Below are 55,642 nucleotides of genomic sequence, written 5' to 3'. Positions count from 1 at the left end.
GGAAGGCTTCCGGGCCCAGCCAGGCCTCGAACATCGCCAGCACCGTCTGGCCCTTCTCGTAGGTGATGGCATCCCAGAGGTTGCCCATGTCCTCGTCCTGCAGCACCGGCTGCTCGATGCGGCGGGCGGTGGCCAGTCGGTCGGCACGCATGGCGGCGGCGCGGGCGCGCTGCACGCTGGTGTGCCAGCCCCAGGCCGGCTGCACCTGGTCGGTGATCTTGTCGCCCAGCCAGGAGGCGAAGCTCTCGTTGAGCCAGAGGTCGTCCCACCAGGCCAGGGTGACCAGGTTGCCGAACCACTGGTGGGCCAGCTCGTGCGCGGCGACGGACACGTACTCGCGCTCGAACTGCGGCGTGCGCTCGGCCGGGCTGGCCAGCAGCAGGGTGGAGGCATAGGTCACCAGGCCGGCGTGCTCCATGGCGCCGAAGGTGGTGGTCAGCGGCAGGGCCAGGCTGTCGAGCTTGGCATAGGGGTGGGGCATGTCGAACCAGGCCTCCAGCGCGGCCAGGATGCGGCTGGTGATGCCGGCTGCGAGGTCGGCATCGGCGGCGCGGCCGGTGGGCACGATGAAGCGCATGGGCACGCCGGCATCGCGGCCGGCGGTGCCGGCGTCGCGCACGTCGAAGCGGCCCACGCCGAAGGCCAGCAGGTAGCTGGGCATCGGCGGCGTGGGCTGGAACGTCACCCGCTTGTGGCCGGGCCGGGCCGCTTCTTCGCTGGCCACCGGCATGTTGGCCACGGCCACCAACGCCTGCGGCACGGTCAGCGACAGCGTCCACGGCACCTTCCAGCCGGGCTCGTCGAACAGCGGGAAGGCGCGGCGCGCGCCGTCGGCCTGGAACTGGGTGAACACCGCCCAGTGGCCGGCCTCCTGCTGGCGGAACAGGCCGAAGACATCGTGCTCGGCCACCGTGCCGCTGAAGGCGATGGTCAGCAGCGCCGGGCCGGCCGGCAGGGGCTGGCCGAAGTGCAGATCGACGCGCTCGGCATCCACCGGCGTGGCCTTGCCGCGCCAGCGGCGGGCGCCGGTCTCCAGCCACACCTCGCGCAGCTGCAGGCCACGGGCATGCAGGCGGATGGCGCCACGCGCCGGCACCGGCTGCTGCAGCTGCAGGCGGATGGCCACCTCGCCCTGGTGGCGCGGCTGGTCGGGGTCGACCTGCAGGTGCAGCTGGTAGTCCTGCGGCACCACGCTGGTGGGCAGGCGCATCGGCACCGTGGCGGCCGGTGCCGGCCGGGCGCCCCAGGTTGGCGGCAGGGCCGACACGCCCAGCAGGCCGGCCAGCCACAGCAGGCACAGGCGGTGAAGGGCGCGGGCCGGCTTGGGGGCGGGGGTGGCGAACAGCGGCATCGGCGGCCGACTCTACACTCGCCCGCATGTCCGACCAGCCCTTGCCCGCGTCCCTCGGCACCGATGTGCCGGTGCCCGAGGTCGCTGCCCGCCGCGCCGCCGATCTGCGCGCCCAGCTGCACCACCACGCCCACCGCTACTACGTGCTGGACGACCCCGCGCTGCCCGACGCTGCCTACGACGCGCTGTTCCAGGAACTGCAGGCGCTGGAGGCGGCGCACCCGGCGCTGCGCACGCCCGATTCACCCACCCAGCGCGTCATCGGCCAGGTTCTGGACGGCTTTGCGCCGGTGCGCCATGCGGTGCCGATGCTGAGCATCCGCACCGAGACCGACACCGAGCCCAGCGGCGCCGTGGCCTTCGACGCCCGCGTGCGCCGCGAACTGGAGCTGCCCGAGGACGCGCCGCCGGTGGCCTATGCGGCCGAGCTGAAGTTCGACGGGCTGGCGCTCAACCTGCGCTACGAGCATGGCGTGCTGGTGCAGGCCGCCACCCGCGGCGACGGTGAGACCGGCGAGGACGTGACCCAGAACATCCGCACCGTCGGCCAGATCCCGCTGAAGCTGCAGGGCGCCGCACCGCCGCTGCTGGAGGTGCGCGGCGAGGTCTACATGCGCCGCGATGCCTTCGAGCGCCTGAACGAGCGCCAGCGTGAACAGGGTGCCAAGAGCTTCGTCAACCCGCGCAATGCCGCCGCCGGCGCGGTGCGCCAGCTCGACCCGGCGATCGCCGCGCAGCGGCCGCTGAGCTTCTTCGCCTACGGCCTGGGCGCGGTGGACGGCTGGGACGAGCCGCCCACCCACAGCGCGCTGCTCGATGCCATCGCCGGCTTCGGCCTGCCGGTGTGCGCCGACCGCACGGTGGCCGCCGGCGCCGACGGCCTGGTGGCCTTCCACCAGGCCATGGGTGCCAAGCGCGATGCGCTGCCCTTCGACATCGACGGCGTGGTCTACAAGGTCAACGACCGCGCGCTGCAGCAGCGGCTGGGCTTCGTCACCCGCGAGCCGCGCTGGGCGGTGGCCCACAAGTACCCGGCGCAGGAGCAGATGACCACGCTCAACGCCATCGACATCCAGGTGGGCCGCACCGGCAAGCTGACGCCGGTGGCCAAGCTGGCGCCGGTGTTCGTGGGCGGCACCACGGTCAGCAATGCCACGCTGCACAACCTGTTCGAGCTGCGCCGCAAGGGCGTGCGGGTGGGCGACACGGTGATCGTGCGGCGCGCCGGCGACGTGATTCCCGAGGTGGTGGGCCGCGTGCCGGGGGAACGCCTGGCCTACGTGCCCAACTTCCGCATGCCGCGGCAATGCCCGGTCTGCGGCAGCGCGGTCAAGCGTGAACGCGGCGGCATGGACCACCGCTGCTCCGGCGGTCTGTTCTGCCCGGCCCAGCGCAAGCAGGCCATCCTGCACTTCGCCGGCCGGCGCGCGATGGACGTGGAGGGCCTGGGCGACAAGCTGGTCGACCAGCTGGTCGACAGCGGCCTGATCCGCACCCTGCCCGAGCTGTACACCCTGGGCGTGGCCAAGCTCAGCGCGCTGGAGCGCATGGGCGAGAAGAGCGCCGCCAACCTGGTGGCCGGGCTGGCCAAGAGCCGGCAGGCCACGCTGCCGCGCTTCCTCTACGCGCTGGGCATCCGCCAGGTGGGCGAGACCACCGCCAAGGACCTGGCCCGCCACTTCGGCAGCCTGGACCGCATCATGGACGCCAGCACCGAGCAGCTGCTGCAGGTGAAGGACGTCGGCCCGATCGTGGCCGCAGCCATCCGCACCTTCTTCGACCAGCCGCACAACCGCGAGGTGGTGGAGCAGCTGCGCGCCGCCGGCATCGCCTGGCCGGAAGGCGAGGGCGCCATCGACAGCGCCGCGCCGCAGCCGCTGGCCGGCCAGACCTTCGTGCTGACCGGCACCCTGCCCACGCTGAGCCGGGATGACGCCAAGGCGCTGATCGAGGCCGCCGGCGGCAAGGTGGCCGGCTCGGTGTCGAAGAAGACCCACCATGTGGTGGCCGGCGCCGAGGCCGGCAGCAAGCTGGACAAGGCGCGCGAGCTGGGCCTGTCGATCCTGGACGAAGCCGGCCTGCGCTCCCTGCTGGAGGGGAGCACCCCGGCTGGTTGACTGCCCCTGCAAGGCCTAGACTGCGCCGAAAGGAGACCGGACCATGGCCACAGGCAGGGAACCGTTTCGCATCTTCATCAGCCACAAGCACGACGACCACGATGCGGCCGACAAGATCGCCGGCGCGCTGCGGCTGCTGGACGACCAGATCAAGACCTTCGTCTCTGGCACCAACCTGGTCGCCGGCTCCGACTGGAATGCCGAGATCCGCACCCAGCTGATGGAGAGCCATCTGCTGCTGCTGCTGTTCACCGAGCCATCGAAGAACTGGGACTGGTGCCTGTACGAGGCCGGGCTGTTCACCAGCCTGGGCGATGAGCATTCGGTGGTCTGCCTCTACGCTGCGGGCGGCGCCTCGCCGCGGCCCTTGAAGACGCTGCAGGGCGTGCCGATCGAGCATGCCAAGCTGGTCAGCTTCCTCGATTCGCTGTGCACCGAGACCTGGCGGGTGGCGCGCAAGTGGCGCTTCGGCGCCATCGGCGCCAGCGTGGCCCAGCACAAGCTGGAGCAGGCGGCGCAGATCATCGGCGAGCACTTCCCCCGGCCCCGCACCGAGGCGGCGCCGGAGCGCCAGCTCACCCATTTCCCCTGCCACCGCGTGGTCCTGGACCTGCACGGCCTGGACTGCGCGCACGACCGCATCCCCGAGGACGCGCTGGTGGTCGAGGGCGAGGGTGCGACCTCGACCTTCACCATGTCGCTGTTCAACCTGACCCGCGGCATGCGCCGCCGCACCTGGAAGGACCTGGTGCAGGCCACCCATGACCCGGACGGCCTGTGGCTGGCCCACCTCAACCAGCGTTATGCAGCCGCCATTCGCGAAGAACTGTTCTCGCCCGCGCTCATCACCCCGATGCCGCTGACCGATGCCTACACCGGCCAGCGCCGCCGCAGCTACCGGCCGGTGCTCTACGAGATCCAGCGCGCGCCGGCCGACGACCCGATGGCCACCGGCCCGATGTCGCTGCGGCCGCTTCAGCTGACGCTGGTGCTGGACCCGGTGGCCGAGCACACCTAGGCGACCGGCGCGGCCTGGAAGGCGCCGCGGAACTGCACCGGCGTCATGGCGCTGTGCTTCTTGAAGGCGCGGGTGAAGTGCGCCTGGTCGGCAAAGCCGCAGTGGTAGCCGATGGCCGCCACCGGTTGCCGCGTGGCCGCCAGCAGCCGGGCCGATGCCGCCAGCCGCACGTCCATCAGCAGGTGCGAGAAGCACCGCCCCTGCCGCGCCAGCTGGCGCTGTAGCGTGCGCGGGCTGCTGCCCAGCGCGGCAGCCAGCGCAGGCACCGACCAGCTGCGGCCGGGGTCGGCGGCCAGCACGCCGGTGGCCGTGCCGGCCCAGTCGCCGGCGGGCGGGCAGGGCGTTGATGCGCCGGGCGGCGCGGGTTGCCAGCGCCACTGCCAGTGCCCGGGAGCCAGGCCGGTTTGGCCGGCGGGCGCGGTCGGCGGCACCTGAAAGCGACCTGTCTGCCAGCGACCGGCCTGCCAGCGCCAGGCCTCCGGCGTGTCCGCGGTGGCGGTGAGCCCCTGGGTGCCGATGAGGCGTGCCAGCGCCACCAGCAGGCCCAGCACCAGCAGGTGCTCGGCCGGCGTGGGTGGCGCCTGGGCGTCCAGCGACACATGCTGCAGCTGCAGGCGGCCCGGCCCGTCGGCCTGCACCAGCAGCCGGTGGCGGGCGTGCACGAAGCGCTCCAGCCGCTGCCAGCGGGCCAGCAGGTCGGGCGGGCTGGTGGCCAGGGCCAGGGCCACCAGGGCCGGCTCGTCGGGCGCATCGGCGATGGCCTCGCCGATGCGCAGCAGCACCAGCGGGCCATGGTCGGCCAGCAGGCTGTCGAGCAGGCGGCGCTTGTGCGCCAGCGGCACGTGGGCGCTGCGCCCGGGCATGATGGCGGGCGTGATGGCGGGCGGCGGTGCCAGGCCCTGGCGGTGCAGGCCCAGCCGGATCAACCGCAGCATCGCGGCCGAGGCGAAATCGTCCATGCTCAGGATGCTGCCACCGGCACGCGGGCCGTGGGCAGCCGGGTGATGCGGTGGCCGCTGGCCGCGCGCACCGCATTGGCCACCGCCGCGCCGGCGGCGGTGATCACCGTTTCGCCGGCACCACCGGGCGCCTCGCCATGGTCGACCAGCACCACCTCCATTGGCGGCAGGTCGCCGATGGCCGGCAGCGGCGCCTGCGCAAAGCTGGTGGCATCCACGGCGCCGCCGGCCACCGGCAGCTGGTCGGTCAGCACCATGCCCAGGCCCCACACCAGGTTGCCCTCGCACTGCGCCCGCACCTGGTCGGGGTGCACCACCCGGCCGCAGTCGTGGGCGCACCACAGGCGGGTGACGCGGATGGCGCCGCTGGCGGCGTCCACCACCACATCGGCCACCACGGCGCACCAGCTGCTGCCCTTGTAGATGCCGGCCGCCAGGCCGCGCCCGCTGCGCTGCCCTGGCGCAGCAGCGGCTGCCGGGCGGCCCCAGCCGGCAGCCTGGGCCACCCGCTGCAGCACCCGCGCCAGCCGCGCCTGCGCCGGGTCGACGCCATCCAGGTGCTGCAGGCGGAAGGCCAGCGGGTCGGCGCCGGCGGCGCGGGCGGCCTCGTCGATGGCGCTCTCGACGGCGAAGCCGTTGGGCCCCGCGCCCAGGCCGCGCCAGGGGCCGGTGAAGACCGGCAGCCGCACCAGGTCGAACTCGGTGCAGGCGGCCGGCATCCGGTAGGGCAGGGCGGCGCCGCGGGCCACGCCGTCGTCGCCGATCAGATCGGTGGCCCGCTGCAGCCAGGGCGGCACCGCCGCGTTGGTGAACAGGATGTGGCTGCCGGCGAACGCATGCCACCACTGCTGCAGCCGGCCGCCCTGCAGCCGCAGGCGGATGCGGTGGCTGCTGGGCGGGCGGTGGAAGCCGAGCTGCAGCTCCTGCGCGCGGGTCCACTGCACCTTCACCGGCGCGCCCACGGCACGGGCCAGCACGGCGGCTTCCAGCTCCACGGTGCACAGCGTCTTGCCGCCGAAGGCACCGCCCACCCGCTGGCCGTGCACCGTCACCTGGCTGTCGGCCAGGCCCAGGCGGCGGCAGACCACGTCGCGCTGGTAGAACACGTCCTGGCTGCCCACCCACAGGTGCAGGTGGCCATCGGCGGCCGGCTCGGCCACCGCCGCGCGGGGCTGGATGGCGCCATGCGCCGCCAGCGGGATGTCGATGCGCAGGTCCACGTCCCAGCGGTCGCCGGGCGCCAGCGCGTCGCGGCGCACCGCATGCTGCCGCCGGCCGCCGCCGGCCAGGCGGGCGTCGATGTCCAGTGCCTGGTCGAGGTCGGCCTGCTCGAACGCCGGGCCGTCCACGGCCCACTGCGCTGCCAGCGCCGTGGCGATGCGGTCCAGCGCGCCGGGTGTGCGTGCCACGATGCCGATGCCCTCGGCCTGGCCCAGCTGCAGCGCGGCGTGCCGCACCACGGCCACGCAGCCGGGCACGGCGCGGGCGGCGGCCTCGTCCACCTGGCGCAGCCGGCTGGGCCGCTCGGGCGAGGCGGGCGCGCGCAGCACCCGGCCGAACAGCTGCCCTGGCCGGCGCACATCGGCCACGAACAGCGCCTGGCCCTGCACGATGGCTGGGCCCTCCGCCAGCGGCAGCCCCTGCCCGACCCAGCGTGCACCGGGCTGGAAGGCCCGCAGTGCCGCCGCCGGCTGCGGCGCGGCCGCCACCGCCGTGCGTGCCTGGCCGCTGGCCAGGGCCTCGCGCAGGCTGGCGCAGGCCTGGGCCAGCGGCAGCGCGAAGTCCTTGATCGAATCACTGCCGACGGTCGCGCGCACGCGGGCGATGTCATCGGTGCTGGGCTGGCGCACGGTCAACTGTGCGGGTGCGATGCCCAGTTCCTCACAGGCGATGGCCGCCAGCGCGGTGCCGATGCCCTGGCCCATCTCCACCCGCGGCAGCAGCAGCGTGAAGCGGCCATCGGCATGCCGCACCCAGCTGCGCGCGGCGTCCACATCGGGCGCGGGGCGCTTGGGAATCACCGGCAGCGTGCAGCCGGGCAGGGCGCCGGTGCCGAGGGCCGCGCCGGCCACCACCAGGAAGCCGCGCCGCTTCATGCGCCGGCCCCGGGCGGCAGGCCGGCGGCGCGGCGCACCGCGCGCCGCACCCGCTGCTGGGTGCCGCAGCGGCACAGGTGGCCGGCCAGCGCGGCGTCGATGTCGGCATCGGCCGGCTGCGGCAGGCGGCGCAGCAGCGCCACCACGCTGACGATCTGCCCGGCCTGGCAGTAGCCGCATTGCGGCACCGCCTCGTCCAGCCAGGCCTGCTGCACCGGATGCAGGCGGCCACCTTCCGCCAGGCCTTCGACGGTGGTGATGGCGCGGCCGGCCAGGCTGTCGGCCGGCAACAGGCAGCTGCGCTGCGGTGTGCCGTCGACCAGCACGGTGCAGGCGCCGCACTGGCCCGCGCCGCAGCCGAACTTGGCGCCGACCAGGCCCAGCGGCTCGCGCAGCACGTCGAGCAGGCGCTCGGCCTGCCAGTCAGAAGGGATCTCGCGGGGCTGGCCGTTGACCAGCAGGTGCAGGGTGGGCATGGTCGGGTGCAGGGGCAGTGGCGATGCGACCGCAGTCTGCGCAACCGCGTGGCCGCTGTCTTGAACCTGCGCGCCACGGCCCTGGCACCCGGCTGGCCGCTGTCAGACCTTCCAGGCCCCTTCATGCACCGCGGCCGCCTCGTCGGCCAGCACGGGGCCGATGCAGGTGATGGCGATCGGCGCGGCCGCGAACACATCGCGGCAGGACAGCTCGGCATCACGCTGGTCCAGCCGCTCGCCGCGGTAGTGGCGCAGCCGCACCGCGTCGATGCCGTAGACCACCCGGCCGATGCCGGCCCAGAAGATGGCGCCGGCGCACATCACGCAGGGCTCGGCCGACGAGTACAGCGTGGCCCGGGCCAGCGCCTCGCGGCCATGCTGCGGCGAGGCCAGCCGCACCGCGGTGGTCTCGGCATGGCCGGTGCAGTCGCCGGTCTCGGTGGTGTTGCACCAGGCCTCGGCCAGCACCGCGCCGTCGCCGGCGACGATCACCGCACCGAACGGCCGGTTGCCGCGGCTGCGGCCATGGGCCGACAGGGCAATGGCGCGGCGCAGGTGTCCGGTGTCGACGTCGCCCAGCACCGGTTCGGCCTGCGCGCTCATGCCTTGACCTCGCGCTCGGCACGGGCCGGCAGGAAGCTGCGGTTGAACAGCGTGGCCGCCGCCGGCCGCGCCTTCAGGCCGAAGGCCTCGACCACCTGGTCCACCTGCAGGTCGACCAGCAGCTGGCGGGTGTCGCCCAGGCCATGGCCGCGGGTGTCGGGCGCGGCCACGTACTGCGCGGTGATGCGCCAGCGCTCGGCCTCCACCTTCTCGTCGAGCAGCGGCTCGCGCGCCTTCACCGCGGCGATGGCCGTTGCCGGGTTGGCCAGCGTCTCGGCGATGGCGCGGTTGGTGGCGCGCAGGAAGCCGGCCACCGCCCGGGGCTTGTCGACGATCAGCCGCTGGCTGGCCAGCACCGCATTGCCGTACAGGTCGACCCCGGCGCTGGTGTAGGGCAGCACCGCCAGCTCGCTGGGGTTGATGCGCTGGAACAGCGAGACCGCGCTGTCGTGGAAATAGGTGGCGCCGTCGACATCGCCACGCACGATGACGTTGTCGCGCTGGCTGAAGTCGGTGGTCACCCAGGTGAAGGGCTCGGCCCCCATGTTCAGCCGCTTGGCCACCAGCGGGAAGGCGCGGCGGGTGCTCTCCACCGCCGCCGCGGCGATGCGCTTGCCCTGCAAGCTGCGGAAGTCGGTGGTCACGCCGCGGTCCTTGCGGCCGACGATGACGAAGGGCGCGCGGTTGTAGTACTGGTAGACCGCGCTCAGGTAGGGCGCGCCCGGGTTGGCGGCGTTGAACTCGATCAGCGCGCTGATGTCGCCCAGGCTCATGTCGTAGGCGCCGCTGGCCACGCGGGTGATCGAGGCCACCGAGCCGCTGCCCACGTCGATGGCCACGTCCAGGCCCTCGTCGCGGTAGTAGCCCTTGGCCTGGGCCAGGAAGAACGGTGCGGTCTGGCCGGTGACGCGGAAGTCCAGCGAGAAGCGGATCGGCGTCAGCGCGGTGGCGGACTGGGCGCAAAGGGCGGGCGCGGCCAGGGCGGCAGCGGCGGTGCTGCCAAGCTTCAGGAGTACGCGGCGTTGCATGGTGTGGTGGCTCCTTGTGCGTGGAATGGGGTGTGGCCGCTCAGGCGGCGGGTTGGATGGCAATCACCGCGGTCTGGTCGCGGTTGCCGGCATGGATCTCGCGCTCGCCGTGGCGGGCCAGCAGTTCCATCAGCTTCTTGCGGATCAGCATGCCGGGGCGGTCGGAGTCCATCGAGAACTCCACGCCGCGGCGGCGGGTGTCGACCAGGGCGTCGGGGTCGGTGGCTTCGAGGATGTCCTTGTCCTCGCGGGTGATGGCGTCGTCGAAGTCGATCAGCAGCTGCGCCGGGCAGTCGGCCTCGGTGTCGTTGCGGAACAGCCATTGGCACAGCTGCATGCGGCCGTCGTCGATCGGCGTGAAGCAGTTGATGATGATGTGCCGGATGCCCGACGGGTACTCGATGTCCAGCCGGCGCGAGAACGGCAGGAAGAAGGCATTGCGCATGTGCCGGGTGGTCACCGCATCGGCCACGCCGCTGACACGCTGGTAGGCCGCCGGGTTGGCCGCCGGGATCACCGTCTCGGCGTAGAAGCCCTCGGGCGTGTCCACCAGCTCGTACTTGCTGGGCTTGGGCTGGTCGCCCACGCCGAAGGTGGCGCGGTGCACGAAGCTGAAGTGGCTGTTGTCGAAGCTGTTCTCCAGCGCCCGCATCGGGCTGGTGTGCCAGACCTCGTGGAACTGGAAGATGGTGCGCCAACCCGGTGCGCCGTACTCGGGGATGGCCGGGATGTCGGCGATGGGCGCTTCCAGCGCCACCCAGGCATAGCTGTGGCGGGCGGTGCAGTGGTAGGCCGGCGTGCGGTAGTCGGGCGGGATGGCGCGGTCGGCGTCGTACTGCGGGATCTTCACGACGCGGCCGTCACGGTCGTACTGCCAACCGTGGTAGCCGCAGGCCAGGCGGCCGCCGTCGCAGCGGCCCGTGCTGAGCCGGGCGGTGCGGTGGCAGCAGCGGTCGCGCAGCGCGGCGGGCTGGCCGTCGCCATCGAGGAACAGCACGATGTCCTCACCCAGCAGGGTGAAGGGCTGGGGGCCGGCGCGCAGGTGGTCCAGCGGCATCACCGCATGCCAGAAGCGCCGAAAAATCGGTTGTCGGGTGGTCAGCATCGGAAGGTCTCGCGGCTTGAAGGGGTCCATCGCCCCTCAGCCGCGCAGGGCGCACGGCGGTGGGGCACTTCAAGCGCAATTTCCGGCCGGTGCTGGTGCACCGGTGAACGCTTCTACGCTTGGGGCCAACCCCATGCAGAAGCCATGCCAGATTGATCTGGCGCAAGACCGGCGCGGCTCACGGCGCCGTCAGGCGCTGCATCGGACCGCGCAGCTGCTCGCCCAGGCGCTGCACCAGCGCCGGGTCGGCCGCTGGTGAGGCGGCCAGGATGATGGTGACCGCCGGCAGTTCGGCCAAGCCCTGGGCCGGCGTCAGCACCACCGCATCCTGCGGCACGCAGCTCTCGGCCACCACCGACGCCGCGAAGCCGGCCCGCACGGCGGCCTGGATCGCCGGCATGCTGCGGCTGGTGCAGACGATGCGGTGTTCACGCCGGTGCTGGCGCAGCTGGGCGGTGGCCCATTTGCGGAAGATGCAGCCCTCGGGGAACAGCGCCAGCGGCAGGCAGTCGGCCGCCTGCGGGTCGAAGTGGGGCGAGGCGGTCCACACCACCCGCTCGGTGCGCAGCACCTGCCCTTCCTGGGTGTCGGTCTCGGCCGACAGGATGGCCAGGTCGAGCAGGCCATCAGCCAGCAGCGGCCGCAGCTCGGCGCTGGGCGCGCACTGCACCTCGATGTGGGCGCGGGGTGCCAGCCGCGCCAGCGCCGCCAGCAGCGGCGACATCAGCGCCGGGATGTAGTCGTCGGGCAGGCCCACCCGCAGGTTGCCGCCGAACGACGGCGCCTGGAAGTGCGCCAGCGCCTCGCCATGCAGCGCCAGCATGCGCCGGGCATGGCGCACCAGCTCGTTGCCGTCGGGCGTCAGCACCAGGCGGCGGCCCTGGCGCTGCAGCAGCGGCCGGCCCAGCACGTCGGCCAATTTGCGCAGATGGGTGCTCACCGCCGATGGCGTCTTGTGCACCAGGTGGGCGGCGCCACGGCCGCTGCCGGCATCGGCAAACGCCACCAGGGTGCGCAGCTGGTCCAGGTCGAGCAGCACGGGGTTCCTCTCACCTCACGGTTCACGCTTCGTGAACTCTGGGCTGATGAAGTTGCCATTTTCAGCGCGGATGCACCGGCCTACAGTGGGTTGTCTCCACTTTGTCCAGGGCTTTGCATGCCGCACCTGCAACTGCGCAAGCTGGTCATCCAGCTCGAGGAAGTCCACACCGAGGCCGGCCGGCCGGTCAGCCCGCCGTCGCGCAAGGTGACGGTGGCCGGCGTCATCGCCAACCCCTGCGCCGGCCGCTATGTCGAGGACCTGTCGGTGCTGGTCGACCTGGGCGCCGAGGTGTCGGGCCTGCTGGCCGAACGCGGCGTGGCCGCGCTGGGCGTGGCGCCGGACGATGTCACCGCCTACGGCAAGGGCGCCATCGTCGGCACCAACGGTGAGCTGGAACACGCCGCCGCGCTGATGCACCCGCGCTTCGGCGCGCCGGTGCGCCGGGCGGTCGGCCAAGGCGACGACATCATCCCGTCGACCAAGAAGGTGGGCGCGCCGGGGAGCACCATCGTGATGCCGGTGACCCACAAGAACCGCATCTGGAACTTCGACGACATGGACGCGGCCGAGATCACCGTGCCGGATGCGCCGCGGCCCGACGAGATCCTGGTGGCGGTGGTGCTGGCCATCGGCGGCCGGCCGCTGCACCGCACCAAGCCGGTGGCCTGAATGTTCAAGGCCATCATCCTGCTCAAGCGCCGCGACGGCCTGCCGCTGGCCGAGTTCCAGTCCTGGTGGCTGGAGCGCCATGCGCCGCTGGCCCGCTCGCTGCCCGGCCTGCGCGGCCTCACCTTCAACCTGGTGGCCGGCGATGGCAGCGCGCCGTATGACGGCGTGTCCGAGCTGTGGTTCGACAGCCAGGCCGATTTCGAGGCCGCCTACGCCAGCGACCATGGCCGCGCCGTGGCCGCCGATTCCATGGCCCAGGTCTCGCGGCGCGAGCGCCTCTTCGTCACCGAGCATCCGCAACCCCCCACCGGCGCCTGAGTGCGCCTGCAAGGAGCCTCCGATGAGCGAATCGAACAACGCAGCGCTGCTGGAGCGCGACCACCGCCACCTGGTGCACTCGCTGCACAACGAGGGCGTGCACCTGGCCGGCAATGTCTGGGTGCGCGGCGAGGGCACCGAGCTGATCGATGCCGACGGCCGCCGCTACGTCGACGCGATGTCGGGCCTGTGGAACGTCACGCTGGGCTACGGCCGGCCCGAGCTGGTGGCCGCCGCCACCCGGCAGATGGGCGAGCTGGCCTATGCCTCGGGCTATGCCGGCAGCTCCAACCTGCAGGCGCTGGCGCTGGGCGAACGGCTGGCCGGGCTGGTCTATCCCAACGTCAACCGGTTCTTCTTCACCTCGGGCGGCGGTGAATCGACCGACAGCACCATCAAGACCGCGCGCTACTACTGGAAGGCGATGGGCCGGCCGGGCAAGCACAAGACCATCAGCCTGCTGGGCGGCTACCACGGCGTCACGCTGGCGGCCATGTGCGCCACCGGCATGCCGGCCTACTGGCCGGCCTTCGAGCCGCGCATGACCGGCTTCGTGCACATCCCCAACCACGATGTCTACCGCTACCCGGTGTCGCCGGGCGCCGACCCCGCCAGCGCCGCGGCCGACGAGCTGGAGCGCGCCATCCTGGCCGAAGGGCCGGAGAGCGTGGCCCTGTTCATCGCCGAGCCTGTGATGGGCGGTGGCGCCTACGTGCCGCCGCCGGGCTACTTCCAGCGCATCCGCGCCATCTGCGACAAGTACGACGTGCTGTTCGCCGCCGACGAGGTGATCACCGGCTTCGGCCGCACCGGCCGGCTGTTCGCCCTGGGCCACTGGGGCGTGCAGCCTGACCTGGTGCAGTTCGCCAAAGGTATCACCAGCGGCTATGTGCCGCTGGGCGGCATCGGCCTGTCCGACAAGGTGGCCGCGGTGTTCGACCGCCCGGGCGCCGACACCTGGATGCACTGCTACACCTACAGCGGCCATCCGGTGGCCTGCGCGGTGGCGCTGGCCGCCATCGACGTGGTGCAGTCCGAAGGCCTGCCGGCCCGCGCCGAGGTGCTGGGTTCGCGCATGCTGGCCGGCCTGCGCGCGGCGCTGGGCAGCCATCCGCATGTGGGCGATGTGCGCGGGCTGGGGCTGATCGGCGCGGTGGAACTGGTGGAAGACCGCGCCACCAAGGCCGGCTTCGACCCCGCGCGCAAGATCGGCCCGCAGGTGCTGGCGCAGATGAGGGCGCGCGGCGTGGTCACCCGCGGCCGCGGCGACACCGTCTACCTGGGCCCGGCCCTGGTCAGCAGCGAGGCCACGGTCGACCGCATCGTGCGCACCGTGGCCGAGGCGGTGCACGCGGTGCTGCCGGCCTGAACCGCGGCCGCGGGGCGGGCCGCGCCGTGTGCCTATCATCGGCACACCGATCTGCAAACAAGGAGACCCGCATGACCCCCCGCACCTCCCTGCGCAACCCCGCCGCCAGCCTGTGTCTGGCCGCCGCTGCCTTGCTGCCGCTGGCCTCCGCCCAGGCCGCCTGCATGACCGACGAGCAGGTGGGCGCGCTCTACGCCGCCTACCAAGCCCGCACGCCCGCCGCCAACCCCGAGGGCCTGAGCACCGCCGACGGCGAGTGCAGCCGCGCCAAGTTCCAGGCCCTGCTCGTCAAGCAGCTGGGTGCGCCGGTGGGCTACAAGGCCGGCCTCACCAACCCGGCGGTGCAGAAGCGCTTCAATGCCGACGCGCCGGTGTGGGGCACGCTGCACAAGGCCATGCTGCTGCCGGCCGACAGCACGGTGGAGGCCGGCTTCGGCGCCCGTGCGCTGTACGAGGCCGACCTGCTGGTGCGCGTCAGCAGCGCCGCCATCAACCAGGCCACCACGCCGCTGCAGGTGCTGGCCGCCATCGACCAGGTGATCCCGTTCATCGAGCTGCCCGACCTGGTGGTGCAGGCGCCGCCCAAGCTCAACGGCGCGGCGATCGCCGCCATCAATGTCGGCGCCCGCCTGGGCGTGGTGGGCACGCCGGTGCCGGTGGAGGCCACGCCGGCCTTCAGCGACCGGCTGCGCGACATGGAGGTGCTGCTGATGGCCGACGGCGCCGAGGTCGACCGCGGCAAGGGCAGCGACGTGCTGGAACACCCGCTGAACGCGGTGGTTTGGCTGGCCAAGGACCTGGCGAAGCAGGGGCTGGCGCTGAAGCCGGGCGACCTGGTCAGCCTGGGCTCGTTCTCCAAGCTGATGCCGCCCAAGCCGGGCATGGCGGTGCAGGTGATCTACCAGGGCCTGCCCGGCACGCCGATGGTGGCTGCGCAGTTCAAGTGAGCCGAACCGGAGACCCTGGCCATGGCCGTGCGTGAGATCCTGAAGATGGGCGATGCCCGCCTGCTGCGCGTGGCGCAGCCGGTGCTGAACTTCGGCGGGCCCGACCTGCTGGCCCTGGTGGCCGACATGAAGGACACCATGCTGGCGGCCAACGGCGCCGGCCTGGCCGCGCCGCAGATCGGCGTCGACCTGCAACTGGTGATCTTCGGCTTCGAGCGCAACCAGCGCTACCCCGATGCCGAGCCGGTGCCCTACACCGTGCTGTGCAACCCGCGCATCGAGCCGCTGGGGCCGCAGGAAGAGGAAGACTGGGAGGGCTGCCTGTCGGTGCCCGGCCTGCGCGGCAAGGTGCCGCGCCATGCCCGCATCCGTTACACCGGCGTGGGCCCCGACGGCCGCCTGATCGACCGCGAGGCCACCGGCTTCCATGCCCGGGTGGTGCAGCATGAGTGCGACCACCTGATCGGCCGGCTCTACCCCACCCGCATGCGCGACCTGACGCAGCTGGGCTTCACCAGCGTGCTGTTCCCCGAGATGGACCCGAACGCCGACGACTGAGACCGCGGCTTTACACAGCGGCAAGGTTCGCCGGTCGGCGCCGGCAGGTGCCCGGGCGTTGTGAAGCAAGGCCGCCCGCTGCCGGGCGGAGGAGCTGCAGATGCCGTCCCGCCGAACCGCCGCAATCCACACTTGGCACGCTGTGCCGCCGGCGTGGCGCGAGGTGCTGCACCGCCTGGTCTGGCCGCTGCTGCTGCTGGGCCTGCTGGCCCCGGCCGCGCGCGCGGGCAGCCTGCCGGGTGAGCTGCCTGGGCTGGTCGGCCGCATCAACGTGCTGGCCGGTGAACTGCAGCTGCAGGACCGCGACAGCGGCCAATGGCAGCGCGCCGACGACGGCAGCGTCAGCAACTGGCCGGTGGCCGGCGGCGACCGCCTGCGCCTGCTGGGCCGCGATGCCCGGGCCGACCTGCGCATCGGCAGCACCACGCTGCGCCTGGCTGGCGATGCCCAGCTGTGGCTGCAGCAGCTCGACGAGCGCGCGGTGCTGCTGCAGCTGCAGGACGGCACCGTGGCCCTGCGCCTGGCCGCCATCGATGGCGATGCCTTCGGCCCGGTGGAGCTGCGCACCCGCGAGGGCCGCTGGCTGCCGCGCCGCCCGGGCCACTACCGCTTCGACCGCGCGCTTGACGCCACCCAGGCCAGCGTGTGGCGGGGCGAACTGCAGTTCGAGGGCTTCGACAGCGCGCTGACCATCCCCGAGCGCCGCCGAGCCGACCTGTGGCTGGACGGCCCTGGCGACAGCCGCCGCAGCGCCACCCGCTATGCCTGGGCCACGGTGGAGCGCGATGCCTTTGCCGACTGGGTGGCGCGCGACGAGCGCCAGGACGACGCCCCCATCACCGCCCGCCATGTGCCGCCCGGCATGACCGGCTGGCAGGACCTGGACCGCCACGGCGACTGGGTCAGCGACAGTGACCAGGGCCCGCTGTGGCTGCCGCGGGCGGTGTCGCCCGGCTGGGCGCCGTACCAGACCGGCCGCTGGACCTGGGTGGCGCCGTGGGGCTGGACCTGGATCGACGCCGCGCCCTGGGGCTTTGCGCCGTTCCACTACGGCAACTGGGTGCGCTTCGACGGCCGCTGGGCCTGGTCGCCCGGCCCGCGCGGCCCGCGGGTGCGCTACGCCCCGGCGCTCAGCGCCTGGATCGGCGGGCCGGCGGTGGGTGTCACCGTCCACATCGGCGGCCACCGCCCGCCGCCGCCGCGGGTGGTGGTGCCGGCGGTGCCGGTGGTGGTGGTGCGGCCCGACCACCACCACCACCGGCCACCGCCGGTGGTGGTGGCGCCGAGGCCGGGCTGGCATGCGGACAGCCCGCCGCCGCGCCGCTGGGACGACCGGCGTGAGGACCGCCGGGATGATCGCCGCGACGACCGCCGCGACGACCGCCACGACAACCGTGGCTGGGACCGCCACGACGATCGCCGTGGCGACCGCGGTTGGGACCACCGCCAAGATGGCCGGCCCGATCCGCGTGGTGAACGCCGCGCTGCGCCGGTGCTGCCGGTCGTCGTGCCGGTGGCGCCGCCGCCGCCGGTGGCGCAGACGCCCGAGATCCCGCGCATGACCGTGCCCCGGCCCATCGGCCGCGCCGCGCCGGTGGCCGAGCCGGTGGCCGCGCTGCCCACACCGCGCGTGCCGCGCGACGACCGCCGTGACGACCGCCGTGAGGGCCGCAACGATGCCCGCCACGAAGCGCGAAACGAGGCGCGAAACGAAGCGCGCGCCGAACCCCGCGACGATGCCCGCCGCGACAACCCGCGCAGCGGCCCCGGCCCCGGCCGCGTCAGCGACCGCGAGCTGGCGCGCTGAGGGCGCCGGTCACTTCAGCCAGCCCTGCATCACCGCCCACACATTGGCCAGCATGCGCGGATGCGCCGCGGCGGCCGGGTGGATGCGGTCGGGCTGGAACAGCGCCTCGGCATTCGGCGCATCGGCCACACCGGCCAGCAGGAAGGGCACCAGGGCCGCACCTTCGGCCTTGGCCACGGTCCCGAACAGCGCGGCGAAATCCTGCCCGTAGCGGGCGCCGTAGTTGGGGGGCAGCTGCATGCCCACCACCATCACCTTGGCGCCGGCGGCCTTGGCGGCACGCACCATGGCCACCAGGTTGTCGCGCGTCATGGTCAGTGGCAGGCCGCGCAGGGCATCGTTGCCGCCCAGTTCCACCACCACATGCGTCGGCTTGTGGGTGGCCAGCAGGGCGGGCAGGCGCGAGCGGCCGCCCGAGGTGGTGTCGCCGCTGATGCTGGCGTTGACCACCTTGGCGGCGATCCTGTCGCGCGCCAGCTGCTGTTCGAGCAGCGCCACCCAGCCGGTTCCACGCGCCAGGCCATACTCGGCCGACAGGCTGTCGCCCACCACCAGCACCGTGGGCACGGCGGCGGCCACCGCCGGCAGCGGCCCTGCCAGCAGGCTGCCCAGCAGCGGCAGGCTACAGTGCAGCAGCGCGGTCCTGCGCAACATCGGCTGCGGCTTGCGCCGCCCCACCATCCCATCCATGAGCGATCCCATCATTGCGGTTGAGCACGTCACCCGCGCGGTCACCGATTCCACCGGCACGCTGACGATTCTCCATGACATCGACTTCCAGCTGCCGCGCCGGCAGTCCACCGCCATCGTCGGCGCGTCGGGCTCGGGCAAGAGCACGCTGCTGGCGCTGATCGCCGGGCTGGACCACCCCACCAGCGGCACGGTGCGGCTGGACGGCGAGGACATCTTCGCCCTGGACGAGGACGCCCGCGCCGGCCTGCGCGCCCGCAAGCTGGGCTTCGTGTTCCAGAGCTTCCAGCTGCTGGGCCACCTGACGGCGCTGGAGAACGTGATGCTGCCGCTGGAGCTGCTGGGCCGGCGTGACGCCCGTGCCCGTGCCGCCGACATGCTGCAGCGGGTGGGCCTGGGCGCACGGCTGGGCCACCATCCGCGCACGCTGTCGGGCGGCGAGCAGCAGCGGGTGGCGCTGGCCCGCGCCTTCGTGGTGGAGCCGGCGGTGCTGCTGGCCGATGAGCCCACCGGCAGCCTCGACCACGCCACCGGCGAGACGGTGATGGCGCTGATGTTCGAGATGAACCGCGAATCGGGCACCACCCTCGTGCTGGTGACCCACGACCGCAGCATCGCCGCCCGCTGCGACCGGCAGCTGCACATCGAGGCCGGGCGCCTGCTGCCGCAGGCCGGCTGAGCTGCCGCCGGCCGGTGTGCGGCCGCACCGGGTTCAATGCAGCCAGCGCTGGCAGCCCAGGCCCACCAGGTCGGGCAGGCTGGCGCCGTCGGCGCGGCGCGCGCGCAGCCAGTCGGCATCGTTGACGCCACCGGCCAGGTCGGCCCGCAGCCACGCCAGCGCAGCCTCGGCACCCAGCGCATGGGCATGGGGCTGCAGTTGCGTCAGCAAGGCGGGGATGGCCTCGCGCAGACGCAGCGGCTGCTGGCTGCCCGGATCGACACACACCGCGTCCAGGCCGAAGCGGCTGGCCTGGAAGCGGTTGTAGGCGTAGAACAGGTAGTCGTCGGCCTGCGGCTGGAACGGCCGGTCCTCCAGCAGCCAGAGCGACAGGCTTTGCACCAGACCGGCCAGCGCCGCCGCCTTGTCCACCTGCAGCGGCGTGTCCATCACCCGCACCTCCACCGTGCCGTACTCGGGCTTGGGGCGGATGTCCCAGTAGAAGTCCTTCATGCCCTGCACGATGCCGGTGCGCTGCATCCGGGCGACGTGGTCGCAGAACGCATCCCAGTGCAGGATGAACGGTGCATGGCCCGACAGCGGAAAGGCCGAGACCACGTTCGAGCGTGCCGAGTGGAAGGCGCTGTCCTCGCCCTGCACGTAGGGCGACGAGGCGGCCAGGGCGATCAGGTGCGGCACGAAGCGCGACAGCCCGTGCAGCAGTTGCAGCGCCTGGTCCGGCCCGGTGCAGCCCACATGCACATGCTGGCCGAACACGGTGAACTGCTTCGACAGGTAGCCGTACAGCGTGGCCAGCGCCTGGTAGCGCGGCTCGTCGATGATCTGCCGCTGCGTCCACTGCTGGAACGGATGGGTGCCGCCGCCGCTGAGCGCGACGCCCTCGGCCTCGGCGCAGGCGGCCAGCGCATCGCGGATCTGCAGCAGCTGCGCCTGCACCTCGGCATGGCTGCGGCAGACACCGGTGCACAGCTCCAGCATGCTGGCGGTGATCTCGTGGGTCACCCGCCCGGGGATGGTCTGCGCCGCCATGCGCTGCAGCAGCGCCGCCGAACGCGGGATCAGGTCCCGGCCCAGCGGATCGATGATCTGCAGTTCGAGCTCCACGCCCAGGCTGTAGGCGGCGGACGGCTGGAAGGTGTCGATGGACATGGTGGTCTCCTGGTGGTCTTGGGTGGGAGCAGCGTGCCGGCCGTGCCGGTCATTCCTTCTGCAGCGGGCTCAGCGGCACCCGGCCGCTGCGTGGGTCGGACGGCAGCACTTGGATCAGGCGGGCCAGGCCCTGGGCCAGGTGCGCCAGCGTCTGCGGATCCAGCCGGGCCAGGGCGTCGGGCAGCACACCGGCAAACGGCCCGGGCGCACGGGCCAGCAGGCTGCGCCCGGTGGATGTCACCGTCAGCTGCGTGGCGCGGCGGTCGTCCGCCACCCGCTGCGACAGCACCAGGCCCTGCTGCACCAGCACCCGCACCAGGATGCTGGCGGTGGGCTGGCGCACATCCATCGCCTGGGCCAGGTCCTTGATGCCCAGGCCCGGCTGGCGGTCGATCAGGTGCAGGGCCCAGACCTGGGCGCCGGTCAGGCCGGCCAGGCGCTCGGTCTGCTGCTGGTGCGACTTGATGGCGTTGACCACCACCCGGAACTGCCGCAGCACCTGGGCCACCTCGGCGTCCGTCCGGTCGGCTTCACCGCCGCTGGCCGGTGCGCGTGTCATGCCGGCGCCGGTCCGGTGCCGGCACGCAGGCGCCTGGCCGGCTGGTGCGTGCCGTCCATGCGCAGGAGGCGGGCGCCCGGACTGCAGGCCCGGCAGACCAGCACCGGCACGCTGGCGCGGGTGATCAGGCCGGGGATCACGCTGCCGGTCAGCAGGCGCATGACGGCGTTCTGCCCCTGCGAGCCGACCACGATCAGGTCGCAGCGCATCGCATCGGCGGTGCTGGCGATGCAGTCCACCGGATCGAGGCCGTCGGTGATGCGGGTCTGCACCCGCACGCCGGCACGCCGGGCCGCCTCGTCGGCGGCCTGCAGCCGCCGTTCCGCGTCCTGCCGGACCTGCGGCGCCAGGTCGGCATAGCCGACCACGCCCATGACCGGCAGATCACCGACTGCCGCGCCGCCGGCTGGCGGCAGCACGCCCAGCATCACCACAGCGGCATCGTGCGTCTGGGCCAGTGCCAGGCCCTCGTCCAGCGCGTGGCCGCTGGTGGCTTCCTCGTCGATGACGATCAGGATGCGTTCATACATGGTCCGGTGCTCCTTCACTCGGCGGGTGGCCGTGGCGTTGTCCGGATCAAATAATATAGCTAGCTATGTACTTTGGCGAGTGGGGTTGTTCCGTGCGATCGGCAGCCAGCAACGACAAGGGGCACCGAAGTGCCCCTTGCGCAGGTCTGGCTGGGCGGCCCGTGGGGCCGCACCGTGCTCAGGGAGCCGCGAACTTGTAGTCGGTCTTGGCGCCCTTGCGCAGGTCGTCCTGGAATTTCTGCAGCTTGATCTGGGCCAGGCGTTGCTGGATCTGGCCCTTCACGCCTTCGAAGTCGGGGAACTGCGCTTCACGCGTGTCTTCCAGCTTGATGATGTGCCAGCCGAACTGCGACTTGACCGGCGTCTCGGTCATCTCGCCCTTCTTCAGCTTGGTCATGGCCTGGCCGAATTCGGGCACGTAGTTCTCGGGCTTGGCGAAGTCCAGGTCGCCGCCGTTCTCGCCGGAGCCCGGGTCCTTGCTCTTGGCCTTGGCCAGGTCCTCGAACTTGGCGCCGCCCTTGATCTGGGCGATCAGCGCCTTGGCTTCCTCTTCCCCTTCGACCAGGATATGGCGGGCGCGGTACTCGGTGCCGGTGGCCTGGGCCTTGAACCTGTCGTACTCGGCCTTGGCCTCGGCGTCGGTCACCGGGTTCTTGCGCTTGAAGTCCTCGAACAGCTCGCGGATCAGGATGCTCTCGCGCGCCAGTTCCATCTGGGCCTTGTAGTCGGCCTGCTGCGCGATGCCGCGCTTGGCGGCTTCCTGCGCAAAGATCTCGCGCCGCACCACCTCGTCCTTGGCCATGCCCTGCATCTCGGGCGTGATCTGCTGGCCGGCGCGCTGGGCCTGGGTCAGCAGCGTGTCGACGCGGGCCTTGGGCACGGCCTTGCCGTTGACGATGGCGATGTTCTGCGCCTGCGCGGCCAGGGGCGACAGCAAGGCGATGGCCAGGGCGGCGGCCGACAGCGGGGCGGCGAGGGTCAAGCGGGTCATGGGCAGTGGCTTTCAGGGGGACGGGGGTGGCGCACCTGCAGGTGGCCGGTTGGGGCTGCGGGGCCCGTCTGGCGGGTCGCCCGGTGGCGCCGGATCAGCTTGACGACGCAGCCTCGTCGGGGCTGCGCGCCTCGATCGCCAGGGCATGCACGCCCTGGGGGATCACGTCGCGCAGGGCATCATACACAAGGCGGTGCCGTGCCACGCGGGCCAGGCCGGCCATGCGGGCACTGACGATCTTCACCCGGAAGTGCGAGCCTTCCCCGGCGCCGGCATGGCCCGCATGCAGGTGGCTTTCGTTGATGACCTCCAGCCGCTGCAGCGGGGCCAGGGCGGCGCGCAGCACGGTGTCGATCTGGGCCGCTGACACCCCACTCATGACTTCTCCTTGGCGGCGGGTTCTTCCTCCGGCAGGTGCTTGCTGATGTAGAGGCCCTGCGCCAGGGTGAACACCAGCATCAGGCCGATGCCGCCGAACAGCTTGAAGTTGACCCAGGTGTCGGTGGAGAAGCTGTAGGCCACCCACAGGTTGATCACGCCCATGGCGGCGAAGAACGCCACCCAGGCCAGACTCAGCCGGGCCCACACGGGCTCCGGCAGTTGCAGCTGTTCACCCAGCATCAGCTTGAGCAGGTTGCGGCCCAGCAGGAACTGGCTGATGAGGAAGCTGAGCGCCATGGCCCAGTACAGGCCGGTGGGCTTCCACTTGATGAAGGTTTCGCTGTGCAGCCACACGGTGAGACCACCCAGCACGGTGACCAGCGCCAGGCTGATCCACAGCATCATGTCCACCTTCTTGCCGCGGGCCTTGAGCCACAGCACCTGGGCCAGTGTGGCCACCACCACCACCACCGTGGCCAGCAGCACCGGCGCCTCGCCGGGTCCCACCACGCCGCCGGCCACCATGAAGCCGAGGTGCTCGGTGGCGAAGGCCGCGGCCCAGTCCTTGTGGCCCTCGGCGTACTTGAAGGCGCCGAAGAACAGCAGGATGGGGAGGAAGTCGAGCAGCAGTTTCATCGCGGCGCCAGTGTACTGACGGCCTGTTGCCGGCTGGTGTCGCCGGCAGCAACAGGCGCCATTTCAGGGCTTGGGCGTGAAATCGATGGCAGCCGAGTTGATGCAATAGCGCTCGCCGGTGGGCTCGGGGCCGTCGGGGAACACATGGCCGAGGTGGGTGCCGCACTGCGCGCAGCGCACCTCCACCCGCACCATGCCGTGGCTGGTGTCGGTGATGCGCTCGATGCGGCCTTCGCCGATCTCCTGGTACCAGCTGGGCCAGCCGCAGCCGGCGTCGAACTTGTGTTCACTCTCGAACAGCACCTGCCCGCAGCCGATGCAGCGGTAGGCGCCGTCGGCCCAGTGGTCCCAGTACTGGCCGGTGAAGGGCCGCTCGGTGGCCGCCTTGCGGGCCACCTGGAACTGCATCGGGTCGAGCTGGGCGCGCCACTCGGCCTCGCTCTTGCGCACCGGGTAGCGCGGGTCGTCTTGCGGATGGGGCTCGGGTTGGGTCTTGCCGAAGAGGTTCATGACGAGCAGGAGACTTCCAGGTGGTGGGCCCAGTCGGGCGGCAGCGCGGCATAGGCCGCGGGGGCATCGGGGTGTTCGTCGTAGGGCGCCTGCACAACTTTCAGCAGGCGCCGGGTTTCGGTGAAGTCGCCGTTGCGGGCGGCCTGGATCGCCGATTCAGCCAGGTGGTTGCGCAGCACGAACTTCGGATTCACCCGGTCCATGCGCGCCTGGCGGTCGGCGTCAATGCTGGCCTCGGCCTGCAGGCGGGCGTGGTAGCGCTGGGCCCAGGCGTCGAAGCCGGCGCGGTCGATGAACTGGTCGCGCACGGCGGCGTTGGGCGCATCGGCAGCGGTGCTGAAGCGGCCCAGCGCGCGCCAGGTGATGGTGTGGTCGGCGCGGTCCTGGGCCATCAGGCGCAGCAGGTCGTCGGCCAGGTCGGCGTCGCCATCCTGCGCGGTCGTCAGGCCCAGCTTGGCGCGGAAGCGTTCCAGCATCGCATCGGCAAACGCTGGCTTGTAAGGCTCCATCGCGTCCTTCATCGTGGCGATGGCGGCGTCCTGCGGGCCCGGCATCAGCGGCAGCAGGCCGTGGGCCAGGGCATGCAGGTTCCAGAACGCCACGCTGGGCTGGCGGGCGAAGGCATACCGGCCTTGCTGGTCCGTGTGGTTGCAGATGTGCATCGGGTCGAAGGCATCGAGGAAGCCGAACGGCCCGTAGTCGATGGTCAGGCCCAGGATGGACATGTTGTCGGTGTTCATCACGCCATGGCAGAAGCCCACCGCCTGCCAGTCGGCCAGCAGCCGGGCGGTGCGCAGGCTCACCTGGGTCAGCAGGGCCAGCACCGGCTGGGGCGCGTCGCGGCAGTCAGGGTAGAAGCGGTCGATCACCGCATCGACCAGGGTGCGCAGCGCGGCCACATCGCGCGCGGTGTGGGCGAAGTGCTCGACATGGCCGAAGCGGATGAAGCTGGGCGCCACGCGGGCCACCACCGCGGCTGTCTCGATCCCTTCGCGCCGCACGGGCGCCGGGCTGCCGATGACCGACAAGGCGCGGGTGGTGGGAATGCCCAGCGCGTGCATGGCTTCGGAGCAGAGGAACTCGCGGATCGACGAGCGCAGCACCGCGCGGCCGTCGCCCATGCGGCTGTAGGGCGTGAGGCCGGCGCCCTTGAGCTGCAGTTCCTGCACGCCGGCGAGGGTGTCCAGCTCGCCCAGCTGCAGTGCGCGGCCGTCGCCCAGCTGGCCGGCCCACTGGCCGAACTGGTGGCCGCTGTAGACGCTGGCGAAGGGTTCGCCCTGCGGCGGCAGGGCGTTGCCGGCCAGCAGGGGCAGGGCGTCATCGCTGGCCAGCCAGTCGACCAGGCCCAGCTCGGCCGCCAGAACGTCGCTGCGGGCCACCCAGTGCACCGCCGGCAGCGGCGTGGGCGCGAGCAGGGTGCCGAAGGCCGGGCCCAGCGTGCGCAGCAGCGGGGCGGGGTGCCAGCGCGGGCTGGCGGCGGCCGGGCGGGTCAGCGGGTCGGGGGCGTTCATGCGCTCGATTGTCGGGTGCCGGCGGCAGGGCCCCTGCGCGCAAGGGGAATCACCCCAGGCCAGCCGAGGCGGCAGCCGCCACAATGCCGCGTTTTCGATCCCCCACCCGCCACACGAGGACCCTGCCCATGCTCGGCCAGATGCAAGACCACCCGCTGCTGATCTCCACGCTGATCGACCACGCCGCCAAGAACCACCCCGAGGCCGAGATCGTCTCGCGCCGGGTCGAGGGTGATCTGCACCGCAGCAACTACGGCCAGGTGGCCAGGCGCAGCAAGCAGGTGGCCGGCGCGCTGGACCGCCTCGGCCTGGCCCAGGGCGACCGGGTGGCCACGCTGGCCTGGAACGGCTACCGCCACCTGGAGCTGTATTTCGGCATCACCGGCAGCGGCCGGGTGGTGCACACCATCAACCCGCGCCTGCTGCCCGACCAGATCGCCTGGATTGCCAACCATGCCGAAGACCAGGTGCTGTGCTTCGACATGACCTTCCTGCCCATCGTCAAGGGCATCTGGAAGCACTGCACCACGGTGCGCCAGTGGGTGGCGCTGTGTGACGCCGACAAGCTGCCGGCCGACACCGGCATCCCCAACCTGGTGGCCTACGAGGCCTGGATCGGCGCCGAATCGGCCGACTACACCTGGCCCAGCTTCGACGAGCGCAGCGCCGCGGCGCTGTGCTACACCAGCGGCACCACCGGCAACCCCAAGGGCGCGCTCTACAGCCACCGCAGCACCCTGCTGCATGCCTATGCCGGCGCGCTGCCCGATGCGCTGAACCTGTCGGCCCGCGACAGCATCCTGCCGGTGGTGCCGATGTTCCACGTCAATGCCTGGGGCCTGCCGTATGGCGCGGCGATGACCGGCGCGAAGATGGTGTTCCCGGGGGCGGCGCTGGACGGCAAGTCGGTCTACGACCTGATCGAGGCCGAGGGCGTGACCATGGCCGCCGGCGTGCCCACGGTGTGGCTGGGCCTGCTCAACCACACCGCCCAGCATGGCCTGAAGTTCCGCACCATGCGGCGCACGGTGATCGGCGGCTCGGCCTGCCCGCCGGCCATGATCCAGAGCTTCCGCGACGAGTACGACGTGACGGTGCTGCATGCCTGGGGCATGACCGAGATGAGCCCGCTGGGCACGGTGTGCACGCTGAAGCCCGCGCAGACCCAGTTGCCGGCCGCGCAGCAGCTGGCGGTGATGGCCAAGCAGGGCCGGGCGATCTATGGCGTGGACATGAAGATCGTCGACGCCGACGGCAACGAGCTGCCCTGGGACGGCCAGCAGAGCGGCGACCTGCTGGTGCGCGGCCCGTGGATCATCAGCAGCTACTTCAAGGGCGAGGGCGGCAACCCGCTGGTGGCCGGCGGCTGGTTCCCCACCGGCGACGTGGCCAGCATCGATGCCGACGGTTTCCTGCAGATCACCGACCGCAGCAAGGACGTGATCAAGTCCGGCGGCGAGTGGATCAGCTCGATCGACGTGGAGAACATCGCCATGGCCCACCCGGCGGTGGCCATGGCCGCCTGCATCGCCGTGCCGCACCCCAAGTGGGACGAGCGGCCGCTGCTGGTGGTGATGAAGAAGCCGAACGCCACGGCCACGCCGGCCGAGATCCTGGCGCACTTCGACGGCAAGATCGCCAAGTGGCAGATCCCCGACGACGTGGTCTTCGTCGACGGCATCCCGCTGGGCGCCACCGGCAAGATGCAGAAGAACAAGCTGCGCGAGCAGTTCAAGGGCCACGCGCTGCCGACGGCCTGACGGTCAAGGGTAAACCCTTGCCATTCGGCGACGCGGCTTTGTCTCTGCTGAGACAGGCCCGTCGCTGATGCCATTTCTAGAATCGAACGATCGTGCTTTTTTGATCTCCCGACTGCAGTCTGCCCACCGAAAGGTCCGCCATGAGCGCCAGCTATGAAGTCCGTGACGGCATTGCCGTGATCACGATGAACAACCCGCCGGTCAACGGCCTGGGTTTCGCCAACCGCGTGGGCATTGCCGACGGCCTGGGCAAGGCCGCTGCCGACCCCGCGGTGCAGGCCGTGGTGCTGACCGGCGCCGGCCGGGCCTTCTCGGCCGGTGCCGACATCACCGAACTGGACGGCCCCAAGGCCCTGGCCGAGCCGAACCTGCTCACGCTGATCAAGATGGTCGAGACCAGCAGCAAGCCGGTGGTGGCGGCCATCCACAGCATCTGCATGGGCGGCGGGCTGGAGCTGGCGCTGGCCTGCCAGTACCGCGTGGCGTCGCCCGGCGCGCAGATCGGCCTGCCCGAGGTCAAGATCGGCGTGATCCCCGGCGCCGGCGGCACGCAGCGCCTGCCGCGGGTGCTGGGCGTGGAAACCGCGATGAACATGATCGTCACCGGCGAGCCGGTGAAGAGCGAACTGCTGGCCAGCCTGCCGGGCCAGAAGCTGATCGACAAGATGATCGACGGCGATCTGATGGCCGGCGCCACCGCCTTCGCCCGCGGAGTCGCCGCGGTGCGGCCGCTGCCCAGCGTGCGTGACCTGAAGGTCAAGCACCCGAACCCCGATGCCTACGTGCAGTTCGTGCGCAACATGGTCAAGGGCATGAGCAAGAACTTCCCGGCGCCGCTGGCGTGCGTGGAGGCGGTGGCCGCGTCGTTGAAGGCGAAGACGCTGGACGACGGCATCGCCGAGGAGCTGCGCATCTTCAAGGGCATCCTGCTGTCGCCCGAAGCCCGGGCGCTGCGCCATGCCTTCTTCGGCGAGCGTGCCGCCAGCAAGATCCCCGACGTGCCCGAGAGCACGCCGCAGCGCGAGATCAAGGCCGTGGGCGTGATCGGTGCCGGCACCATGGGCGGCGGCATCACGATGAACTTCCTGAATGCGGGCATCCCGGTGACGATGCTGGAGATGAAGCAGGACGCGCTGGACCGCGGCGTCGCCACCATCCGCAAGAACTACGAAGCGCAGGTCAAGAAGGGCAAGCTCAAGCAGGACAAGTACGAGCAGCGCATGGCGCTGCTGACCACCACGCTGAGCTACGACGACCTGAAGGCCGCCGACCTGATCATCGAGGCGGTGTTCGAGGAGATCGGCGTCAAGGAGACGGTGTTCAAGACGCTGGATGCGATCGCCAAGCCCGGCGCCATCCTGGCCAGCAACACCAGCACGCTGGACGTCAACAAGATCGCCCACTTCACCAAGCGCCCGCAGGACGTGGTGGGCATGCACTTCTTCAGCCCGGCCAACGTGATGAAGCTGCTGGAAGTGGTGCGGGGCGCCGACACCGCCAAGGACGTGCTGGCCACGGTGATGACGGTGGCCAAGAAGATCAAGAAGACGGCCGTGGTCTCGGGCGTGTGCGACGGCTTCATCGGCAACCGCATGATCGAGCAGTACAGCCGCCAGGCCGGCTTCCTGCTGGACGAGGGCTGCACGCCCAGCCAGGTGGACAAGGCGATCGAGAAGTTCGGCTTCGCGATGGGCCCGTTCCGCATGGGCGACCTGGCCGGCAACGACATCGGCTGGGCCATCCGCAAGCGCCGCGCGGTGGAGTACGCCAACCTCAAGTACAGCAAGACGGCCGATCTGCTGTGCGAGCTGGGCCGCTTCGGCCAGAAGACGCAGGCCGGCTGGTACGACTACCAGGCCGGCAAGCGCGACGCCATCCCCAGCGCGGTGGTGGAGCAGATGGTGGTCGACCACCGCAAGGAACTGGGCATCACCCCGCGCAAGATCAGCGACGAGGAGATCGTGCAGCGCCTGGTCTACGCCCTGGTCAACGAGGCCGCCCACATCCTGGAAGAGGGCATCGCCAACAAGGCCAGCGACATCGACATGATCTACCTGACCGGCTACGGCTTCCCGCTGTTCCGGGGCGGGCCGCTGTGCTATGCCGACACCGTGGGCCTGTACAACGTGGTGCTGACGATGAACCGCTTCGCCCAGAACCCGCTGGACGACGCCGCCTTCTGGAAGCCTGCGCCGCTGCTGGCGAAGCTGGCGGCCGAAGGCAAGTCGTTCACCTGACCGATTCCGCCACCAGGAGACACCCATGAACGCACGCGCCACCTTCAGCAGCATGGAACTGAGCACCGCCGATGACTGGAAAGCCATCGGCGCCGAGTTTCCTGCCACCGCCCGCACGCTGCCCGACCGCGTGCTGGCCCACCTGAAGCTGCTGGACGGCGACATGGGCGGCTTCCCGGTCGACCGCTACCAGCATTCACTGCAGACGGCCACGCGGGCGCTGAAGGACGGCCAAGACGAGGAGTACGTGGTCTGCGCGCTGCTGCACGACATCGGCGACACGCTGGGCTGCTACAACCACTTCGACATCGCCGCGGCCATCCTCAAGCCCTTCGTCAGCGACGCCAACCTGTGGATGGTGCAGCACCATGGCATCTTCCAGGGCTACTACTTCTTCCACCACATCGGGCTGGACCGCAACATGCGCGACCAGTTCGCCGGCCACCCGCACTTCGAGCGCACCGCCGAGTTCTGCGCGCTCTACGACAACCCGGCCTTCGACCCCAAGGGCGAGACGCTGCCGATCAGCACATTCGAGCCGATGGTGCGCCGCGTGTTCAGCACGGTGAAGACCAGCGTCTACAAGAACTCCAGCACCGTGGCCGGCGCCGCGGCCTGACCCTCCACACCCCGGATTTCCAGGAGCACTCCATGACCGATGCCGTCATCGTTTCCACCGCCCGCACCCCGCTCTGCAAGAGCTGGAAAGGCGCCTTCAACATGACCCACGGCGCCACGCTGGGTGGCCATGCCATCGCCCACGCGGTGCAGCGCGCCGGCATCGACGGCGCCGAGGTCGACGACGTGCTGATGGGCTGCGCCAACCCCGAAGGCGCCACCGGCATGAACATCGCCCGCCAGGCGCTGCTGCGCGCCGGCCTGCCGATCACGGTGAGCGGCGCCACCGTCAACCGCTTCTGCTCCAGCGGCCTGCAGACCATCGCCATGGCCTCGCAGCGCATCATCGCCGGCGAGGGCGACGTGTACGTGGCCGGCGGCGTGGAGAGCATCTCCTGCGTGCAGCAGGAGATGAACACCCACATGATGACCGACCCGGCGCTGCTGAAGATGAAGCCGGAGATCTACTGGAACATGCTGCAGACCGCCGAGATGGTGGCCAAGCGCTACAACATGCCCAAGGAGCGCATGGACCGCTACGGCGCCGAGAGCCAGCAGAAGGCCTGCGCCGCGCGCGATGCCGGCCTGTTCGATGCCGAGATCGCGCCGATCACCGTCACCGCCGGCGTGGCCGACGCGGTGATGGGCCTGCGCAGCAAGGAAGTCACCGTCAGCCAGGATGAGGGTCTGCGCCCCGGCACGACCTATGAAGGCATCGTCGGCGTGCGCTCGGCCGTGCCCGGCGGCGTGGTGACGGCCGGCAACGCCAGCCAGTTCAGCGATGGCGCCGGTGCCTGCGTGATCGTCAGCGACACCTACGCCCAGCAGAAGAACCTCAAGCCCCTGGGCCGCTTCCTGGGTTTTGCGGTGGCCGGCTGCGAGCCCGATGAAATGGGCATCGGCCCGGTGTTCGCCGTGCCCAAGGTGCTGAAGCGCCTGGGCCTGAAGGTGGAAGACATCGACCTGTGGGAGCTGAACGAGGCCTTCGCGGTACAGGTGCTCTACAGCGCCGACCGCATCGGCATCCCGATGGACCGGCTCAACGTCAACGGCGGCGCCATCGCCGTGGGCCACCCCTACGGCATGAGCGGCCAGCGCCTGACCGGCCATGCGCTGATCGAAGGCAAGCGCCGCGGCGCCAAGAAGGTGTGCGTGACGATGTGCATCGGCGGCGGCATGGGCGCGGCCGGCATCTTCGAAGTGCTCTGATCCACGCCGCTGCCATGCTGCGCACCCCCGACAGCCGCTTTGCCGATCTGCCGGGGTGGCCCTACCCGCCGCGATACGCGCACCCGCTGGGGGTCGACGGCCCGCGTGTGGCCTATGTGGACGCTGGCCCGCCCTGGGCGGCCGTCACCGCGCTGTGCCTGCATGGCAACCCGGCCTGGGGCTACCTGTACCGGCACATGCTGCCGGTGTTCACCGCCGCCGGCCTGCGGGTGGTGGTGCCTGATCTGATCGGCTTCGGTCGGTCGGACAAGCCGGAAGATGAAGCCTGGCACCAGTTCGACACCCACCGCCGCAGCCTGCTGACCTTCATCGACCAGCTGGACCTGCGCAACGTGCTGCTGGTCTGCCAGGACTGGGGCGGCATCTTCGGCCTCACCCTGCCGATGGCCGCGCCGCAGCGCTTCACCCGCCTGCTGGTGATGAACACCACGCTGGCCACTGGCGAGACCAGCCCCGGCTTCAAGGCCTGGCGCGACTACAGCAACAGCCAGCCCGATCTGGCCGTGGGCAAGCTGCTGAAGCGCGGCAAGCGTGATCTGCCGGACGCCGAGGCCGCGGGTTATGACGTGCCGTTCCCGGATGCCACCTACAAGGCGGCGCTGCGGGCCTTTCCCAATCTGGTGCCCGAAGGCGTCGATGCACCCGGCGCTGCGATCAGCCGCGCAGCCCAGGTGTTCTGGCAGCGCGACTGGCAGGGCCAGAGCTTCATGGCCGTCGGCGCCCAGGATCCGGTGTTGGGCCTGCCGACGATGGAAACCCTGCGCGCCCAGATCCGCGGCTGCCCGCCGCCGATGGTGGTGGGAGAAGGTGGCCATTTCGTGCAGGAATGGGGTGCCCCGATCGCTACCGCCGCGCTGGCCCACTTCGGCCTGTCGGCCGCCTGACCCGTGCGCGGCAGTTGCCGCGGCACGCGACTTCACTTCCACCCATTGCCATGCGCCACACCGTCGATTTCCTGCTCACCGATTGGCTGCACATCAGCGCGCTGACCGACCGCCCGCGCTTCGCCGACCATTCGGCCGAGACCTTCAGCCAAGTGCTGGATGCCTGCGAGAAGATCGCCCGCGACAAGTTCGCGCCGTTCAATCGGCTGGTCGACACCGAGGAGCCCCGCTTCGACGGCGAGAAGGTCATCCTGCCCCAGGCTACGCAGGACGCCTGGGATGCCTATGCCGCCTCAGGCCTGCTCAGCGCCGCGCAGGATTACGACATCGGCGGCATGCAGCTGCCCTACACGGTGGAACTGGCGGCCAACGCCTTCTTCAGCAAGGCTTCGGTCAGCATCAACGCCAGCATGCTGAGCGTGGGCAACGCCAACCTGCTGATGGTGCACGGCACGCCGCTGCAGCAGCAGGTGTTTGCGCTCAACGAGTTCTCGGGCCGCTGGTCCGGCACCATGTGCCTGAGCGAGCCGCAGGCCGGCAGCAGCCTCAGCGATGTGGCCACCCGCGCCGTGCCCGATGGCGACGGCTTCGACGCCGACCCGCTGGGCCCGCGCTACCGCCTCAAGGGCAACAAGATGTGGATCTCGGCCGGCGAGCATGAGCTGACCGAGAACATCATCCACCTGGTGCTGGCCAAGATCCCCGGGCCCGATGGCAAGACCATCCCGGGCACCAAGGGCATCTCGCTGTTCATCGTGCCCAAGAAGCTGGTCGACACCGAGGCGAAGCTGACCGGCGAACGCAACGACGTGGCCCTGGCCGGCCTGAACCACAAGTGCGGCTGGCGCGGCACCACCAACACGCTGCTGAACTTCGGTGAAGGCAAGTTCAAGCCGGGCGGCCAGGCGGGCGCCATCGGCTACCTGGTCGGCCAACCGGGCGAGGGCCTGCGCTGCATGTTCCACATGATGAACGAGGCCCGCATCGGCGTGGGCATGGCTGCCACCATGCTGGGCATGGCCGGCTACGAGGCCAGCCTGGACTACGCCCGCCAGCGGCCGCAGGGCCGGCCTGCCGGCCCGGGCGGCAAGGACGCCGCCGCGCCCCAGGTGCCGATCATCCAGCACGCCGATGTGAAACGCATGCTGCTGGCGCAGAAGGCGTACTCGGAAGGCGCGCTGGCGCTGGAGCTGTATTGCGCCCGTCTGGTCGACGAGCAGCACACCGGCGCTGCAGCGGCCGCGAAGGAGGCTGCGCTGCTGCTGGAGGTGCTGACGCCGATCGCCAAGAGCTGGCCCAGCGAATGGTGCCTGGAGGCCAACAGCCTGGCCATCCAGGTGCATGGCGGCTACGGCTACACCCGTGATTTCCCGGTCGAGCAGTACTGGCGCGACAACCGGCTGAACATGATCCACGAGGGCACCCACGGCATCCAGGCCATGGACCTGCTGGGCCGCAAGGTGGTGATGGACGGCGGGGCCGGCCTCAAGCTGCTGGCCACCACGATCAACACCACCATCGACCGCGCCGGCCAGGTGGCGGGCCTGGCCGAGCATGGCGCCACGCTGGCCGCGGCGCTGCAGAAGCTGGGCGCCGCCACCAAGGCCGCCTGGTCCACCGGTGATCCGCAGGACGCGCTGGCCAATGCCACGCCCTACCTGCAGGCCTTCGGCCATGTGGTGCTGGCCTGGGTGTGGCTGGATGTGGCGCTGGCGGCGCAGGCGGCGTTGGCGGAGGGTCGGCAGCCGGCCGATTTCGTGCAGGGCAAACTGCAGTGCTGCCGCTACTTGCATGCCTACGAGCTGCCCAAGATCGATGCCTGGCTGGCGGTGGTCGCCGCGCGCCACCCGGTGTGCCGCGACATGCAGGACGCCTGGTTCTGAGCATGCGCGGTTTGGGCGCATGCTCGGGGCATGAAACCCTCCACTGTCGAAGCCCTGGTCTGGGTGCTGGTCTACGGCGGCCTGATGCTGCTGTGCCTGGGCCTGTTCGTGCAACGTGCAGACGGCCCGCTGGGCTGGCTGCTGGTCATCACCGGGGTGGCGCTGGCCGCAGCCGGGCTTGTGCTGATCTATCTGCGCTCGCGCATGGGGCCCTGAGCCCTGCGTCGAGCGCCATCCACTGCTGACAAGAAAGGAACACCACCATGGGCACCCCCATCCAACAACTGCTGGACCTGAGCGGCCAGGTGGCCCTGGTCACCGGCGGCTCCCGCGGGCTGGGCCTGCAGATGGCCGAGGCGCTGGGCGAGGCCGGCGCCAAGGTGATGCTCACCGCTCGCAAGCAGCATGAGCTGGAAGAGGGCTGCGCCCACCTGGCCGAGCGCGGCATCGACGCCCGCTGGATCGCGGCCGATGCGTCCAAGCCCGAGGAGGCCCGCCGCGTGGTGGCCGAGACGCTGGAGCGCCTGGGCCCCATCGACATCCTGGTCAACAACGCCGGCGCCGCCTGGGCCGCCCCGGCCGAAGACCATCCGCTGGACGGCTGGGACAAGCTGATGAACCTGAACGTGCGCAGCCTGCTGGTGTTTGCGCAGGCGGTGGCCAAGGGCGGCATGATTTCGCGCCGCAGCGGCCGCATCATCAACATCGCCAGCATCGCCGGCCTGGGCGGCAACCCACCGGGCATGGAGATGGTGGCCTACAACACCAGCAAGGGCGCGGTGGTCAACATGACCCGCGCGCTGGCGGCCGAATGGGGCGAGCACAACATCACCGTGAATGCCATCGCGCCCGGCTTCTTCCCCAGCAAGATGACCCACAGCACCATCGCCCGCCTGGGCGAGGCCGAGATGGCCGGCAAGGCGCCGCTGCAGCGCCTGGGTGACGACGACGACCTGAAGGGCGCTGTGCTGCTGTTCGCCAGCGCGGCCGGCAAGCACATCACCGGCCAGATCCTGGCGGTGGACGGCGGCGTCAGCTGCTACGTGCCGCAATGAGCGTGGGCAACGGCCAACCCAGCCGCCGGCAGCGCCACCTGGCCTCGCCGCTGAAGTTTCCGGTGGTGGTGCCTTTTGTCGAGAGCCTCGGCATCGAGCTGCACGGCTACAGCGAAGGCCATGTCGAGCTGCGCGTCGACCTGGACGAGGCCCACCTCAATGCCTGGGAAGTGGCCCATGGCGGCGTGCTGATGACCATGATGGACGTGGGCATGGCCATGGCCGCCCGCAGCGCCACCGGCCATGGCGGCGGCGTGGCCACCATCGAGATGAAGACCAGCTTCATGCGCCCGGCCCAACACCAGCTGCGGGCGGTGGCCAGGCTGCTGCACAAGACCGCCACCCTCGCGTTCTGCGAGGCATCCGTGTTCGACGACGAAGGCAAGCTGTGCGCCACGGCCACCGGCACCTTCAAGTACCTGCGCGGCCTGGTCAAGCGACCGGCCGCCTCCACTGACCAACCCACCAAGGACACCGCACCATGATGAACCAGCAGATCCACCTCGTCTCCCGCCCCACCGGCGAGCCCAGCACCGCCAACTTCCAGCTGGTGGAGGCGCCCGTGCCTGACCTGGCCGACGGCCAGGTGCTGGTGAAGAACCACTACCTGAGCCTGGACCCGTACATGCGCGGCCGCATGAACGATGGCAAGAGCTACGCCCAGCCGCAGCTGCTGAACACCACCATGGGTGGCGGCACCGTCGGCGAGGTGGTGGCCTCGAAGAACGCCGGCTACGCCGTGGGCGACAAGGTCGTCGGCATGGGCGGCTGGCAGCTCTACAGCGTGGTCGACGCCAGCCAGCCGGGCGTGTTGCGCAAGGTCGACACCACCCATGTGCCGCTGAGTGCCTACCTGGGCGCGGTGGGCATGCCCGGCGTCACCGCCTGGGTGGGCCTGGTCACCATCATCGACCCCAAGCCGGGCGAGACGGTGGTGGTCTCCGCCGCCAGCGGCGCGGTGGGCAGCATGGTCGGTCAGCTGGCCAAGGCCCGCGGCGCCCGCGCGGTGGGCATCGCCGGCGGTGCCGAGAAGTGCGACTACGTGGTCAAGGAGCTGGGCTTCGACGCCTGCATCGACCACCGCGCCCACAGCGATTTCAAGTCGATGTCGCAGGCGCTGAAGGAAGCCTGCCCCAACGGCATCGACGGCAACTTCGAGAACGTGGGCGGCATGATCCTGGACGCCGTGCTGATGCGCGCCAACGCCTTCAGCCGCGTGGCCATGTGCGGCATGATCAGCGGCTACAACGGCGAGCCGATCCCGCTGGCCGCCCCGCAGCTGATCCTGGTGAACCGCATGAAGGTGCAGGGCTTCATCGTCAGCGAGCACATGCAGCACTGGCCCGCCGCGCTGGCCGAGCTGGGCCAGGGCATCGCCACCGGCAAGTACAAGCACCGCGAGACCATCGCCAACGGCCTGGCCGCCGCGCCCGAGGCCTTCCTCGGCCTGCTGAAGGGCAAGAACTTCGGCAAGCAGCTGGTCAAGCTGGCCTGAGCATGGCGCCGTCGCTCGTGTGGGCCTGGCGGCGCTTTGCCGATCTGACCGCCGACGACGTCTACGACCTGCTGGCCCTGCGGGCGGCGGTGTTCGTCGTCGAGCAGGCCTGTGCCTACCTCGACCCCGACGGCCTGGACCGCCACAGCTGGCACCTGCTGGGGCGCGACGACAGCGGCGCGCTGCGGGCCTGCCTGCGGGTGGTCGACCCGGGCCTGAAGTACGACGAGCCGTCGATGGGCCGGGTGGTGCTGGATGCGGCCCTGCGCGGCGGCGGCCTGGCCGACCAGCTGGTGGCCGAGGGCCTGTACCGGGCCGCTGCCGCTTGGCCCGGCCAGGGCAACCGCATCAGCGCCCAGGCCCACCTGCAGCGCTTCTATGGCCGCCACGGCTTCCAGCCGGTGGGCGAGGTCTACGGCGAAGACGACATCCCGCACATCCAGATGTGGCGCCCGGCGCCCTGACGTGTTCACCAAGGAACCCCGATGCCCGACTTGATCCTGCACCACTACCCGATGTCGCCCTTCGCCGAGAAGGTGCGCCTGATCCTCGGCCACAAGGGCCTGGCCTGGCGCTCGGTGCACATCCCGCCGGTGATGCCCAAGCCCGATGTCACCGCGCTGACCGGCGGCTACCGGAAGACGCCGGTGCTGCAGATCGGCGCCGACATCTACTGCGACACCGCGCTGATCGCCCGCGTGCTCGATGGCCTGCAGCCCGCGCCCACGCTGTACGCGGCCACCGCGCCGCTGGCCGTGCCGCTGGCACAGTGGGCCGATGCCACGCTGTTCCAGGCCGCCGTGGTGTGGGCCATGCAGCCGGGTGGCATCCAGGCCATCCTGGGCGACCCCAGCCCCGAGACGCTGAAGGCCTTTGCCGCCGACCGCGCCGCGATGCGCGGCATCGCGCCGCGCATCACCCTGGCCGACGGCGCGGTGCAGATCCGCGCGCACCTGGCGGCGCTGGATGCACAGCTGGCGGCCGGCGGCCCCTGGCTGTTCGGCGCCGCGCCGACCATCGCCGATTTCTCGGTGGGCCACTGCCTGTGGTTCATCCGTCTGGCCAAGCCGGTGGCGCACCTGCTGGCCGAGTTCCTGGCCGTCAGCGCCTGGCTGGAGCGGCTGCTGGCCATCGGCCATGGCGCCCACAGCCCGATGGCGTCGGGTGACGCCGTGGCCACTGCTGCTGCAGCCGGCAGCCATGCGCCAGTGGCGGTGCAGCCGGGCCTGGGCTTCGAGGCCGGCCAGGCGGTGACGGTGTTCGCCACCGACTACGGCGCTGACCCGGTGGCCGGCACCCTGGTGGGCCTGACGCCGACCTCGGTCACGCTGCGCCGCAGCGATGACCGTGCCGGCACGGTGCAGGTGCATTTCCCGCGCTTCGGCTTCCAGATCAAGAAGGACGCCGCCGCCTGAGCGGCGCGGCTGCTCAGGCCGGCGGCAGCGGTGCCGCCGGCGCTGCGGCGCGGCCGGCCCAGGGGGTGCTGCGCAGCGCCTCGGGCGGGTAGCCACGGTCCACGTCCAGCCCGGTCACCTGCCAGGCCAGCGGTGGCGGGTTGCCCAGCAGGCCGCCGCCACCGGCGGTGGCCAGGCGCAGCGGCCACACCACGCCGTGCAGCCGGCGGTGGCCGGCCAGATCGACCGCGACGACGGCGGCCCGGTCCAGGCCCGACAGCGACACCTGCAGCCGCCGCAACCAGAGCTGGTCGCGGTCGATGAACAGCGACAGCCGGTCGGCCACCATGCCGCCCAGGCCTGGGGCCAGCGGCAGGTGCAGGTGGTCGCAGCGCCGACCTTCCAGCGTCACCGGCTCGGCCCAGTTCACCACGCCGTCGAAGTCGGCCAGCGCCAGCGGGCCCAGCAGCAGCAGCCGGTGCAGTGCGGCCGTCAGCGGCGTGCCGCCGGGGTCGCCGGGTGTGACTTGAAGCGCTGTCTCGGCGCTGGCGGGCAGCAGGCGCATCTGCGCCGGCCCGCCGCGCTGCAGGCCCTGGGCTGCAGGCCAGGGCAGGTGGTCGAAGCCCAGGTTCACATCGCGCAGCTGCCGCCAGCCGGGCAGGCCATGGGCGTCCGCGGCCTCGCGCAGCCGCGCGCGGGCGCTGGACGACCCCGGCCCGGCCGGCACCTCGGGCCAGGTGGATGCGCAGCCGGCCAGCGCCAGCAGCGGCGACAGCGGCAGCACCAGGGCGCGGCCCAGCAGGCGGCGGCGCAGCAGGGTGGGTGGGGGCGGGGCAGGGCGCATGGTGGTGGGGTGGCGTGGGGCCTGCTCCCATTCTGTGGCCAGTGCCGGGCTGGCGGCTTGACGCCACCCCGGGTGAGCGCCCGGCCGCGCCACACCCCTGTGGCACACTCGCCCGCTTTGTCGAGAGAGGGCCCGCCCGGGCCGGTGATTTGGACAAGATTCTTCTGCAGATTGCGGCCGAGCTCCAGGTCGCGCCGCGCCAGGTCAAGACCGCGGTGGACCTGCTCGATGGTGGCGCCACCGTGCCCTTCATTGCCCGCTACCGCAAAGAGGCCACCGAGGGCCTGGACGACATCCAGCTGCGGGAGCTGGAGGCCCGCCTGGGCTACCTGCGCGAACTGGAAGACCGCCGCGCCGCGGTGCTCCAGAGCATCGACGAGCAGGGCAAGCTGACGCCCGAGCTGCGCGCCGCCATCGACGCCGCGCCCACCAAGCAGGAGCTGGAGGACCTCTACGCGCCCTACAAGCAGAAGCGCCGCACCAAGGGCCTGATCGCCCGCGAGGCTGGCCTGGAACCGCTGGCAGACAAGCTGTTGGCCGACCCCACGCTGGACCCGCACACTGCGGCCGCTGGCTTCCTCAACCCAGACGCCGGCTTCGCCGACAGCTTTGCGGTGCTGGACGGCGTGCGCGACTTGCTCAGCGAGCGCTGGGCCGACGACGCCGCCCTGGTGGGCCCGCTGCGTGAATGGCTGTGGGCCGAGGGCCTGCTGCGCAGCAAGCTGGCCGACGGCAAGGACCCGAACCATGCCGACCACGCCAAGTTCCGCGACTACTTCGACTACGACGAGCCGATCCGCACCGTGCCCAGCCACCGGGCGCTGGCGGTGTTCCGCGGCCGCACGCTGGAGATCCTGGACGCCAAGCTGGTGATCGACGAAGAGCAGGTGCCCGGGCAGCCCGGCCTGGCCGAAGGCCGCATCGCCCTGCACCTGGGCTGGCGCCACGCCAAGCGGCCGTGTGACGACCTGATCCGCAAGACCGTGGCCTGGACCTGGAAGGTCAAGCTGAGCCTCAGCCTGGAGCGCGACCTGTTCACCCGCCTGCGCGAGGCCGCCGAGGCCACCGCGATCAAGGTGTTTGCCGAGAACCTGCGTGACCTGTTGCTGGCCGCACCGGCCGGCAAGCGGGTGGTGATGGGGCTGGACCCGGGCATCCGCACCGGCGTGAAAGTGGCCGTGGTCAGCGACACCGGCAAGGTGCTGGCCACCCACACCGTCTACCCGCACGAGCCGCGCAACGACTGGGACGGCAGCCTGCATGCCCTGGGCCAGCTGGTCGCCAAGCACGGCGTCAACCTGATCGCCATCGGCAACGGCACGGCCAGCCGCGAGACCGACAAGCTGGCCGGTGACCTGATCAAGCGCGTGCAGTCGGCGGCACCCGACTTCAAGATCGACAAGGTGGTGGTCAGCGAAGCCGGCGCCTCGGTCTATTCGGCCAGCGAGTTCGCCAGCAAGGAGCTGCCCGAGCTGGACGTGAGCCTGCGCGGCGCCGTGTCCATCGCCCGCCGCCTGCAGGACCCGCTGGCCGAGCTGGTGAAGATCGACCCCAAGAGCATCGGCGTGGGCCAGTACCAGCACGATGTGAATCAGGGCGAGCTGGCGCGCATGCTGGACACCGTGGTCGAGGACTGCGTCAACAAGGTGGGCGTGGACCTGAACACCGCCTCGGCTCCGCTGCTGGCGCAGGTGGCGGGGCTGAGCCCGGCGGTGGCCGCGTCCATCGTGCGCTGGCGCGATGCGCACGGTGCCTTCCGCCACCGCCAGCAGCTGCTGGACGTGGCCGGCCTGGGGCCCAAGACCTTCGAGCAGGCCGCAGGATTCCTGCGCATCCGCGACGGCGACAACCCGCTCGACCAGACCGGCGTGCACCCCGAGACCTACCCGGTGGTGCAGCGTCTGCTGGAGAAATTGCAGCGCCCGATCACCGAGGTCATGGGCAAGGCCGATGTCCTCCGCACCCTGAAGCCCGAAGCCTTTGCCGACGAGAAGTTCGGCGCCATCACGGTGAGGGACATCTTCGCCGAGCTGGAGAAGCCCGGCCGCGACCCGCGCCCCGACTTCAAGGTGGCGAAGCTGGCCGACGGCATCGAGCGCATCCAGGACCTGAAGGAAGGCATGACGCTGGAGGGCACGGTCAGCAACGTGGCCCAGTTCGGCGCCTTCGTCGACCTGGGCGTGCACCAGGACGGCCTGGTGCATGTCAGCCAGCTGGCCCACAAGTTCGTCAACGATGCGCGCGAGGTGGTCAAGACCGGCGACATCGTCAAGGTGAAGGTGCTGGAGGTCGACCTGGCCCGCGGCCGCATCTCGCTGACGATGAAGCTGGACGCAACCGCCGGCAAGGGCGCGGCGCGGGGCGACAACGGTTTCCGCCCGGCGGGGCGCGATGAACGTGCCGGCCGCGGCAGCACCCGGCCGGCGCAACAGCAGCCCGCCGCTGCAGGCGCCATGGCCGCGGCCTTTGCCAAGCTGCAGGGCCGCGGTTGAGGCCGTGAGCCACGCCGGCCGGCCCCGCCCGCTGCAGCCCGGGGCCTGGCCGCCCCGGTGGGCCGGGCTGCTGTGCGTGGCGGCCTTGCCGGTCACCTTGCCGGCCGTCCACGCCCAGACCATGCCAGCCACCCCCGCTGGCCAGACCGTGGTGATCGAGGGCCGCGGCGACGATGCCGCCAGCCGCCGCCAGCAGGCCATCGGCGCCACCACCGTGATCGGCCGCGAGGCGCTGGACGAGGCCGGGGACCAATCGCTGCTCGACGTGCTGCAGCGTGTGCCCGGCATCGGCATCGACGGCGACGCGCCGCGCCTGCTGGGCATGGGCGCCGGCTACACCCAGATCCTGCTCAATGGCGAGCCGGCGCCGCCGGGCTTCTCGCTGGAGCAGCTGGCGCCGGGCGACATCGAGCGCATCGAGATCGTCAAGGGCCCCACGGCCGAGTTCGGCGGCGCTGCCGGCACGATCAACGTGATCCTGCGCAGCCCGCCCAAGCTGCGCCAGCGCGAGCTGCGTGGCGCCGTCGGCTGGCGCACGGTGCGGCCGCAGGGCACGCTGGCGGGCCACTGGGGCGACCGCTTTGGCGATGTGGGCCTGTTCCTGCCGGTCAGCCTCTACAGCTGGGCCAATGGCGCCGATCTGGAGGTGCAGCGCAGCAGCACGCCGGCTGGCGGCACGCTGTCACGGCAGCGTGTGACCGGCCGTGACCAGTGGCTGGGCGGCGGCCTCAACCTGGCCCCGCGTCTCGAGTGGAAGGCCAGCGACACTGACACCTGGCAGGCCCAGCTGTTCCTGCAGCGCAACCACCACCACAACCGCGGCTGGCGCAGCACCGAGGCGCTGGACGGCCCGGCGCCCACGCTGGCCAGCGATGCCAGCCGCAGCGACGGCAGCTGGCAGCTGCTGCGCAGCCAGCTGCAGTGGCTGCGCAAGCAGCCCGACGGCAGCCGCCTGGAGCTGAAGGCCACGGCCGAAGCCGCCCGCTGGACCAACGCCGGCAGCGCCCAGGGCCTCACCCCGCAAGGCAGCCCCGGCAGCCTGCGCGAGACCAGCGCCCTGCACCGCGACCGCAAGGCCCTGCTGGGTGCCCGCTGGCGCCTGCCGCTGGGCGAGGCCCACACCCTGAACAGCGGCGTGGATGTGCAGCAGCGCGCCCGCCGTGAGCTGAACCGCCGCTTCATCGACGGCAGCGAGCAGATCACCAGCGCCACCGGCGTGCCGCTGGCGGTGGACATCGACCATGCGGTGGCCTTCGTGCAGGATGAATGGGCGGTCAGCGACCGCGCCACGCTGCTGGCCGGCCTGCGGGCCGAGCAGCACCGGCTGTGGCTGCAGGGCGCCGGGGCGGCGGTGCGCAACCAATGGCAGCTGCTGTCACCGAACCTGCAGTTTCGCCAGGCGCTGGATGGCCGCGGCCGCGATGTGCTGCGCCTGAGCCTGGCGCGCAGCCAGCGCACGCCCGATGTCGGCCTGCTGCTGCCGCGCTACAACCTCAACGGCAGCTACGAGGCCACCGAGACCAACACGCCGATCGCCGTCGACACGGCCGGCAATCCCCAGCTGCAGCCCGAGCGGCTGCTGACGGCCGATCTGCGGCTGGAACGCACGCTCGACGGCGGCGGCGTGCTGTCGGCCGGCCTGTCACACCGGCGGGTGCAGGACCTGATCCGCCGCCGCATCACGCTGGAGACGGTGGCCGAGGCCAGCGCGCCGCGCTGGGTGTCGCGGCCGGTCAACCTGTCGTCGGCGCGGTCCAGCGCGTTGGACCTCGAGCTCAAGGGCTCGGCACCGCAACTGCTCGGGGCGCTGTGGGCGCAGGCGCCCAAGGCGCTGCAACTGCGCGCCGCGGTCTCCTGGTTCCGCTCCAGCGTCGAGCAGATCGACGACCCCGACGCCCGGCTCGATGGCCAGCCGCCCTGGCAGACCACGCTGGGCGCCGACTGGCAGGGCCCGGTGCCGGGCTTCAGCGCCGGTGCCACCTGGACTTACACGCCAGGCTTCCGCACCCGCCAGACCGACAACCAGCGGGTCTGGCGTGGCAGCAGCAGCCGCCTGGATGCCCACCTGCAGTGGCGCATCGACCGCCAGCGCAGTCTGCGCCTGGCCGTCAACAACGCGCTGGCGCCCGACAGCCTGTCCAGCAATGCCATCACCGGCAGCGATGGCAGCCTGGCCGCGTCCAGCACCCGGCGCGGCACGGTGCCGCAGTTCACGGCGGGCCTGCAATGGCGGTTGTGACAGCGGCTGTGATCCCCTCCCGCCCCCGCGCGCTGGCCGTGCATGCCGGCCCGCGCGCCCTGGCCTGGCTGCGCGAGCGCGGCCTGCAGCCGGCCGATGTGCGCGCCGTGCCCGCGGCCGCCGGCGGCGCCAAGGGCCTGGTGCTCAACCCGCTGGACCGCTGGCTGTTCGGCCACTGGCTGCCGCAGGCCGCAGGGGCTGCGCCGGTGCACTTGCTCGGCGCTTCGGTCGGTGCCTGGCGCATGGCTTGCGCACTGCTGCCCGACCCGGTGGCCGAATTCACCCGCATGGCCGAGGGCTACATCGACCAGCGCTTCGACACCGCCCCGGGCCAGCTGCCCACCGCGGCCGAGGTCAGCCGCGTGTTCGCCGCCAACCTGCAGCTGCAGTTCGGCGGCCGCGAGGCCGCGCTGCTGCAACACCCGCACTGGCACCTGCATGTCTTCACCAGCCGGGGCCGCGGCCCGCTGCTGCGGCGCGAAGGACGGCTGCGCACGCCGCTGGGCCTGGCCGGCGCGGCAGCGGCCAACCTGCTGCACCGCCGGGCGCTGGGCGGCTGGATGCAGCGGGTCGTGTTCTCCGATGCGCGCCTGGCGCTGCCGGTGCCGCTGACCGATTTCAGCAGCCGCCAGGTCACGCTGACGCCCGACAACTTCCACCCGGCGATGCAGGCCAGCGGCTCCATCCCCTTCGTGCTGCAGGCCGTGCACGACATTCCCGGCGCGCCGCCCGGCGCCTACTGGGACGGCGGCATCACCGACTACCACCTGCACCTCGACTACGCCGGCATGCCCGAGGGCCTGGTGCTGTACCCCCACTTCCAGCACCGGGTGGTGCCGGGCTGGCTGGACAAGCCGCTGAAGCACCGCCACCGGGCCAGCGCGAAGCTGGACAACCTGGTGGTGCTGTCGCCCCGGCCCGACTGGGTGGCCACGCTGCCCGGCGGCAAGTTGCCCGACCGCATCGACTTCAAGGCCTTCTGGCATGACCCGGCCGAGCGCATCCGCCGCTGGCGCGCGGCCGTGTCCGCCGCCCAGCAGCTGGCCGACGAGGCCGCCGACTGGCTGGCCAAGCCGACGCAGGATGCGTTGCCGCTGTAGAAACGCCGCCACGGGCGCCTTGATCCATGCGTTGCCATGGGTGGCCGCCGCTACAATCGTGGTTTTACGATCCACAAGAGCGAGAAGGGCACCCTGGTTATGACACCGCGAACTACCCCGGCCACCACCGTCGCCTGACCGGCCGCGCTGCCACGCCTGTTCGCTTCCTGCCCCCTCGAACAAACAAGCGCGGTCCCCCGCGCTTTTTTGTTGCCCGCTCGCTTTGCACTCCCGGAGATCCCGATGATCACGATCACCCTGCCCGATGGTTCCCAACGCCAGTTCCCCGAGCCTGTTACCGTGGCGGGCGTGGCCGCGTCCATCGGCACCGGCCTGGCCAAGGCCGCGCTGGGCGGCAAGGTGGATGGCAAGCTGGTCGACACCAGCTTCCTGATCGGGCAGGACGCCCAGCTGGCCATCGTCACCGACAAGGATGCCGACGGCCTGGAGATGATCCGCCACTCCACCGCCCACCTGCTGGCCTATGCGGTCAAGCAGCTGTTCCCCGACGCGCAGGTGACGATCGGCCCGGTGGTCGAGCACGGCTTCTATTACGACTTTGCCTACAAGCGCCCGTTCACGCCCGACGACCTGGCCGCCATCGAGAAGCGCATGGGCGAGCTGGCCAAGAAGGACGAGCCGGTGGTGCGCCGCGTGCTGCCGCGCGACGAGGCCGTGGCCCACTTCAAGGCCCAGGGCGAGCTGTACAAGGCCGAGATCATCGAAAGCATTCCGGCCGACCAGGATGTGTCGCTCTACCGCGAAGGCACGTTCGAAGACCTGTGCCGTGGCCCGCACGTGCCCAGCACCGGCAAGCTCAAGCACTTCAAGCTGATGAAGGTGGCCGGCGCCTACTGGCGCGGCGACCAGAAGAACGAGCAGCTGCAGCGCGTCTACGGCACGGCCTGGGCCAGCAAGGACGATCTGCAGAAGTACCTGACGATGCTGGAAGAGGCCGAGAAGCGCGACCACCGCAAGCTCGGCAAGGAACTCGACCTGTTCCACATGGACGAGCACAGCCCCGGCACGGTGTTCTGGCATCCCAAGGGCTGGGTGGTGTGGCAGCAGGTCGAGCAGTACATGCGCCAGGTCTACCGCGACAACGGCTACCAGGAGGTCAAGGGCCCGCAGATCCTCGACCGCGGCCTGTGGGAGAAGACCGGCCACTGGGACAAGTACCGCGACAACATGTTCGTCACCGAGAGCGAGAAGCGCGACTACGCCCTCAAGCCGATGAACTGCCCGGGCCACATCCTGATCTTCAAGCAGGGCATCAAGAGCTACCGCGATCTGCCGCTGCGCTACGGTGAATTCGGCCAGTGCCACCGCAACGAGCCCACTGGCGGCCTGCACGGCATCATGCGGGTGCGCGCCTTCACCCAGGACGACGGCCACATCTTCTGCACCGAAGACCAGGTGCAGGCCGAGGTGCAGGCCTTCACCACGCTGCTGCAGCAGGTCTACAAGGACTTCGGCTTCAGCGAGATCATCTACAAGCTGTCCACGCGGCCGGCGCAGCGCATCGGCACCGAGGAAAGCTGGGACCGCGCCGAAGCCGCGCTGGCGCAAGGCCTGCGCGCCTCGGGCTGCGATTTCGAGATCCTGCCGGGCGAGGGCGCCTTCTACGGGCCCAAGATCGAGTACACGCTGAAGGACGCACTGGGCCGGCCCTGGCAGTGCGGCACGATCCAGATCGACCCCAACCTGCCCGAGCGGCTGGATGCCGAGTTCGTGGGCGAGGACGGCAGCCGCCACCGGCCGCTGATGCTGCACCGCGCCATCGTCGGCAGCCTGGAGCGTTTCCTCGGCATCCTGATCGAGCAGCACGCCGGCGCACTGCCGGCCTGGCTGGCGCCGGTGCAGGTGGTGGTGGCCACCATCACCGACGCGCAGCATGATTACGTGGCCGAAGTGGTGAAATCGCTGCAAAAACAAGGAGTTAGAGTACAGGCCGATTTGCGCAATGAAAAAATCACGTATAAAATCCGTGAGCATTCATTGCAAAAGGTCCCGTACATCCTCGTCGCAGGCGACAAGGAGAAGGCAAGCGGGTCGGTTGCCGTGCGCGCCCGGGGCAATCTCGACCTTGGCGTGATGCCGCTGGGCGACTTCATCGCGAAGCTCACCGACGACATCGCCCGCAAGGCCTGAGCACGCTTCTTCGGCGCGCCGTTTCGTTTCTGCTGCCCGTTGGTGGGCGCCCATTGCTTGCCTTGGGGCGCCGCACCGCTGGGTCTGAAGGGGTTTGAACCATCGCTACTTTCATGGACCGCCGTACGCCCAATGTGGAGCGCAAGCATCGGCTGAACCGCGAGATCATGGCGCCCACCGTGCGCTTGAACGGGGTCGACAATGAGCCCCTGGGCATCGTCAGCATCATGGAAGCCCTGCGGCTGTCCGGTGAAGCCGATGTCGATCTGGTCGAGATCGCGCCCACGGCCGACCCCCCGGTCTGCCGGCTGATGGACTACGGCAAGTTCAAGTACCAGGAGCAGAAGAAGGCCGCCGAAGCCAAGAGCAAGCAGAAGATCATCGAGGTCAAGGAAGTCAAGTTCCGCCCCGGCACCGATGACGGCGACTACAACATCAAGATGCGCAATCTGCGGCGGTTCATCGCCGAGGACGGTGACAAGGGCAAGGTCACGCTGCGCTTCCGCGGCCGTGAAATCACCCACCAGGACATCGGCATGCGCATGCTGGAGCGCATCCGCGACGAGCTGGCCGATGTGGCGCTGGTCGAGCAGTTTCCCAAGCTGGAAGGCCGCCAGATGATCATGGTGCTGGCGCCGAAGAAGAAGCAGTAACCGTTTTTTGTGGCCGTGGCGGCAACGCCAGGGCCGGATGGATTCCCCGCCGGGGTTTGGTCACCGCGGCAACCTGGGGAACAGCCCATGCAGGCTGTCAAAGCGCCTCCGCTGCCGCGGGGCCGCCTGCACAGGCAACTTAGAAGGAGCAGTCATGCCCAAGATGAAGACCAAGAGCAGCGCGAAGAAGCGCTTCCGCGTGCGCCCGGGTGGCACCGTCAAGCGGGGACAGGCGTTCAAGCGCCACATCCTCACCAAGAAGTCGACGACCCGCAAGCGCCAGCTGCGTGGCACGGTGGCTGTGCATGAGACCAACATGGGTCACATGGCGCAGATGCTGCCGTTCGCCGGCCTGTAACCACTGACCGACACAAGGAGAACACATGCCTCGCGTCAAACGTGGTGTCACCGCCCGCGCCCGCCACAAGAAGATCCTGAAGCTCGCCAAGGGCTACCGCGGCCGCCGCAAGAACGTCTTCCGCATCGCCAAGCAGGCGGTGATGAAGGCGGGCCAATATGCCTACCGTGACCGCCGCACGCGCAAGCGCGTGTTCCGCGCGCTGTGGATTGCCCGGATCAACGCCGCCGCGCGTGGTCTGGGCATCACCTACAGCAAGTTCATGGCCGGCATGAAGAAGGCATCGATCGACATCGATCGCAAGATGCTGGCTGAACTGGCCGTCAACGACCCGGCTGCCTTTGGCAGCATCGTTGCCAAGGTGAAGGCCCAGCTCGCTTGAACCCGGCTGTCGCCACGCTGCCTTCGAGCGGCGTCGGCGGCGGCTCCAAGCATTCGAAGGTCGTCACCTGTGGGCGGCCTTTTTTGTTTCCGAATCTCCGATGAACGATCTCGACACCCTGGTGGCGGCCGCAGTGGCCGATTTCGCGGCGGCGCCCACGCCGGCCGAGCTGGAGAACGCCAAGTCCCGCTTCCTGGGCAAGGCCGGCCGCGTGACCGAACTGCTCAAGGGCCTCGCCAGCGCCACGCCCGAGGAGAAGAAGACCCGCGGTGCCGAGATCAACCAGACCAAGCAGCGCATCGAGGCCGCGCTGACGGCCCGCCGCCAGGCCCTGGCCGATGCCGAGCTGGCGGCGCAGCTGAAGGCCGAGGCGCTGGATGTGACGCTGCCCGGCCGCCAGCGCGGCACCGGCGGTCTGCACCCGGTCTCGCGCGCGCAGGAGCGCATCGAGGCCATCTTTGGCTCCATGGGCTTCGACGTGGCCGAAGGCCCCGAGATCGAGACCGACTGGATGAGCTTCACCGCCTTGAACAACCCGGAGAACCATCCGGCGCGGTCGATGCAGGACACCTTCTACGTCGACATGCAGGACGAGGGCGGCCGCTGGTACAACCTGCGCCCGCACACCAGCCCGATGCAGGTGCGCTATGCGCGCGCCCATGCGGCGAAGTACGCGGGGCAGAGCCCGATGCCCGAGATCCGCGTCATCGCGCCGGGCCGCACCTACCGCGTCGACAGCGACGCCACCCACTCGCCGATGTTCCACCAGTGCGAAGGCCTGTGGATGGGCGAGAACGTCAGCTTCAAGGACCTGAAGGTGGTGTTCACCGCCTTCTGCCGCCAGTTCTTCGAGAGCGATGACCTGCAGCTGCGCTTCCGGCCCAGCTTCTTCCCGTTCACCGAGCCCTCGGCCGAGATCGACATCGCCTTCGCCAGCGGCCCGCTGAAGGGCAAGTGGCTGGAAGTGGGCGGCTCGGGCCAGGTGCACCCGAACGTGGTGCGCAACTACGGGCTCGACCCCGAGCGCCACATCGGCTTTGCCTTCGGCATGGGCATGGACCGCCTGGCCATGCTGCGCTACGGCGTCAACGACTTGCGGCTGTTTTTCGAGAACGACCTGCGCTTCCTGCGCCAGTTCAACTGACTGCCTGTCACAGCCTGCCCGAAGTCCCACCGAGTTCCCCGCCATGCAATTCCCTGAATCCTGGTTGCGCAGCTTCTGCAACCCGTCCATCACCACCGCCGAGCTGGCCGACCTGCTGACCATGGCCGGCCTGGAGGTGGAAGACCTGCGCCCCGCAGCGCCGCCTTTCAGCCGTGTGGTGGTGGGCGAGATCGTCGAGGCCGAGCAGCATCCGAATGCCGACCGCCTGCGGGTGTGCCGCGTCGATGCCGGCCCGCACAGCCGGGATGGATTGCTGCAGATCGTCTGCGGCGCGCCCAACGCGCGTGTCGGCATCAAGGTGCCGCTGGCCCTGGTCGGCGCCGAGCTGCCGCCCACCGAGCCCGGCGCCGGCCCGTTCACCATCCAGCTGGGCAAGCTGCGCGGCGTGGAGAGCCAGGGCATGCTGTGCTCGGCGCGTGAGCTGAAGCTCAGCGACGACCATGGCGGCTTGCTGGAGCTGGACACCGCTGCGCCGGTGGGCGCCGACGTGCGTGGCCTGCTGCAGCTCGATGACACCCTGTTCACCCTGAAGCTCACGCCCAACCTGGGCCGTGCGCTCAGCGTCCACGGGATTGCCCGCGAGGTGGCCGCACTGACCGGCGCGCCGCTGCTGGCGCCCAGCTTCCCGCCGGTGGCAGCGCAGCTGCCCGATGTTCTGCCGGTGGCAGTGCAGGCACCGGACCTGTGCGGGCGCTTTTCCGGCCGCATCATCCGCAATGTCAACACCCAGGCCAGGACGCCGGCCTGGATGGTCGACCGCCTGGCGCGCTGCGGCCAGCGCTCGGTCACCGCGCTGGTCGACATCTCGAATTACGTGATGTTCGAGTACGGCCGGCCCACGCACATCTTCGATCTGGACAAGATCCACGGCGGCCTGCAGGTGCGCTGGGGCCGCCCCGGCGAGACACTGAAGCTGCTGAACGGCAACACCGTCGAACTGGACGCCCAGGTCGGCGTGATCGCCGATGACCAGGCGGTGGAATCGCTGGCCGGCATCATGGGTGGCGATGCCACCGCAGTGTCCGACGGCACCCGGCATGTCTATGTCGAAGCCGCCTTCTGGTGGCCCGAGGCCGTGGCCGGCCGTGGCCGCCGCTACAACTTCAGCACCGATGCCGGCCACCGCTTCGAGCGGGGCGTCGACCCGGCCGGCACGGTGGAGCACATCGAGCACATCACCCGCCTGATCCTCGACATCTGCGGCACGCCCGAGACCGCCTGCGGCCCCATCGACGACCAGCAGCCGGCCATGCCGCAGCATGCCCCGGTCACGCTGCGGGTGGCGCGGGCGGCCAAGGTGATCGGCATGCCGGTGACGCAGGCGCAATGCGCGGCGGTCTTCCAGCGCCTGGGCCTGGCCTTCACTGAGGGTGATGGCACGCTGACGGTGACGCCGCCGAGCTGGCGCTTCGACCTGGTGATCGAGGAAGACCTGATCGAGGAAGTGGCCCGGGTCATCGGCTACCAGAACCTGCCCACCACCGCGCCGCTGGCGCCGGTGACGCCGCGCATGCGCAGCGAAGCCAGCCGCGGCAGCTTTGCGGTGCGCCGTGCGGTGGCCGCGCTGGACTACCAGGAAACCATCAACTTCAGCTTCGTCGAGGCCCGGTGGGAGCAGGAGCTGCACGGCAACGCCGATCCGATCCGGGTGCTGAACCCGATCGCCGCGCCGCTGTCGGTGATGCGCAGCAGCCTGATCGGCAGCCTGGTGCAGGTGCTGCGCCACAACCTGGCGCGCAAGGCGCCGCGGGTGCGGGTGTTCGAGCTGGGCCGGGTGGCCTGGCGCGATGGGTCGGTGGCGTCGGGTGACTTGACGGTCGCCGGCATCTGCCAGCCGATGCGTCTGGCCGGTCTGGCCTACGGGCCGGCCGATGCCACCCAGTGGGGCAGCGCCGAGCGCGCCGTCGATTTCTTCGACATCAAGGGCGACGTCGAGGCCCTGTTGGCGCCACGCCGGCCGGTGTTCGAAGCTGCCGAGCATCCCGCCTTCCACCCGGGCCGCAGCGCCCGGGTGCTGGTCGATGGCGTGGCCATCGGGGTGCTGGGTGAACTGCACCCGCGCTGGCGCCAGGCCTACGAGCTGCCGCATGCGCCGATGCTGTTCGAGCTGGACCTGGCTGCGGTGCAGGTCCAGCCGGTGCCGGCGTTTGCGCCGATCGCCCGCCACCAGGCCGCACTGCGCGACCTGGCGCTGGTGGTGCCCGAGACGACGACGCACGACGCCCTGGTCGGCGCGCTGCGTGCCGACCCGTCCGGCCTGGTGCGCGCCGCCATGCTGTTCGACGTCTACAAACCCGCGCAGCCCACCGCCGACATGGCCGCCGGCGAGCGCAGCCTGGCCGTGCGCCTGGAACTGCTGGACGCCGAGGCCACGCTGACCGAAGACCGCATCGACGCCGCCGTGGCCGCCGCCGTGGCCCGCGCCGCGGCCCAGGGTGCCCGCCTGCGCGGCTGACCCCCCAATCCGATCCAAGGACCTCCATGCCCACCGATGACACCCCCGTCGACCGCGTGATCCTGCCGTCGCTGGAAACACCGACGCTGACCAAGGCCGAACTGTCCGAACTGCTGTTCGAGCGTCTGGGCCTGAACAAGCGCGAATCCAAGGACATGGTCGAAGCCTTTTTCGAGCTGGTGCACGGCAACCTGGTCAACGGCGAGGACGTGAAGCTCTCGGGCTTCGGCAACTTCAACATCCGCCGCAAGGCGCCGCGGCCCGGGCGCAACCCGCGCACCGGCGAGTCGATCCCGATCAAGGCGCGCAATGTCGTCACCTTCCACGCCAGCCACAAGCTCAAGGCTGTCGTGCAGGGCGACACCCCGCTGGACGAAGACTTCGAGTAGAGTCTGAGTTCCCCTCCCCACCTCATTGATTTGCATGGAGAAACTGCTGCCCGCCATTCCGGCCAAGCGTTACTTCACGATCGGTGAAGTGAGCGAGCTGTGCGGCGTCAAGCCGTACGTGCTGCGCTACTGGGAGCAGGAGTTCACCCAGCTCAAGCCGATGAAGCGGCGCGGCAACCGCCGCTACTACCAGCACCACGAGGTGCTGCTGATCCGCCGCATCCGCGACTTGCTGTACGACCAGGGCTTCACCATCAGTGGCGCCCGCAACCAGCTGGGTGACCTGCTGCTGCGCGGGCCCGGGCCGGAGCCGGAAGCGCTGCCCGACGACGATGCGCCGAACCTGGGCGCCGACCCGGACCCCGCCGATGCCGCCTCCGCGCCTGCCAGCCTGCCGGTGCCCGACGTGGTGGAGCTGGCCCCCGGCCAGCTGCGGGCCGAGCTTTTGTCGATCCGTGACCTGCTGGTGGCCTGAATGGCCCGCTTTTCGGGCTATACTGCGAGGCTCAGTCGGGGCGTAGCGCAGCCTGGTAGCGCACTTGCATGGGGTGCAAGGGGTCGCGAGTTCGAATCCCGCCGTCCCGACCACTGAGATTCCAAGGGTCAGTTCTCACAAGGAACTGACCCTTTCGGTTTTCTGGCCTGCCCACGCTGTTGATCCTGAACCTGTCCAAGGAGCCGTGATGTCGCATCCGCCGTTCGATCTCTATGCCTTCTGGCGCACCTCGGCCACCTTCCGGGTGCGGGTGGCGCTGCACATGAAGGGCATCGCCGCCACCGAGCACCAGGTCAACCTGGATGCCGGCGAGCAGCGCGGCGAGGCGTTCCTGAAGATCAATCCGCTGGCCGCCATCCCGGCGCTGGTGACGCCCGACCAGCCGCCGCTGACGCAGTCCATGGCGATCCTGGAGTTCCTGGAGGAACTGCAGCCGACGCCGCCGCTGCTGCCTGCCGATCTGTACGGCCGCGCCAGGGTGCGGTCGATCGCCGGCATGCTGGCGTCCGACACCCATCCGCTGGTGACGCCGCGCGTGCGGCGCTACCTGACGGGCAGCGCCGGCTTCGACGATGCCGCCTGGCGCGCCTGGCAGATGCAATGGTTCGGCACCGGCCTGGCAGCGGTCGAGCAGCGCCTGGCCAGCGAGGCCGGCACGGGCCGTTTCTGCCATGGCGAGGTGCCGGGCATGGCCGACATCTGCCTGGCCAGCATCATTGCGGTGATGCGGGTGTTCAAGATCCCGACCAGCGGCACGCCGACGGTGGACCGCATCGTGGCGGCCTGCGAAGAACTCGACGCCTTCCAGCGGGCCCAGCCCCAGCGTCAGGTCGGCGCGCCGACCTGAGCGGCCGTCGCCGGCCTCAGGCGTCGGGGTTGCCGATGGCGACGTGGCTGAAGCCGCCGTCGACGTAGACGATCTCGGCACTGATGCCGCCGGCCAGGTCGCTCAGCAGGAAGGCGGCGGTGTTGCCGACGTCGTCGATGGTGATGGTGCGGCGGATCGGCGTGGTGGCGGCGAATTCGGACAGCAGCTTGCCGAAATCCTTGATGCCCGAGGCGGCCAGCGTCTTGATCGGGCCGGCCGAGATGCCGTTGACCCGGATGCCCTTGGCGCCCAGGCTTTGCGCCAGGAAGCGCACGCCGGCTTCCAGGCTGGCCTTGGCCAGGCCCATGGTGTTGTAGTTGGGCACGTAGCGCATCGCGCCCAGGTAGCTCAGCGTCAGCAGCGCGCCGCCGGCGCGCAGCCGGGGCAGGGCGGCCTTGGCCATGGCCGGGAAGCTGTAGCTGGAGATGTCGTGGGCGATGCGGAAGTTCTCGCGGGTCATGCCGTCGAGAAAATCACCGGCGATGGCCTCACGCGGCGCGAAGGCGATGGCGTGCACGAAGCCGTCGAACTGGTCCCAGTGCTGGCCCAGGTCGGCAAAGAGCTTGTCGATCTGCGCATCGTCGGACACATCGCAGTCGAACACCAGCTTGGAGCCGAACTCGGCGGCAAATTCGGTGATGCGGTCCTTGAAGCGCTCACCCTGGTAGCTGAAGGCCAGTTCGGCGCCTTCCCGGTGGCAGGCGCGGGCGATGCCGTAGGCGATGGAGCGGTTGTTGAGCACGCCCGTGATCAGCAGACGCTTGCCGGCGAGGAAACCCATGGGTGCAGATCCTGTGGTTGTGGGCCCGGCCTGCGGGGCGGGCGGGCACCGAATCGAGCCTTGGATTCTCGCATGCCAGGGCTTGTTCAGACCTTCGGGTCTTGCCGGGAGGGCGCCCGCTGGCTATAATCCGCTTTTCGCTGAAGAGCAAAGTGGGCGGACTTTCCAGCCCATTTTTTTTGCTTGAAACGAAAACCACCGAGATTTTCAAGGGTGCCGCACGCAACGCGGCGCCCGGTCATGGCAGAACAACGGCAGGAACCGCACTGGGCACGATGAGTTGGAGCGAAGCGCTGGAGCGCACCGTCACCGGGTTGCGCTACGACCTCGTGGACGTCGAGCGATCGGCGGGGGGATTGCTGCGCGTGACCATCGACCGGCTGCCGGGGCAGGTCTACGCCACTGGGCCGGGTGAGTTCGTGCTGGTGGAAGACTGCGAGATCGTCACCCGCCAGTTGCAGTATGTGCTGGAAGTGGAGGCCGTGGACTATGCCCGCCTCGAGGTGTCGTCGCCGGGCCTGGACCGGCCGCTGAAGAAGCCGGCCGACTGGGCGCGCTTCGTCGGCGAAGAGGTCGAGGTGACGCTGCGCGAGGCGTTCCAGAACCGCAAGAAGTGGCGTGGCGTGTTGGCGGCAGGTGATGGCGACAACGCCTGGCGGCTGGTGCTGCCCGATGACAAGCCGCTGTCGCGCACCGCCGCCAAGAAGCGCGCCAAGGCGGCTGCCGCCGCGGCCGAGCCGGTGGTGGACGCGCAGCAGACGCTGGATTTCAATGTGGATGAAGTGCGTGAGGCCCGCCTGGTGCCGGTGGTCGACTTCAAGGGCCGGCGCGGCCTGCAGGACGACGAGGCCGGGGCGGACGGGCACGCAAGCCGTATGGCGGACAAGGTAGACGGAGGTCAGGACTGATGAACCGCGAAATGTTGATGCTGGTCGACGCGATCTCGCGCGAGAAGAGCGTGGACCGGGATGTGGTGTTCGGCGCGGTCGAGGCGGCGCTGGCACAGGCCACCAAGAAGCTGCATGGCGGCGAGGTCGACATGCGCGTGGCCGTCGACCGCGACACCGGCGATTACGAGACCTTCCGCCGCTGGCTGGTGGTGCCGGATGAAGCCGGCCTGCAGAACCCGGATGCCGAGGAAATGCTGTCCGACGCGCTCGACCGCATTGCCGAGATCGAGGTGGGCGATTACATCGAGGAGCCGGTGGCGTCGGTGCCGATCGGCCGCATCGGTGCCATGGCTGCCAAGCAGGTGATCCTGCAGAAGATCCGCGACGCCGAGCGCGAAACGCTGCTCAACGACTTCCTGTCGCGCGGCGACAAGATCTTCGTGGGCACCGTCAAGCGGCTGGACAAGGGCGACATCATCGTCGAGAGCGGCCGGGTGGAAGGGCGCCTGAAGCGCAGCGAGATGATCCCGAAGGAAAACCTGCGCACGGGCGACCGGGTGCGGGCCTTCATCGCCGGCATCGACACTGCCGCCCGCGGCCCGCAGATCATGCTGTCGCGTTCGGCGCCGGGCTTCATGATGGAGCTGTTCGCGCAGGAAGTGCCCGAGATGGAGCAGGGCCTGCTCGAGATCAAGAGCTGCGCCCGCGACAGCGGCAGCCGCGC

Annotated in this window: 54 protein-coding genes and 1 tRNA gene (2 of these 55 cut by a window edge); 36 read left to right on the top strand and 19 right to left on the bottom strand. The window is 70.7% G+C overall.

All coding sequences use genetic code 11. The annotated features are described in order from the left end of the window. Positions 1 to 1,351: the 5' portion of a M1 family metallopeptidase gene (locus tag FFT10_RS04810; protein WP_137731649.1), read on the bottom strand. The gene continues 1,337 nt to the left of window position 1, outside the view; 1,351 of the gene's 2,688 nt are visible here — the first part of the coding sequence; its start codon is at positions 1,349 to 1,351; its stop codon lies beyond the left edge, outside the window. Between the two features lie 26 nt (positions 1,352 to 1,377). Between FFT10_RS04810 and ligA the strand changes: the two genes are divergently transcribed. Then, positions 1,378 to 3,468 (top strand): NAD-dependent DNA ligase LigA, encoded by a 2,091-nt coding sequence (ligA, locus tag FFT10_RS04805; RefSeq protein WP_137731648.1) that lies wholly within the window; start codon positions 1,378 to 1,380, stop codon positions 3,466 to 3,468. A gap of 43 nt (positions 3,469 to 3,511) precedes the next feature. After that, positions 3,512 to 4,486 (top strand): toll/interleukin-1 receptor domain-containing protein, encoded by a 975-nt coding sequence (locus FFT10_RS04800; RefSeq protein WP_137731647.1) that lies wholly within the window; start codon positions 3,512 to 3,514, stop codon positions 4,484 to 4,486. On the opposite strand, the gene FFT10_RS04795 is transcribed toward FFT10_RS04800, so the two are convergent. The 7 genes from FFT10_RS04795 to FFT10_RS04765 form a co-directional block, all read right to left on the bottom strand. Then, a complete protein-coding gene (locus tag FFT10_RS04795; RefSeq protein WP_137731646.1) occupies positions 4,483 to 5,445 on the bottom strand; it encodes a helix-turn-helix transcriptional regulator in 963 nt (320 codons plus the stop codon). The two genes, FFT10_RS04800 and FFT10_RS04795, sit on opposite strands and share 4 nt — an antisense overlap. A 2-nt stretch (positions 5,446 to 5,447) precedes the next feature. Then, complete coding sequence (locus tag FFT10_RS04790; RefSeq protein ID WP_137731645.1) at positions 5,448 to 7,541, bottom strand: xanthine dehydrogenase family protein molybdopterin-binding subunit; 2,094 nt, start codon at positions 7,539 to 7,541, stop codon at positions 5,448 to 5,450. Beyond that, the gene (locus FFT10_RS04785) at positions 7,538 to 8,008 is read right to left on the bottom strand and encodes a (2Fe-2S)-binding protein (protein ID WP_228026984.1); all 471 of its coding nucleotides are present in this window, start codon (positions 8,006 to 8,008) and stop codon (positions 7,538 to 7,540) included. Before FFT10_RS04785 ends, FFT10_RS04790 begins: the two co-directional genes overlap by 4 nt. A gap of 111 nt (positions 8,009 to 8,119) precedes the next feature. Beyond that, entirely contained in the window at positions 8,120 to 8,620 is a 501-nt protein-coding gene (locus FFT10_RS04780; RefSeq protein WP_137731643.1) for a nucleoside deaminase, read from the bottom strand. Next, complete coding sequence (locus FFT10_RS04775) at positions 8,617 to 9,648, bottom strand: ABC transporter substrate-binding protein (protein WP_137731642.1); 1,032 nt, start codon at positions 9,646 to 9,648, stop codon at positions 8,617 to 8,619. The genes FFT10_RS04780 and FFT10_RS04775 overlap by 4 nt, the downstream gene beginning before the upstream one ends. 40 nt (positions 9,649 to 9,688) lie before the next feature. Beyond that, on the bottom strand, positions 9,689 to 10,753 hold the full coding sequence (locus FFT10_RS04770) for an aromatic ring-hydroxylating dioxygenase subunit alpha (protein ID WP_137731641.1): 1,065 nt from the start codon (positions 10,751 to 10,753) through the stop codon (positions 9,689 to 9,691). A gap of 178 nt (positions 10,754 to 10,931) precedes the next feature. Next, entirely contained in the window at positions 10,932 to 11,792 is an 861-nt protein-coding gene (locus FFT10_RS04765; protein WP_137731640.1) for a LysR substrate-binding domain-containing protein, read from the bottom strand. A 117-nt stretch (positions 11,793 to 11,909) separates the two neighbouring features. On the opposite strand from FFT10_RS04765, the gene FFT10_RS04760 reads away from it, so the two are divergent. From FFT10_RS04760 to FFT10_RS04735, 6 genes are all read left to right on the top strand, one after another. Beyond that, the gene (locus tag FFT10_RS04760; protein ID WP_137731639.1) at positions 11,910 to 12,464 is read left to right on the top strand and encodes an amino acid synthesis family protein; all 555 of its coding nucleotides are present in this window, start codon (positions 11,910 to 11,912) and stop codon (positions 12,462 to 12,464) included. After that, positions 12,465 to 12,782 (top strand): EthD family reductase, encoded by a 318-nt coding sequence (locus FFT10_RS04755; protein WP_137731638.1) that lies wholly within the window; start codon positions 12,465 to 12,467, stop codon positions 12,780 to 12,782. A 22-nt stretch (positions 12,783 to 12,804) separates the two neighbouring features. Continuing rightward, positions 12,805 to 14,151 (top strand): aminotransferase family protein, encoded by a 1,347-nt coding sequence (locus tag FFT10_RS04750; protein ID WP_137731637.1) that lies wholly within the window; start codon positions 12,805 to 12,807, stop codon positions 14,149 to 14,151. Between the two features lie 71 nt (positions 14,152 to 14,222). Beyond that, positions 14,223 to 15,098, top strand: coding sequence for a 2-keto-4-pentenoate hydratase (locus FFT10_RS04745; RefSeq protein WP_137731636.1), 876 nt, complete (start codon positions 14,223 to 14,225; stop codon positions 15,096 to 15,098). 21 nt (positions 15,099 to 15,119) lie between these two features. Continuing rightward, positions 15,120 to 15,656, top strand: a complete 537-nt coding sequence (def, locus tag FFT10_RS04740; protein WP_137731635.1) for a peptide deformylase — start codon at positions 15,120 to 15,122, stop codon at positions 15,654 to 15,656. Between the two features lie 100 nt (positions 15,657 to 15,756). Then, positions 15,757 to 17,463 carry a DUF6600 domain-containing protein gene (locus FFT10_RS04735; RefSeq protein WP_137731634.1) on the top strand — a complete coding sequence of 569 codons (1,707 nt, stop codon included), beginning with the start codon at positions 15,757 to 15,759 and terminating at the stop codon, positions 17,461 to 17,463. Between the two features lie 9 nt (positions 17,464 to 17,472). Here FFT10_RS04735 and FFT10_RS04730 read toward each other — a convergent pair whose 3' ends face one another. Continuing rightward, positions 17,473 to 18,117 carry an arylesterase gene (locus FFT10_RS04730; protein ID WP_137731633.1) on the bottom strand — a complete coding sequence of 215 codons (645 nt, stop codon included), beginning with the start codon at positions 18,115 to 18,117 and terminating at the stop codon, positions 17,473 to 17,475. A 34-nt stretch (positions 18,118 to 18,151) separates the two neighbouring features. On the opposite strand from FFT10_RS04730, the gene FFT10_RS04725 reads away from it, so the two are divergent. Then, the gene (locus tag FFT10_RS04725; RefSeq protein WP_137731632.1) at positions 18,152 to 18,832 is read left to right on the top strand and encodes an ABC transporter ATP-binding protein; all 681 of its coding nucleotides are present in this window, start codon (positions 18,152 to 18,154) and stop codon (positions 18,830 to 18,832) included. 33 nt (positions 18,833 to 18,865) lie between these two features. Here the strand turns inward: FFT10_RS04725 and FFT10_RS04720 are convergent, their stop codons facing one another. From FFT10_RS04720 to FFT10_RS04685, 8 genes are all read right to left on the bottom strand, one after another. Further along, positions 18,866 to 19,981: a YbdK family carboxylate-amine ligase gene (locus tag FFT10_RS04720; protein ID WP_137731631.1), complete on the bottom strand. Its 1,116-nt coding sequence runs from the start codon at positions 19,979 to 19,981 to the stop codon at positions 18,866 to 18,868. Between the two features lie 49 nt (positions 19,982 to 20,030). Beyond that, positions 20,031 to 20,540 carry a MarR family winged helix-turn-helix transcriptional regulator gene (locus tag FFT10_RS04715; RefSeq protein WP_137731630.1) on the bottom strand — a complete coding sequence of 170 codons (510 nt, stop codon included), beginning with the start codon at positions 20,538 to 20,540 and terminating at the stop codon, positions 20,031 to 20,033. Continuing rightward, positions 20,537 to 21,070, bottom strand: a complete 534-nt coding sequence (locus FFT10_RS04710) for a universal stress protein (protein WP_137731629.1) — start codon at positions 21,068 to 21,070, stop codon at positions 20,537 to 20,539. The genes FFT10_RS04715 and FFT10_RS04710 overlap by 4 nt, the downstream gene beginning before the upstream one ends. A 178-nt stretch (positions 21,071 to 21,248) precedes the next feature. Then, positions 21,249 to 22,061, bottom strand: a complete 813-nt coding sequence (locus FFT10_RS04705) for a peptidylprolyl isomerase (RefSeq protein ID WP_137731628.1) — start codon at positions 22,059 to 22,061, stop codon at positions 21,249 to 21,251. Between the two features lie 94 nt (positions 22,062 to 22,155). Continuing rightward, positions 22,156 to 22,440 carry a BolA family protein gene (locus FFT10_RS04700; RefSeq protein WP_137731627.1) on the bottom strand — a complete coding sequence of 95 codons (285 nt, stop codon included), beginning with the start codon at positions 22,438 to 22,440 and terminating at the stop codon, positions 22,156 to 22,158. Continuing rightward, entirely contained in the window at positions 22,437 to 23,078 is a 642-nt protein-coding gene (locus tag FFT10_RS04695; protein WP_137731626.1) for a septation protein A, read from the bottom strand. The genes FFT10_RS04700 and FFT10_RS04695 overlap by 4 nt, the downstream gene beginning before the upstream one ends. Before the next feature lie 63 nt (positions 23,079 to 23,141). Then, positions 23,142 to 23,588 (bottom strand): peptide-methionine (R)-S-oxide reductase MsrB, encoded by a 447-nt coding sequence (msrB, locus tag FFT10_RS04690; RefSeq protein ID WP_137731625.1) that lies wholly within the window; start codon positions 23,586 to 23,588, stop codon positions 23,142 to 23,144. Further along, entirely contained in the window at positions 23,585 to 25,099 is a 1,515-nt protein-coding gene (locus FFT10_RS04685; RefSeq protein ID WP_137731624.1) for a protein adenylyltransferase SelO, read from the bottom strand. The genes msrB and FFT10_RS04685 overlap by 4 nt, the downstream gene beginning before the upstream one ends. Before the next feature lie 128 nt (positions 25,100 to 25,227). Here FFT10_RS04685 and FFT10_RS04680 point away from each other — a divergent pair, with 128 nt between their 5' ends. From FFT10_RS04680 to FFT10_RS04625, 12 genes are all read left to right on the top strand, one after another. Continuing rightward, positions 25,228 to 26,859 carry a 3-(methylthio)propionyl-CoA ligase gene (locus tag FFT10_RS04680; RefSeq protein WP_137731623.1) on the top strand — a complete coding sequence of 544 codons (1,632 nt, stop codon included), beginning with the start codon at positions 25,228 to 25,230 and terminating at the stop codon, positions 26,857 to 26,859. Positions 26,860 to 26,999: 140 nt separating this feature from the next. Further along, positions 27,000 to 29,096, top strand: coding sequence for a 3-hydroxyacyl-CoA dehydrogenase NAD-binding domain-containing protein (locus tag FFT10_RS04675; protein WP_137731622.1), 2,097 nt, complete (start codon positions 27,000 to 27,002; stop codon positions 29,094 to 29,096). A 25-nt stretch (positions 29,097 to 29,121) separates the two neighbouring features. Continuing rightward, a complete protein-coding gene (locus FFT10_RS04670) occupies positions 29,122 to 29,715 on the top strand; it encodes an HD domain-containing protein (protein ID WP_137731621.1) in 594 nt (197 codons plus the stop codon). A gap of 32 nt (positions 29,716 to 29,747) precedes the next feature. Beyond that, positions 29,748 to 30,923, top strand: a complete 1,176-nt coding sequence (locus tag FFT10_RS04665) for an acetyl-CoA C-acyltransferase (protein ID WP_137731620.1) — start codon at positions 29,748 to 29,750, stop codon at positions 30,921 to 30,923. 14 nt (positions 30,924 to 30,937) lie between these two features. Continuing rightward, on the top strand, positions 30,938 to 31,828 hold the full coding sequence (locus FFT10_RS04660; protein ID WP_137731619.1) for a haloalkane dehalogenase: 891 nt from the start codon (positions 30,938 to 30,940) through the stop codon (positions 31,826 to 31,828). A gap of 50 nt (positions 31,829 to 31,878) precedes the next feature. After that, complete coding sequence (locus tag FFT10_RS04655; protein ID WP_228026954.1) at positions 31,879 to 33,711, top strand: acyl-CoA dehydrogenase; 1,833 nt, start codon at positions 31,879 to 31,881, stop codon at positions 33,709 to 33,711. A 30-nt stretch (positions 33,712 to 33,741) separates the two neighbouring features. Beyond that, positions 33,742 to 33,927, top strand: coding sequence for a hypothetical protein (locus tag FFT10_RS04650; protein WP_137731618.1), 186 nt, complete (start codon positions 33,742 to 33,744; stop codon positions 33,925 to 33,927). 47 nt (positions 33,928 to 33,974) lie between these two features. Beyond that, positions 33,975 to 34,766 (top strand): SDR family oxidoreductase, encoded by a 792-nt coding sequence (locus tag FFT10_RS04645; RefSeq protein WP_137731617.1) that lies wholly within the window; start codon positions 33,975 to 33,977, stop codon positions 34,764 to 34,766. Next, a complete protein-coding gene (locus FFT10_RS04640; protein WP_137731616.1) occupies positions 34,763 to 35,251 on the top strand; it encodes a PaaI family thioesterase in 489 nt (162 codons plus the stop codon). The genes FFT10_RS04645 and FFT10_RS04640 overlap by 4 nt, the downstream gene beginning before the upstream one ends. Then, positions 35,248 to 36,261 (top strand): NADP-dependent oxidoreductase, encoded by a 1,014-nt coding sequence (locus FFT10_RS04635; protein ID WP_137731615.1) that lies wholly within the window; start codon positions 35,248 to 35,250, stop codon positions 36,259 to 36,261. Before FFT10_RS04640 ends, FFT10_RS04635 begins: the two co-directional genes overlap by 4 nt. A gap of 2 nt (positions 36,262 to 36,263) precedes the next feature. Beyond that, positions 36,264 to 36,725, top strand: a complete 462-nt coding sequence (locus FFT10_RS04630; RefSeq protein WP_137731614.1) for a GNAT family N-acetyltransferase — start codon at positions 36,264 to 36,266, stop codon at positions 36,723 to 36,725. Positions 36,726 to 36,746: 21 nt separating this feature from the next. Next, positions 36,747 to 37,676, top strand: coding sequence for a glutathione S-transferase family protein (locus FFT10_RS04625; protein ID WP_137731613.1), 930 nt, complete (start codon positions 36,747 to 36,749; stop codon positions 37,674 to 37,676). A gap of 13 nt (positions 37,677 to 37,689) precedes the next feature. On the opposite strand, the gene FFT10_RS04620 is transcribed toward FFT10_RS04625, so the two are convergent. Continuing rightward, complete coding sequence (locus FFT10_RS04620) at positions 37,690 to 38,499, bottom strand: hypothetical protein (RefSeq protein WP_137731612.1); 810 nt, start codon at positions 38,497 to 38,499, stop codon at positions 37,690 to 37,692. Positions 38,500 to 38,648: 149 nt separating this feature from the next. Between FFT10_RS04620 and FFT10_RS04615 the strand changes: the two genes are divergently transcribed. The 13 genes from FFT10_RS04615 (at position 38,649) to maiA (ending at position 53,226) form a co-directional block, all read left to right on the top strand. After that, positions 38,649 to 40,991: a Tex family protein gene (locus FFT10_RS04615; protein ID WP_137731611.1), complete on the top strand. Its 2,343-nt coding sequence runs from the start codon at positions 38,649 to 38,651 to the stop codon at positions 40,989 to 40,991. Between the two features lie 121 nt (positions 40,992 to 41,112). Next, positions 41,113 to 43,230, top strand: a complete 2,118-nt coding sequence (locus tag FFT10_RS04610) for a TonB-dependent receptor plug domain-containing protein (RefSeq protein WP_162520693.1) — start codon at positions 41,113 to 41,115, stop codon at positions 43,228 to 43,230. After that, positions 43,218 to 44,330, top strand: a complete 1,113-nt coding sequence (locus FFT10_RS04605) for a phospholipase (RefSeq protein ID WP_137731609.1) — start codon at positions 43,218 to 43,220, stop codon at positions 44,328 to 44,330. Before FFT10_RS04610 ends, FFT10_RS04605 begins: the two co-directional genes overlap by 13 nt. 243 nt (positions 44,331 to 44,573) lie before the next feature. Then, positions 44,574 to 46,481 (top strand): threonine--tRNA ligase, encoded by a 1,908-nt coding sequence (thrS, locus tag FFT10_RS04600; RefSeq protein WP_137731608.1) that lies wholly within the window; start codon positions 44,574 to 44,576, stop codon positions 46,479 to 46,481. Between the two features lie 113 nt (positions 46,482 to 46,594). Then, positions 46,595 to 47,134, top strand: coding sequence for a translation initiation factor IF-3 (gene infC / locus FFT10_RS04595; protein ID WP_137731607.1), 540 nt, complete (start codon positions 46,595 to 46,597; stop codon positions 47,132 to 47,134). 154 nt (positions 47,135 to 47,288) lie between these two features. Further along, positions 47,289 to 47,492, top strand: coding sequence for a 50S ribosomal protein L35 (gene rpmI / locus FFT10_RS04590; RefSeq protein WP_137731606.1), 204 nt, complete (start codon positions 47,289 to 47,291; stop codon positions 47,490 to 47,492). Positions 47,493 to 47,517: 25 nt separating this feature from the next. Continuing rightward, on the top strand, positions 47,518 to 47,874 hold the full coding sequence (rplT, locus tag FFT10_RS04585) for a 50S ribosomal protein L20 (RefSeq protein ID WP_137731605.1): 357 nt from the start codon (positions 47,518 to 47,520) through the stop codon (positions 47,872 to 47,874). Positions 47,875 to 47,974: 100 nt separating this feature from the next. Next, positions 47,975 to 49,018, top strand: a complete 1,044-nt coding sequence (gene pheS, locus FFT10_RS04580; RefSeq protein WP_137731604.1) for a phenylalanine--tRNA ligase subunit alpha — start codon at positions 47,975 to 47,977, stop codon at positions 49,016 to 49,018. A gap of 43 nt (positions 49,019 to 49,061) precedes the next feature. Next, complete coding sequence (pheT, locus tag FFT10_RS04575) at positions 49,062 to 51,494, top strand: phenylalanine--tRNA ligase subunit beta (RefSeq protein ID WP_137731603.1); 2,433 nt, start codon at positions 49,062 to 49,064, stop codon at positions 51,492 to 51,494. A 26-nt stretch (positions 51,495 to 51,520) separates the two neighbouring features. Beyond that, the gene (locus tag FFT10_RS04570; RefSeq protein WP_137731602.1) at positions 51,521 to 51,883 is read left to right on the top strand and encodes an integration host factor subunit alpha; all 363 of its coding nucleotides are present in this window, start codon (positions 51,521 to 51,523) and stop codon (positions 51,881 to 51,883) included. 34 nt (positions 51,884 to 51,917) lie between these two features. Next, positions 51,918 to 52,358, top strand: coding sequence for a MerR family transcriptional regulator (locus FFT10_RS04565; protein WP_137731601.1), 441 nt, complete (start codon positions 51,918 to 51,920; stop codon positions 52,356 to 52,358). 36 nt (positions 52,359 to 52,394) lie between these two features. Beyond that, positions 52,395 to 52,471 (top strand) — tRNA-Pro (locus FFT10_RS04560). A 95-nt stretch (positions 52,472 to 52,566) separates the two neighbouring features. Further along, positions 52,567 to 53,226 (top strand): maleylacetoacetate isomerase, encoded by a 660-nt coding sequence (gene maiA, locus FFT10_RS04555; protein ID WP_228026952.1) that lies wholly within the window; start codon positions 52,567 to 52,569, stop codon positions 53,224 to 53,226. 16 nt (positions 53,227 to 53,242) lie between these two features. Here maiA and fabI read toward each other — a convergent pair whose 3' ends face one another. After that, entirely contained in the window at positions 53,243 to 54,028 is a 786-nt protein-coding gene (gene fabI / locus FFT10_RS04550) for an enoyl-ACP reductase FabI (protein WP_137731599.1), read from the bottom strand. Between the two features lie 275 nt (positions 54,029 to 54,303). Here fabI and rimP point away from each other — a divergent pair, with 275 nt between their 5' ends. Together rimP and nusA are read left to right on the top strand one after the other, a co-directional pair. Continuing rightward, positions 54,304 to 54,936, top strand: coding sequence for a ribosome maturation factor RimP (rimP, locus tag FFT10_RS04545; RefSeq protein WP_137732053.1), 633 nt, complete (start codon positions 54,304 to 54,306; stop codon positions 54,934 to 54,936). Beyond that, positions 54,936 to 55,642 carry the start of a transcription termination factor NusA gene (nusA, locus tag FFT10_RS04540; RefSeq protein WP_137731598.1) on the top strand. It continues 772 nt past the right edge of the window, so 707 of the gene's 1,479 nt are visible here — the first part of the coding sequence; its start codon is at positions 54,936 to 54,938; the stop codon falls past the right edge of the window. The genes rimP and nusA overlap by 1 nt, the downstream gene beginning before the upstream one ends.

This window comes from Pseudaquabacterium pictum (assembly GCF_005403045.1).
Lineage (GTDB): Bacteria > Pseudomonadota > Gammaproteobacteria > Burkholderiales > Burkholderiaceae_C > Pseudaquabacterium > Pseudaquabacterium pictum.
Note: the sequence above shows the minus strand (reverse complement) of the source record. Positions and strands in the feature narration are given on the sequence as shown.

Bases quoted from the DNA above. Each gene is read 5' to 3' on its own strand.
- ligA (WP_137731648.1), top strand. From the start codon at position 1,378: ATGTCCGACCAGCCCTTGCCCGCGTCCCTCGGCACCGATGTGCCGGTG.
- FFT10_RS04800 (WP_137731647.1), top strand. From the start codon at position 3,512: ATGGCCACAGGCAGGGAACCGTTTCGCATCTTCATCAGCCACAAGCAC.
- FFT10_RS04795 (WP_137731646.1), bottom strand. From the start codon at position 5,445: ATGGACGATTTCGCCTCGGCCGCGATGCTGCGGTTGATCCGGCTGGGC.
- FFT10_RS04790 (WP_137731645.1), bottom strand. From the start codon at position 7,541: ATGAAGCGGCGCGGCTTCCTGGTGGTGGCCGGCGCGGCCCTCGGCACC.
- FFT10_RS04780 (WP_137731643.1), bottom strand. From the start codon at position 8,620: ATGAGCGCGCAGGCCGAACCGGTGCTGGGCGACGTCGACACCGGACAC.
- FFT10_RS04775 (WP_137731642.1), bottom strand. From the start codon at position 9,648: ATGCAACGCCGCGTACTCCTGAAGCTTGGCAGCACCGCCGCTGCCGCC.
- FFT10_RS04770 (WP_137731641.1), bottom strand. From the start codon at position 10,753: ATGCTGACCACCCGACAACCGATTTTTCGGCGCTTCTGGCATGCGGTG.
- FFT10_RS04760 (WP_137731639.1), top strand. From the start codon at position 11,910: ATGCCGCACCTGCAACTGCGCAAGCTGGTCATCCAGCTCGAGGAAGTC.
- FFT10_RS04755 (WP_137731638.1), top strand. From the start codon at position 12,465: ATGTTCAAGGCCATCATCCTGCTCAAGCGCCGCGACGGCCTGCCGCTG.
- FFT10_RS04750 (WP_137731637.1), top strand. From the start codon at position 12,805: ATGAGCGAATCGAACAACGCAGCGCTGCTGGAGCGCGACCACCGCCAC.
- FFT10_RS04745 (WP_137731636.1), top strand. From the start codon at position 14,223: ATGACCCCCCGCACCTCCCTGCGCAACCCCGCCGCCAGCCTGTGTCTG.
- def (WP_137731635.1), top strand. From the start codon at position 15,120: ATGGCCGTGCGTGAGATCCTGAAGATGGGCGATGCCCGCCTGCTGCGC.
- FFT10_RS04735 (WP_137731634.1), top strand. From the start codon at position 15,757: ATGCCGTCCCGCCGAACCGCCGCAATCCACACTTGGCACGCTGTGCCG.
- FFT10_RS04730 (WP_137731633.1), bottom strand. From the start codon at position 18,117: ATGTTGCGCAGGACCGCGCTGCTGCACTGTAGCCTGCCGCTGCTGGGC.
- FFT10_RS04725 (WP_137731632.1), top strand. From the start codon at position 18,152: ATGAGCGATCCCATCATTGCGGTTGAGCACGTCACCCGCGCGGTCACC.
- FFT10_RS04720 (WP_137731631.1), bottom strand. From the start codon at position 19,981: ATGTCCATCGACACCTTCCAGCCGTCCGCCGCCTACAGCCTGGGCGTG.
- FFT10_RS04715 (WP_137731630.1), bottom strand. From the start codon at position 20,540: ATGACACGCGCACCGGCCAGCGGCGGTGAAGCCGACCGGACGGACGCC.
- FFT10_RS04710 (WP_137731629.1), bottom strand. From the start codon at position 21,070: ATGTATGAACGCATCCTGATCGTCATCGACGAGGAAGCCACCAGCGGC.
- FFT10_RS04705 (WP_137731628.1), bottom strand. From the start codon at position 22,061: ATGACCCGCTTGACCCTCGCCGCCCCGCTGTCGGCCGCCGCCCTGGCC.
- FFT10_RS04700 (WP_137731627.1), bottom strand. From the start codon at position 22,440: ATGAGTGGGGTGTCAGCGGCCCAGATCGACACCGTGCTGCGCGCCGCC.
- FFT10_RS04695 (WP_137731626.1), bottom strand. From the start codon at position 23,078: ATGAAACTGCTGCTCGACTTCCTCCCCATCCTGCTGTTCTTCGGCGCC.
- msrB (WP_137731625.1), bottom strand. From the start codon at position 23,588: ATGAACCTCTTCGGCAAGACCCAACCCGAGCCCCATCCGCAAGACGAC.
- FFT10_RS04685 (WP_137731624.1), bottom strand. From the start codon at position 25,099: ATGAACGCCCCCGACCCGCTGACCCGCCCGGCCGCCGCCAGCCCGCGC.
- FFT10_RS04680 (WP_137731623.1), top strand. From the start codon at position 25,228: ATGCTCGGCCAGATGCAAGACCACCCGCTGCTGATCTCCACGCTGATC.
- FFT10_RS04675 (WP_137731622.1), top strand. From the start codon at position 27,000: ATGAGCGCCAGCTATGAAGTCCGTGACGGCATTGCCGTGATCACGATG.
- FFT10_RS04670 (WP_137731621.1), top strand. From the start codon at position 29,122: ATGAACGCACGCGCCACCTTCAGCAGCATGGAACTGAGCACCGCCGAT.
- FFT10_RS04665 (WP_137731620.1), top strand. From the start codon at position 29,748: ATGACCGATGCCGTCATCGTTTCCACCGCCCGCACCCCGCTCTGCAAG.
- FFT10_RS04660 (WP_137731619.1), top strand. From the start codon at position 30,938: ATGCTGCGCACCCCCGACAGCCGCTTTGCCGATCTGCCGGGGTGGCCC.
- FFT10_RS04655 (WP_228026954.1), top strand. From the start codon at position 31,879: ATGCGCCACACCGTCGATTTCCTGCTCACCGATTGGCTGCACATCAGC.
- FFT10_RS04650 (WP_137731618.1), top strand. From the start codon at position 33,742: ATGAAACCCTCCACTGTCGAAGCCCTGGTCTGGGTGCTGGTCTACGGC.
- FFT10_RS04645 (WP_137731617.1), top strand. From the start codon at position 33,975: ATGGGCACCCCCATCCAACAACTGCTGGACCTGAGCGGCCAGGTGGCC.
- FFT10_RS04640 (WP_137731616.1), top strand. From the start codon at position 34,763: ATGAGCGTGGGCAACGGCCAACCCAGCCGCCGGCAGCGCCACCTGGCC.
- FFT10_RS04635 (WP_137731615.1), top strand. From the start codon at position 35,248: ATGATGAACCAGCAGATCCACCTCGTCTCCCGCCCCACCGGCGAGCCC.
- FFT10_RS04630 (WP_137731614.1), top strand. From the start codon at position 36,264: ATGGCGCCGTCGCTCGTGTGGGCCTGGCGGCGCTTTGCCGATCTGACC.
- FFT10_RS04625 (WP_137731613.1), top strand. From the start codon at position 36,747: ATGCCCGACTTGATCCTGCACCACTACCCGATGTCGCCCTTCGCCGAG.
- FFT10_RS04620 (WP_137731612.1), bottom strand. From the start codon at position 38,499: ATGCGCCCTGCCCCGCCCCCACCCACCCTGCTGCGCCGCCGCCTGCTG.
- FFT10_RS04610 (WP_162520693.1), top strand. From the start codon at position 41,113: ATGCCAGCCACCCCCGCTGGCCAGACCGTGGTGATCGAGGGCCGCGGC.
- FFT10_RS04605 (WP_137731609.1), top strand. From the start codon at position 43,218: ATGGCGGTTGTGACAGCGGCTGTGATCCCCTCCCGCCCCCGCGCGCTG.
- thrS (WP_137731608.1), top strand. From the start codon at position 44,574: ATGATCACGATCACCCTGCCCGATGGTTCCCAACGCCAGTTCCCCGAG.
- infC (WP_137731607.1), top strand. From the start codon at position 46,595: ATGGACCGCCGTACGCCCAATGTGGAGCGCAAGCATCGGCTGAACCGC.
- rpmI (WP_137731606.1), top strand. From the start codon at position 47,289: ATGCCCAAGATGAAGACCAAGAGCAGCGCGAAGAAGCGCTTCCGCGTG.
- rplT (WP_137731605.1), top strand. From the start codon at position 47,518: ATGCCTCGCGTCAAACGTGGTGTCACCGCCCGCGCCCGCCACAAGAAG.
- pheS (WP_137731604.1), top strand. From the start codon at position 47,975: ATGAACGATCTCGACACCCTGGTGGCGGCCGCAGTGGCCGATTTCGCG.
- pheT (WP_137731603.1), top strand. From the start codon at position 49,062: ATGCAATTCCCTGAATCCTGGTTGCGCAGCTTCTGCAACCCGTCCATC.
- FFT10_RS04570 (WP_137731602.1), top strand. From the start codon at position 51,521: ATGCCCACCGATGACACCCCCGTCGACCGCGTGATCCTGCCGTCGCTG.
- FFT10_RS04565 (WP_137731601.1), top strand. From the start codon at position 51,918: ATGGAGAAACTGCTGCCCGCCATTCCGGCCAAGCGTTACTTCACGATC.
- maiA (WP_228026952.1), top strand. From the start codon at position 52,567: ATGTCGCATCCGCCGTTCGATCTCTATGCCTTCTGGCGCACCTCGGCC.
- fabI (WP_137731599.1), bottom strand. From the start codon at position 54,028: ATGGGTTTCCTCGCCGGCAAGCGTCTGCTGATCACGGGCGTGCTCAAC.
- rimP (WP_137732053.1), top strand. From the start codon at position 54,304: ATGAGTTGGAGCGAAGCGCTGGAGCGCACCGTCACCGGGTTGCGCTAC.